Annotated in this window: 32 protein-coding genes and 1 pseudogene; 13 read left to right on the forward strand and 20 right to left on the reverse strand. The window is 66.7% G+C overall.

Translation table 11 applies throughout. The annotated features are described in order from the left end of the window. Positions 1-12 precede the first annotated feature (12 nt). From RTQ83_RS13380 to RTQ83_RS13415, 8 genes are all read right to left on the reverse strand, one after another. Positions 13-2,493, reverse strand: a complete 2,481-nt coding sequence (locus tag RTQ83_RS13380) for a GH92 family glycosyl hydrolase (protein WP_312515366.1) — start codon at positions 2,491-2,493, stop codon at positions 13-15. Then, positions 2,493-3,428, reverse strand: a complete 936-nt coding sequence (locus RTQ83_RS13385) for a carbohydrate kinase (protein WP_312515271.1) — start codon at positions 3,426-3,428, stop codon at positions 2,493-2,495. The genes RTQ83_RS13380 and RTQ83_RS13385 overlap by 1 nt, the downstream gene beginning before the upstream one ends. Then, positions 3,421-4,638, reverse strand: coding sequence for an AGE family epimerase/isomerase (locus tag RTQ83_RS13390; protein ID WP_312515274.1), 1,218 nt, complete (start codon positions 4,636-4,638; stop codon positions 3,421-3,423). The genes RTQ83_RS13385 and RTQ83_RS13390 overlap by 8 nt, the downstream gene beginning before the upstream one ends. A 39-nt stretch (positions 4,639-4,677) precedes the next feature. Next, positions 4,678-5,664: a LacI family DNA-binding transcriptional regulator gene (locus RTQ83_RS13395; protein ID WP_312515277.1), complete on the reverse strand. Its 987-nt coding sequence runs from the start codon at positions 5,662-5,664 to the stop codon at positions 4,678-4,680. 285 nt (positions 5,665-5,949) lie between these two features. Further along, positions 5,950-9,420, reverse strand: coding sequence for a GH92 family glycosyl hydrolase (locus RTQ83_RS13400; RefSeq protein ID WP_312515280.1), 3,471 nt, complete (start codon positions 9,418-9,420; stop codon positions 5,950-5,952). Next, positions 9,417-12,104 (reverse strand): beta-mannosidase, encoded by a 2,688-nt coding sequence (locus tag RTQ83_RS13405; RefSeq protein WP_312515283.1) that lies wholly within the window; start codon positions 12,102-12,104, stop codon positions 9,417-9,419. Before RTQ83_RS13405 ends, RTQ83_RS13400 begins: the two co-directional genes overlap by 4 nt. After that, complete coding sequence (locus tag RTQ83_RS13410) at positions 12,101-13,636, reverse strand: tryptophan halogenase family protein (protein WP_312515286.1); 1,536 nt, start codon at positions 13,634-13,636, stop codon at positions 12,101-12,103. Before RTQ83_RS13410 ends, RTQ83_RS13405 begins: the two co-directional genes overlap by 4 nt. A 111-nt stretch (positions 13,637-13,747) precedes the next feature. Then, complete coding sequence (locus RTQ83_RS13415; protein WP_312515289.1) at positions 13,748-16,954, reverse strand: TonB-dependent receptor; 3,207 nt, start codon at positions 16,952-16,954, stop codon at positions 13,748-13,750. A 539-nt stretch (positions 16,955-17,493) separates the two neighbouring features. Here RTQ83_RS13415 and RTQ83_RS13420 point away from each other — a divergent pair. The 9 genes and pseudogenes from RTQ83_RS13420 (at position 17,494) to RTQ83_RS13455 (ending at position 30,289) form a co-directional block, all read left to right on the forward strand. After that, positions 17,494-18,948 carry an ATPase domain-containing protein gene (locus tag RTQ83_RS13420; RefSeq protein ID WP_409456109.1) on the forward strand — a complete coding sequence of 485 codons (1,455 nt, stop codon included), beginning with the start codon at positions 17,494-17,496 and terminating at the stop codon, positions 18,946-18,948. After that, positions 18,938-20,764, forward strand: a complete 1,827-nt coding sequence (locus RTQ83_RS13425) for a response regulator (RefSeq protein ID WP_312515294.1) — start codon at positions 18,938-18,940, stop codon at positions 20,762-20,764. Before RTQ83_RS13420 ends, RTQ83_RS13425 begins: the two co-directional genes overlap by 11 nt. A gap of 166 nt (positions 20,765-20,930) precedes the next feature. Further along, positions 20,931-21,872 carry an alpha/beta hydrolase gene (locus tag RTQ83_RS13430; RefSeq protein WP_312515297.1) on the forward strand — a complete coding sequence of 314 codons (942 nt, stop codon included), beginning with the start codon at positions 20,931-20,933 and terminating at the stop codon, positions 21,870-21,872. Positions 21,873-22,255: 383 nt separating this feature from the next. Further along, positions 22,256-23,206, forward strand: a pseudogene (locus RTQ83_RS24290) (PAS domain-containing protein); the annotation flags it as partial. Beyond that, the gene (locus RTQ83_RS13435) at positions 23,139-24,986 is read left to right on the forward strand and encodes a putative bifunctional diguanylate cyclase/phosphodiesterase (protein WP_409456110.1); all 1,848 of its coding nucleotides are present in this window, start codon (positions 23,139-23,141) and stop codon (positions 24,984-24,986) included. The pseudogene RTQ83_RS24290 and the gene RTQ83_RS13435, both read left to right, overlap by 68 nt. Before the next feature lie 78 nt (positions 24,987-25,064). Beyond that, positions 25,065-25,442 carry a response regulator gene (locus tag RTQ83_RS13440; RefSeq protein WP_312515303.1) on the forward strand — a complete coding sequence of 126 codons (378 nt, stop codon included), beginning with the start codon at positions 25,065-25,067 and terminating at the stop codon, positions 25,440-25,442. 249 nt (positions 25,443-25,691) lie between these two features. Then, on the forward strand, positions 25,692-26,576 hold the full coding sequence (locus RTQ83_RS13445) for a PhnD/SsuA/transferrin family substrate-binding protein (RefSeq protein ID WP_312515306.1): 885 nt from the start codon (positions 25,692-25,694) through the stop codon (positions 26,574-26,576). Next, positions 26,576-29,506 carry an EAL domain-containing protein gene (locus RTQ83_RS13450; protein ID WP_312515309.1) on the forward strand — a complete coding sequence of 977 codons (2,931 nt, stop codon included), beginning with the start codon at positions 26,576-26,578 and terminating at the stop codon, positions 29,504-29,506. Before RTQ83_RS13445 ends, RTQ83_RS13450 begins: the two co-directional genes overlap by 1 nt. 129 nt (positions 29,507-29,635) lie before the next feature. Continuing rightward, complete coding sequence (locus tag RTQ83_RS13455) at positions 29,636-30,289, forward strand: VTT domain-containing protein (RefSeq protein ID WP_312515312.1); 654 nt, start codon at positions 29,636-29,638, stop codon at positions 30,287-30,289. Positions 30,290-30,330: 41 nt separating this feature from the next. Here the strand turns inward: RTQ83_RS13455 and RTQ83_RS13460 are convergent, their stop codons facing one another. From RTQ83_RS13460 to RTQ83_RS13500, 9 genes are all read right to left on the reverse strand, one after another. Then, positions 30,331-31,701, reverse strand: coding sequence for a cytochrome c (locus RTQ83_RS13460; protein WP_312515315.1), 1,371 nt, complete (start codon positions 31,699-31,701; stop codon positions 30,331-30,333). Next, positions 31,694-33,298, reverse strand: a complete 1,605-nt coding sequence (locus RTQ83_RS13465; protein WP_312515318.1) for a GMC family oxidoreductase — start codon at positions 33,296-33,298, stop codon at positions 31,694-31,696. The genes RTQ83_RS13460 and RTQ83_RS13465 overlap by 8 nt, the downstream gene beginning before the upstream one ends. Further along, positions 33,295-33,822, reverse strand: a complete 528-nt coding sequence (locus tag RTQ83_RS13470) for a sugar dehydrogenase complex small subunit (protein ID WP_312515321.1) — start codon at positions 33,820-33,822, stop codon at positions 33,295-33,297. The genes RTQ83_RS13465 and RTQ83_RS13470 overlap by 4 nt, the downstream gene beginning before the upstream one ends. Then, on the reverse strand, positions 33,819-35,246 hold the full coding sequence (locus RTQ83_RS13475) for a cytochrome c (RefSeq protein ID WP_312515323.1): 1,428 nt from the start codon (positions 35,244-35,246) through the stop codon (positions 33,819-33,821). Before RTQ83_RS13475 ends, RTQ83_RS13470 begins: the two co-directional genes overlap by 4 nt. Beyond that, the gene (locus tag RTQ83_RS13480; RefSeq protein ID WP_312515326.1) at positions 35,243-36,895 is read right to left on the reverse strand and encodes a GMC family oxidoreductase; all 1,653 of its coding nucleotides are present in this window, start codon (positions 36,893-36,895) and stop codon (positions 35,243-35,245) included. The genes RTQ83_RS13475 and RTQ83_RS13480 overlap by 4 nt, the downstream gene beginning before the upstream one ends. 31 nt (positions 36,896-36,926) lie before the next feature. After that, a complete protein-coding gene (locus RTQ83_RS13485) occupies positions 36,927-37,454 on the reverse strand; it encodes a sugar dehydrogenase complex small subunit (RefSeq protein ID WP_312515331.1) in 528 nt (175 codons plus the stop codon). Between the two features lie 51 nt (positions 37,455-37,505). Then, positions 37,506-38,678, reverse strand: a complete 1,173-nt coding sequence (locus RTQ83_RS13490; protein ID WP_312515334.1) for a porin — start codon at positions 38,676-38,678, stop codon at positions 37,506-37,508. Positions 38,679-38,801: 123 nt separating this feature from the next. Beyond that, positions 38,802-40,181 (reverse strand): sodium:solute symporter family protein, encoded by a 1,380-nt coding sequence (locus tag RTQ83_RS13495; protein ID WP_312515338.1) that lies wholly within the window; start codon positions 40,179-40,181, stop codon positions 38,802-38,804. Positions 40,182-40,214: 33 nt separating this feature from the next. Continuing rightward, on the reverse strand, positions 40,215-41,039 hold the full coding sequence (locus RTQ83_RS13500; RefSeq protein WP_312515341.1) for an IclR family transcriptional regulator: 825 nt from the start codon (positions 41,037-41,039) through the stop codon (positions 40,215-40,217). A 361-nt stretch (positions 41,040-41,400) separates the two neighbouring features. Here RTQ83_RS13500 and RTQ83_RS13505 point away from each other — a divergent pair, with 361 nt between their 5' ends. Beyond that, on the forward strand, positions 41,401-45,579 hold the full coding sequence (locus RTQ83_RS13505) for a CheR family methyltransferase (protein WP_312515344.1): 4,179 nt from the start codon (positions 41,401-41,403) through the stop codon (positions 45,577-45,579). Here RTQ83_RS13505 and RTQ83_RS13510 read toward each other — a convergent pair. From RTQ83_RS13510 to RTQ83_RS13520, 3 genes are all read right to left on the reverse strand, one after another. Continuing rightward, positions 45,551-46,708, reverse strand: coding sequence for a hypothetical protein (locus RTQ83_RS13510; RefSeq protein ID WP_312515347.1), 1,158 nt, complete (start codon positions 46,706-46,708; stop codon positions 45,551-45,553). The genes RTQ83_RS13505 and RTQ83_RS13510 overlap by 29 nt on opposite strands. 774 nt (positions 46,709-47,482) lie before the next feature. After that, on the reverse strand, positions 47,483-48,421 hold the full coding sequence (locus RTQ83_RS13515) for a helix-turn-helix domain-containing GNAT family N-acetyltransferase (protein ID WP_312515350.1): 939 nt from the start codon (positions 48,419-48,421) through the stop codon (positions 47,483-47,485). Between the two features lie 187 nt (positions 48,422-48,608). Next, on the reverse strand, positions 48,609-49,607 hold the full coding sequence (locus RTQ83_RS13520) for a GlxA family transcriptional regulator (RefSeq protein WP_312515353.1): 999 nt from the start codon (positions 49,605-49,607) through the stop codon (positions 48,609-48,611). Positions 49,608-49,757: 150 nt separating this feature from the next. Here RTQ83_RS13520 and RTQ83_RS13525 point away from each other — a divergent pair, with 150 nt between their 5' ends. Genes RTQ83_RS13525 through RTQ83_RS24295 form a run of 3 tightly spaced genes read left to right on the forward strand, consistent with a single transcriptional unit; the run spans position 49,758 to position 51,631 of the window. Next, on the forward strand, positions 49,758-50,849 hold the full coding sequence (locus tag RTQ83_RS13525; protein ID WP_312515356.1) for a DJ-1/PfpI family protein: 1,092 nt from the start codon (positions 49,758-49,760) through the stop codon (positions 50,847-50,849). Further along, positions 50,846-51,184 carry a DUF3817 domain-containing protein gene (locus RTQ83_RS13530; RefSeq protein WP_312515360.1) on the forward strand — a complete coding sequence of 113 codons (339 nt, stop codon included), beginning with the start codon at positions 50,846-50,848 and terminating at the stop codon, positions 51,182-51,184. The genes RTQ83_RS13525 and RTQ83_RS13530 overlap by 4 nt, the downstream gene beginning before the upstream one ends. A 9-nt stretch (positions 51,185-51,193) precedes the next feature. Next, positions 51,194-51,631, forward strand: a complete 438-nt coding sequence (locus RTQ83_RS24295; protein WP_409456111.1) for a CopD family protein — start codon at positions 51,194-51,196, stop codon at positions 51,629-51,631. Positions 51,632-52,275: the final 644 nt, after the last annotated feature.

A 52,275-nucleotide genomic window follows, 5' to 3' on the forward strand; every position in this document is an offset into this window, starting at 1 on the left:
CATTACGTCAGCTCAACGGGCCATGCCTGCCGGCGCCGCCGGCAGATCCTTGGCGCGCGTGCCCCAGCCCTTGGTGTCCGGCTGTGCACTCAGCTTGTACTTCAGGGTGCCGCCGGCCTGGATCTGTTCCCAGTCCAGCCATACGCGTTCCACATTACGGCCGCCGTAGTTCACCGACTGCACATAGCTGCGCTGGCCCGGCTTGGCGCCCGGCGCTTCGATGCGCAGGGTCTTGCCGGTGCCGAGGTCGATCTCGGCGCTGGCGAAGCGCGGTGCGTGCAGCAGGAAGCGGCCGCTGCCCGGCATGTCCGGATAGATGCCCAGCGCGCTGAACAGGTACCAGGACGACATCGTGCCCAAGTCGTCGTTGCCGGTCACACCGCCCGGACCGTTGGTGAACAGCGTTTCGGCGCCACGCAGGATGGTGGCCGTCTTCCACGGCTGGCCCATCAGGGTGTACATCCACGGTGCGTGCAGGTCAGGCTCGTTGTTCGGGTTGTAGCGGAACTGGGCGTAGTAGCTGTACGGTCCCACCACCCACGACTTGCGCACCGCGTTCGGGTCGGCCAGCACCGCCGGGTAGTCGAAGAACTGGTCCAGGCGTTTCAGCGCATGGTCGTGGCCGCCCATCGCGCTTACCAATCCCGGCACGTCCTGCTGCACCAGCCACTGGTACTGCCAGGCGGTGCCTTCATGGAAGCCATGGTCGCCGCGCGGATCGTAGCTGCTGCCGACATCGCTGAACCACTTGCCGTCTTCGGTCTTCGGACGCGGGAAGCCGCGCTCGCCGGTCGGTTCGTCGACCACGCTCGGATCCCACACCTGCTTCCAGTTGCCGGCGCGCTGCGCCAGTGCCTGGGCATCCTCGGTCTTGCCGAGCGCCTTGGCCATGATCGCCAGCGAGCCGTCGGCCAGCGCGTATTCCAGCGTCGACGAGGCGCCGTGGTGCGGGTCGGTGTCCATGCCCTTCGAGATGAAGCTGCGCTCGTGCTGCACGAAGCCGTTCTTCAGGTAGCTCGGGTTGCCCGAACGGCCCTGTGGACGGATGCCGTGCGCCGGCACGCTGAAGGCGTTCTCGCGCAGCGCGGTCCAGGCCTCCTGTTCGCGGCCCTTCAGTGCGCCGTAGCGCCACAGGTCGACCATGAACGGGGTGACCGGGTCGCCGGTCATGATGTTGGTCTCGAAGTTGGCGTAGCCCCAGCGCGGCAGCCAGCCGCCCTGCTCGCGGATCTTCAGCACCGAGTTGGCGATGTCGCGCGCGCGTTCCGGACGCAGCAGCGCCAGCATCTGGTTCTGGCTGCGGTAGGTGTCCCACAGCGAGAAGTACTCGTAGTAGGTCCAGTCCTTGGCGGTGTGGATCTTGTCGTCGTAGCCGCGGTAGCGGCCGTCGGCGTCGTTGCCGGTCATCGGCTGCAGCAGCGCGTGGTACAGCGAGGTGTAGAACACGGTGCGGTCGTCCTTGCTGCCGCCTTCGATGCGGATGCTGGCCAGCTCGCGCTGCCATGCGGCCTGCGACCTGGCCTTCATCGCGTCAAAACTGATCGGGCGGCCGTTGTCCATGCCGTCGGCGCGCAGGTTGATGCGCGCGCCTTCCTGGTCGACGTGCGAGATCGCGCTCAGCGCGGTCACCGAACGGTTCTTCTTCAGGTCAAAGCTCAGCCACACGCCGTGCGGCTTGGCTTCGCCCTGCTGGCTTGGACCGGTGGTGCCGGGCCAGCCGGCGCGGTCGTCCCACACGCCGTGGGCCACCACCGGCTGGTCGAACTCCATGCGGAACCAGGTGGTGTACTTGGCGCCGCCGCAGAAGCTGCGGGTGACGATGCGGCCTTCGACGGCGTTGCCGTCGACGATCTTGACTTCGCTGCCGATCACCGAGTGGCGCTCGTTGGCCTGGCCCAGGTTCAGCAGCACGTGGCCGGTGGCGGCGTTGCCCTCGAAGGTGTAGCGCTCGGCGGCGGCGCGGGTCAGCGCGGTCGATTCGGCGGTGATGCCGTCGTAGCTGGTCAGCTTGACCTTGTAGTAGCCGGCTTCGCCGACTTCGCCGTCGTGGCTGTATTCGGCGGCGTATTTCTTGTGGTCGAACGTGCCTTTTTTATCGGTGTCGAAGTCGCCGCCCTTGCCGATGGTGCCGGTCACCGGCAACACCGACAGCTGGCCACCCTGCTCCCAGCAGCCGGCGCCGGAGACGAACGAGTGGCCGAAGCCGCGGATCTTCTTGTCGGTGTAGCGGTAGCCGGCGTAGTGGTCGGCGATCGGGCTCACCTGGATCAGGCCGAACGGGGCCGAGGCGCCGGGGAAGGTATTGCCTTCGTCCTGGGTGCCGATGAAGGTGTTCACCGGCATCGAGCCTGCGGCGATCTTGGCGGTCGCAGGCGCGCCGGCGGCCAGCGCGTGCGGCACGCCGGCAGGCAGGGCGCAGACGCTCAGGGCGACGCTGAGGGCGATCAGGCTGCGGCGCGCAGGCTGGAATGGCTTGGTGCGGATACGACTCATCAAGATACTTCTCCTTCGAGCTGTTCGAACAACTGTTGCATGGCCGCGGCGTGCGGCGGGGTGGCGCCCGACTGCAGGCAGGCGGCGGAACCGGCCGCCAGTGCGGCGTGCAGGTGCGATTGGAGACTACGCTCCGGGTGGTGGTGCAGGCTGCGCAGCAGGCCGGCGGCGCTGGCGTCGCCGGCGCCGACCGTATCGACCACGTCGATTTTCGGCGAGCGCGCATCGGCCCGTTCGTCGCCGCGCAGCAGGCTGGCGCCTTGTGCGCCGCGCGTAAACAGCACCAGCGCCTGCGGGTTGAAGCTGCGCACCTTGGCCAGCGCCGCGTCCAGCTCGAGGCCCGGGAACAGGCCGCGCAGGTCGTCGTCGGACACCTTGACCAGGTCGGCCAGCGTGGCCATCGCTTCCAGCGTCGGGGTGTAGCGCTCGTCCATCAGGTTGCGGAAATTCGGGTCGAAGCTGATCCTGACGCCGCGCGACTTCAGTTCGCGCGCCAGGTCGACCAGCCTGGCGGCCAGCGGCTGGCGTGCCAGGCTGATGCCGCCGAAGTGGGCCCATTGCAAGCCGTCCATCCAGCCGGCCGGCAGCGCGGTCGGGTCGAAGTGCAGGTCGGCGCTGTCGTCTCCGACGAAGAAGTAGCTGGGCGGCTCGCTTTCGACAATCGCCAGCAGCGGAGAACGATCGACGCGCTGCAGCATGCGCAGGTCGAGCCCACCGGCTTCGCTGGCAGCCCACAGGGCGTCGCCGAAGCGGTCGTTGCTGATCGCGCCGGCGAACGCGGTGCGCTCGCCCAGCGCCGCCAGCGCGCGCGCCACGTTCCAGGTCGAACCGCCGACGCGGCTGACCCATTCCTCGTTACCGCGGTGGATCATGTCGGTCAGCGCCTCGCCGGCGCACAGCATCACCGGCGCATTTTCAAGCTTCACCTCATGCATGGTCGGCCTTCGTCAGCGCGGCCACGATGTCGTAGCAGGCGCCCATGGTGTGGTAGTCGACCTTGCCGGCCGGGCTCTTCTCGTCGCTCAGCTTGCGGTTCTCGCGGTCCAGGATGCGGTACCAGGCGCCATATTCGTGGTCGACGAAATGGGTCCAGCTGTAGGCCCACAGACGTTCGTACCAGACCCAGTATTCCTCGTTGCCGGTGCGCTGGGCCAGCATGGCGGCGGCGGCCGCGCTCTCGGCCTGGACCCAGAAGTACTTGTGGTAGTCGCAGATAGTCAGGTCCGGCGCCAGCGAATACGCCAGGCCGCCGTTCTTGGTGTCCCAGCCCTTCTCCACCGCCACCTTGAACAGGCGTTCGGCGGTCGGCAGCAGCCACTCCAGGTCCTGGTCCAGCGTGCCCTTGCCGCGCGCTTCCAGCATTACCAGGAGCTTGGCCCACTCGGTGAAGTGGCCCGGCTGGTAGCCCCATGGGCGGAACAGGTTTTCCGGGTCGTCGATGTTGAACTTCCAGTCCGGCTGCCACTCGGTGTCGTAGTGTTCCCAGATCAGGCCACCGCAACGTTCGGCCTGGCGCTGGGTGATGTTGAAGGCGACCGTGTAGGCGCGTTCCAGGTAGCGCCGTTCGCCCGTGGCCTGGTGCGCCGCCAGCAGCGCCTCGCAGGCGTGCATGTTGGCGTTCTGGCCGCGGTAGGTCGACAGCTCGCTCCAGTCCTGGCTCGCTTCGTCCGCATACAGCCCGTCGGCCGCGTTCCAGAAGCGCTTTTCCATCAGATCGAACGCTTCCGCGATCCACTGGCGCGCTTCTTCGACGCCGGCCATGGTGGCGTGGGCGTAGGCCAGCAGCACGAAGGCTTCGCCATAGGCGTGCTGAGTGCCGTCCTCGATCGCGCCGCCGTTGAGCATCCAGGCGTAGCCGCCGCCATCCGGGGCGCGGTGCGCTTCGCGCACGAACTTGACCGCGTGCTTCAGGCCTTCCAGGTAGGCCGGGTCGTTGAAGTGGCGGTAAGCCATCGCGTAGGTGAACACGAAGCGCGTGCTGCTGACCAGGTGGCGATGGGTGGCGTCGTACACCGAGCCGTCGTCCTTGAAGTACTGGAACATGCCGCCGGCGGGATCGATCGCGCGCGGGTGGTAGAAGCGCATGGTGTGGCGCGCATGGTCGAGCAGCACGGCCGGGCTGCGGAAGTTCGGGAGTGTGGTCATAGTGGCTCGGGTCTGAATGGCTCGGGTGGCTCGGGGGCGTCAGTCGTCGTAGCTGCTTTCGCGCACGATCATTTCGACTGGCAGGGTTATCTGGGCGGATTGTTCTTCCGGCTTGTGCAGCAGGCATTCGACGCCGGCACGGCCGAGCGCTTCCTTGTCGACGCGCACGGTGGACAACGGCGGAATCGCCGCGGCGGCGGCGGCGATATCGTCGAAGCCGACGATCGCGAGGTCGGATGGAATGCGCAGGCCTTCGCCCAGGCAGTACTTCATGGCCACCAGGGCGGTGCTGTCGTTGTAGCAGAACAGCGCGTCGGGACGCTTGGACAGGTTCAGCAGGCTGCGCACCGCTTCGATCACGCCCTCCTCGCCTTCGCCCATGGTCGGCACGATCACTTCCAGGTTCGGATCGGCGTGCACCTTGGCGTCGAACAGCGCCTGGCGAAAGCCCCGGTTGCGCTGCTGGATGCTGTAGTGGGCCAGCGAGCCGGTGAGCATGGCGATGCGCTTGCGGCCGGTGCGCAGCAGGTGCTGGGTGGCGAGATAACCGCCGTTCATGTTGTCCGGATTGATCGAGGTGAAGCCGCGCCGGTGCATGTCGACCAGCACCATCGGTTTGCCAACCTGCTGCAGCGCGGCCAGCACTTCGGGCTCGAAGAAGCCGGCGCACAGGATCGCGTCCGGCTGGTGCAGGCGCAGTTGATCCAGCACCGGCTCGGCCGGTCCCACCACGATCAGGGACAGGGCGATTCCTTCGCGGCGGCAGGCCTCTTCGGCGCCATGCAGCACGGGCGAGAAGAACGGGCTGGAGGTCAGCGTGTTGTGCTGGCTGTGCAGCAGGAAGGCGATGCGGCGGATACGGCCTTTTTTCAGCTGCGAAAAGTCGTAGCCGAGGCGCATGGCGGTCTCGCGCACGGTGTTGCGCGTGGCCTCGGTCATGCCGGCCTGGTTCTTGAGCGCGCGCGACACGGTGCCGATCGACAGGCCGGTGGCGGCGGCGATGTCGCGCAGGGTCACCTGGCTCACGGCTGCGCCTCCATTGCCTGGCGCCCGCGCAGCGTGGCGTGCGTCGCGATCAACTGCATTGCTGTGTCTCCGGTACGGGTTTAATAAACGCTTGTAGTCGCGTCTTCAGGCGTCGTCCTGTCTGAATGAACGCGCGTGTTAATAGTGTGTTTTATATCAGTCGCCTTTTCATCGAGTCAACAAAAGCGGGCTGATTTGTGTGCTTTTTAGCGGATTTTAGTAAACGCGCATACGGCATCCCTGCCGCATGCGCATTTACATAGTTGCCAAGGTAATGACGCGTGTTTACTGCGCGCTGAATTTCGACTGGGTCAGCGCGCCTTCCGACGCCTTGCCCGGCGCCGATTCCAGCAGTTCCAGCTCGGCCAGCTCCACCGTCGAACCGTTATCGAAGCGCAGGCGATACTCGCGGTAGGCGCCCGGCTTGGCGATGCCGAACGGGCGCAGCTGCAGCGCCCAGTCGAAGCGCTCGCCGCTGCGCTTGTCGAGCTGCACCCAGCGGTTGCCGCCCTTGCCGCCACGGCCTTCCAGCGTCCAGCCCAGGCCCTGCAGCGCGGTCTTGCCGGCGGTGATGGTGTAGTAGCTGATCGTGGTCGGGGCCGCCAGGGCGAAGCCGACATTGGCGCGCGCCGGAATCGCCAGCTGGGTCGCCGCATCGTCGTCGAGCAGCGCGCCCGGCTTGGCCACGCCGGTCAAGGTCACGCGGCGCGCATTGCTGGCGCGATCGTGCAGTATCGTCGGCTGGCGGCCGGCTTCGGTCATCGACGCCGGCAGCGAGGCCGCGTCGCTGCCCCAGTTCGACGGCGCGCTGCCCATCGTGAATTCCAGGGTGGCGCCGTCGGCGATGTCGGCGTGGCGGATCCAGGCCTTGTTCCATGGCTGGCCGTTGACCTTCAGCGACTGCACGTACACGTTGCGCGGGCTGTTGTCGTGGGCGATCACGGTCAGCAGCTTGCCGTTTTCGAGTTTCACCTCGGTGCGGGCAAATGCCGGCGAGCCGATCACGTATTCGGGCGAACCCATGCGCATCGGATACAGGCCCATCATGGCGAAGGTATACCAGGCCGACATCTCGCCATTGTCCTCGTCGCCGGCATAGCCCTGGCCGATCTCGCTGCCCAGGTACAGGCGGCGCATCGCTTCGCGCGTGATCGCTTGCGTCTTCCACGGCTGGCCGGCCGACACGTACAGCCACGGGATATGGTGCGCCGGCTGGTTGCTGTGCGCGTACATGCCCATGCGCACGTCGCGCGCTTCGGTCATTTCATGGATCACGCCGTGGTAGCGGCCCGAGAACTTGCGCTCGGCGGTTTCCTCGGTGGCGAAGAACTGGTCCAGGCGTCCCGCCAGCTTGTCGCGTCCGCCCAGCAGCGTGGCCAGGCCTTCGGCATCGTGCGGGGTGGTGAAGGCGAAGGTCCAGGCGTTCGCTTCGGTATAGTCCGAACCCCACAGGCGCGGCTCGAAAGCGGATGCCGGCTGGCGCCACTGGCCCTTGGCGTCGCGGCCGCGGAAGAAACGGGTGGCCGGGTCGAACAGGTGCACGTAGTCGGCCGCGCGCGCGCCGAAGTATTCCGCTTCCTCGCGGTAGCGGCGCGCCTTGGCCGGGTCCTTCTCGTCCTTGGCCAGCGCCTGCCCCATCTGGGCCAGGCCGAAGTCGTTCAGCGCGCCTTCCAGCGTCCACGACATGCCCTCGTGCACCGAGGTGTCGGCATAGCCGCGGTACATCGACTTGGCCAGGCCCTTGCGGCCGACGTTCGAGACCGGCGGCACCGCGGTGGCGTTCTTCAGCCCCGCTTCATAGGCCTGGTGCGCGTCGAAGCCGCGCACGCCCTTCAGCCAGGCATCGGCGAAGGCGACGTCGGAGCTGGTGCCGACCATCAGGTCGGCGTAGCCCGGCGACGACCAGCGCGCCATCCAGCCGCCGTCGCGGTATTGCTGCAGGAAGCCGTCCACCAGCTCGCCGGTGCGGGTCGGGGCGAACAGCGCGTAGGCCGGCCAGGTGGTGCGGAAGGTGTCCCAGAAGCCGTTGTTGACGTAATTTTTGCCCGGGATGACCTTGGCCGAGGTGGTCATTGCGTCGCCGCCGGCGTTGTTGCTCGACCAGCCGCTCTGGTCGGCGTGGCGCCAGTCCGGTTTCTCGGCGGTGCCGACGTTTTCGTGGGCCATGTTCGGGTACAGGAACAGGCGGTACAGGTTCGAGTACACGGTGACCAGCTGGTCTTCGCTGGCGCCCTGCACTTTCACGCGGTCGAGTTCCTTGTCCCAGGCCGCCTGGGCGCGCTCACGCACGGTCTCGAAACTGGCGTCGCCGACTTCCATGTCCAGGTTGCGCTGGGCCTGCTCGATCGAGATCATCGAGGTGGCGATGCGCATCCGCACTTCGCCGTTGCCGTCGGGCTTGAACTTGATGTAGCCGGTCGGACGGCCGGTTTCGATGTTGCTGCTGGTGCTCCACGGCTGGTCGAAGCGTGCGAACACGAACATGCGCGCCGAGCCGTTCGACAGGCCGCTGCGGGTGTCGGTGTAGCCGCGCAGGGTCTGGCTGGCGGCGTCCAGGGTCAGGCCGCCGCGGTTGTCGACGTTATCGAACAGCAGGTTGGCGTCGCCATTGTCCGGGAAGCGGAAGCGGAACACTGCGGCGCGCTCGGTCGGCGCGATCTCGGCGCGGATGCCGTTGTCGAAGTCGACCCGATAGGTATGGGCGCGCGCGTCTTCCTGCTCGTGCGAGAACGACAGCGAACGGGCCTTGCGGTCGGCATCCGGCTGGCCTTTGGCGGCGGAGGGCATGATCTGGAAGGTCTGGCGGTCGGCCATCCACGGGCTCGGCTGGTGGCTGAGCGAGAGCGCCTGCAGGCGCGGGCGGTTGTCCGCACCGTTCTTCTCGTTCCAGCTGTACATGAAGCTGAGCGTGCCGGCGTCGGTGACCGGGGTCCAGAAGTTGAAGCCGTGCGGCATCGCGGTGGCCGGGATGTTGTTACCGCGCGAGAAGGTGCCATTCGCCTGGGTGCCGCGCGTGGCCAGCACGTAGTCGGATGGACGGGTGACGGCCAGCGGCGCCTGGTCGGCGATCACGATGTCGTCGATCCAGCCGCTGGCCCTGGTGCCGCTGCCGGCCGGCTGTACTTCCAGTTCGATCGACTTGATGCGGCGGCCCTGCAGTTCGCCCAGGCGCACCATCTTGTTGGCCCACTGCTGCGGGTACAGGGTCTTGGACTGGCCCTGCGCCTCGGCGCCGACGCGCACGCCGTGGTGGTCGTTGATGATCATGCCGGAGATGCGGCGGCCGTCGTCCAGCACCAGGTCGAGCGAGACGCCGGTCGAGGCCACGGTGTCGCCGTCGACGATCTCGGGCAGCACTTTCCACGATAGCAGGGTGTCGGCCTTGATCGCGATATCGACCGGGAACAGCTGCAGGCGGCCGCCCGCGCCTTCGGCCTGGTAGCGCAGCGCGCGCAGGCCGGTATAGCCGGCTTTGGCCTTGGCGGTGTACGGGCGTTCCGGGCCATCGCCCAGTTCGACGGTCACGCCGTTGTCGGCCATCGTTGCCGGGACCGGATCGGCGGCCTCGAACGAGGTCGAGAACAGCGCCGGTTTCTTTTCTTTGACCAGGCTGTCGGTGCCGGTGCTGGCGCAGCCGAGCAGGAATGCTGCGGCGGCGACCTGCACGGCGACCGTGCGCAGGCGTGGCAGATGGTTGGTACGGACGAACGCGTCGGCGTTGCGTGGGGTAGCTTGAGCGGTTACGTTCTGCGTCATGGTGCGGAAGGGCTCCTGTTCTGAGGGGTGGTCGCTGGTACTGCATCGGCCAGCGAGCGGATGGTCAAGGCGGCGCGCAAGGCGCCTTCGGTGGCGGCGGAAGTCACGCGCAGCGTGACGCGTTCGCCCGGGAGGATGGTGATGGCGTTTTCAAGCAGTTCGGCGTCGAGCGCGCCGAAGTCGATCCAGACGCCGCGCGCCAGGCGCTTTGCCGTGATCTCGAGCAGGAAGGCGTCGCCGTCCTGGCGCAGCATGGTATTCAAACCGGCCTCTTTCCACGCGATCTGTTTGGCGGGCGCGAAATACACCACGCCGCGCGAGGCCGGTTCGCCGTCGGCCTGCAGTTCGAACACGGCGACGGTGTCTTCGGCTGCGGACTTGCCGAGCAGCTCGGCGTCGCGGTAGTCGGCCACCTTGGTGCTCGAGAGCGGCGCCAGGTTGACCGGCTTGCGTTCGTCGCGCAGCACTTTGCCGTCGAGGGTCATGACGCGGGTACGCAGCTCGCCGCGCACGCGCTTGGTACGGTCGTTGAGCAGGCTGACCGAAGTCGTGCCTTTCGGATCGCGCAGCGCGGCCACGGCCACCGGCGCGAAGAAGCGGCGCGCGTGGAAGTGCAGCGCTTTGGGACGGCCGAACCAGTCGATGCTCGACCAGGACGAGCCCGGCCACACGTCGTTCAGCTGCCAGTACAGCGAGCCCATGGTGTAAGGACGGCTGCGGCGGTGGTGCAGCGAGGCCAGTTCGATGCCTTCGGCCTGCATCACCTGGCTCAGGTAGGCGAAATCGGCGAACGCGGTCGGGGTGCCGAACTCGTCGTTCACGTACTTCATCAGGCGCTCGTTGCCCTTACCGGCCATGAATTTCTGGTGCGCCTCGATCACCGGCGAATCGATTTGCTGCTCGGCCCGGGTGGCGAAGGCATCGATCGTGCGCTGCACCGGCCAGGCCTGCAGGCCGAATTCGGACATGAAGCGCGGCGTGATTTCCAGGTACTTGCTCACCGGGTGCGCCGGGTTGCCCCACACTTCCCAGTAATGCATGTCGCCGCTGGCTTGCGTGTTGGCGACTTCCTGCAGGTCTTCGCCGGGCGAACTGGACCAGTAGCCGATGCCGCCCGCTTCTTCTTTCACCACCTGGCGCAGGTCGACGCCGAACAGCTGGACGTAGCCCTTCCACACCTTGTCGGCGAAGGCCGGATCGGCCGCCTTCAGCGTCTTGCCGTGGCCCCAGTACTTCCAGGCGATTTCTTCTTCATTATTGCCGCACCACAGCACCACGCTCGGGTGGTTGCGCAGGCGCCGCACCTGGTCGCGCGCTTCCGCCACCACGCTGGCGCGGAAAGCGTCGTCATAGCCCGGCTGCATGCCGCCGCCGAACATGAAGTCCTGCCACACCAAGAGGCCCATTTCGTCGGCCAGCTCGAAGAAGGCGTCGTTCTCGTAGTAGCCGCCGCCCCAGCTGCGCAGCATGTTCATGTTGGCGTCCTTGGCCTGCTGCAGCACCTTGCGCAATTGCTCGCGGCTGATACGCGGCTGGAACATGTCGAACGGGATGGTGTTCGCGCCCTTGGCGAACACCGGAATGCCGTTGACCACGAAATAGAAGGCCTTGCCCTTCTTGTCCTGGTCGGTACGCAGGGCCACGCTGCGCAGGCCGGTGCGCGCCGACAGCGCGGTCAAGGCCGTCTTGCCGTCGCCCGCTTCCAGTTCGTAGCGGTACAGCGGCTGGGCGCCGTAGCCGTTCGGGAACCAGCGCTGCGGATGTTTCACACTCACCGGCAGTTCGACCCGGTTGGCGCCCGCGCGCAGCTCGGCGCGCTTGCGCGCGGCCAGCGTACGCTTGCCGTCCGGCGCGGTCTGCCACAGGCGCAGCTCGACCGTGCCGGCACGCGCCGCGTCGAAGGCGGCGATGGCGGTCAGGTCGGCGCGGCTGGCGTCGACCCGGTCCTGGCGCAGGTGCAGGTTATCGATGCGCACATTGTCCCAGCTCTGCAGCGTGACCGGCTTGGTGATGCCGGCGGTGACGTAGCGCGGACCCCAGTCCCAGCCGTAGTGGTAGCCCGGTTTGCGCACGAAGTTGCCGGTCATCGCGTCCTTCGGCTCGTCGCCATACGGCGATGGATAGTTGCCGGCGATCTTGTGCGGCATCGCCAGAACCTGCGGCAGCATCTTCGCGATCGGCGAGCGGAACACGATGCGCAGGATGTTGTCCTGGGCGCGCAGCTTGCCTTCGACCGGCACACGCCAGGTGCGGAAGGCGTTGTCGGCATCCAGGATCTTGTGGCCGTTGAGCCAGACTTCGGCGAAGGTGTCCAGCGCCTCGAACACCAGGTCGCTGCGCGCATGGCGCAGGCTGGCGGCCGGGGCGTCGAAGGTGGTGCGGTATTCCCAGTCGGTCAGGCCGATCCATTGCAGGCCCGCTTCCGGCGCGCCGACGTAGGGATCCGGAATCAGCTTGTGCGCCAGCAGGTCGGTGTGCACGGTGCCGGGCACGCTGGCGGCGCGCGACGGCGCGGCCTCCGGGTGCGCCGCGCCCTGGGCGTGGCCGGGCACCATGCGGAAGGTCCAGCCCTTGTCGATGCTCAATCGGGTGACGCTGTCGGCCAGGGCCGGCGCGGCCAGCACGGCCAGGGCCAGTGCGCACAGCATGCGCGCGAACGAAGCGATAGAGAGTAGTTGGTTCATGGTGCGGGCGCCTTCCAGTAGCGGTCGATCCATTCCTGATGGGTCGGCATGGTGCCGGCGGCCTGCGCCAGCATGGCGCGCATGCCGTCGACGTGGGCCGCGAGCTTGTCCTCGGGCATTTCGTCGACCATCGGGTGGTAGTTGTGCGGCACGATGCCCTGCCCCAGCATCACCTGGACCCAGTTCGGCAGCGCGAAGAAGTCGTCGCCATGGCGCAGGTAGCGCCCGTCGCTGCGGAACAGGTCGATCGCGTCACGCAGGCTGTCGGGGATCGCCATGGTGCGGCAGGCATTCCAGAACGGCGTGTCGTCGCGGCTGGTGGCGTGGTAGTGCAGGATCAGGAAATCGCGGATGCGCTCGTATTCGAAAGCGCTCTCGCGGTTGTAGCGTTCGGCCAGCAGCGGATTGAAGTCGCGCCGCGGGAACAGGTTCAGCATGCGCGTGACGCCGGACTGGGCCAGGTAGATGCTGGTCGATTCGAGCGGCTCGAGGAAGCCCCCGGCCAGTCCCAGCGCCACCACGTTCTTGTGCCAGAACTTGTTGCGCATGCCGGTGGTGAAGGCCAGCCGGCGCGGCTCGGCCAGGGCCTTGCCGTCGAGGTTGGCCAGCAGCGTGGCTGCGGCTTCGTCGTCGCTGACGTGGCGGCTCGAGTACACATAGCCGTTGCCGATCCGGTGCTGCAGCGGGATGCGCCACTGCCAGCCGGCGGCGCGCGCGGTGGCGCGGGTGTACGGCGTGATCGGATCGACCCGTTCGCTGGGCACAGCCAGCGCGCGGTCGCACGGCAGCCAGTGCGACCAGTCCGTATAACCGGTCTTCAGGGTCTCTTCGATCAGCAGGCCGCGGAAACCCGAGCAATCGATGAACAGTTCGCCTTCGACGGTCTGGCCGTTTTCGAGCAGGAGCGACTCGACGAAGCCATCGTCGGCGCGCTGCCTGACCTGCGTGATCCTGCCTTCGATGCGCTGCACGCCGCGGCTTTCGGCCAGTTCGCGCAGGAAGCGCGCATACAGGGTGGCGTCGAAGTGGTAAGCATAGGCGATGTCGGCCAGCGGAGAATCGGGCCCGGCATTGCGGTCGCCCGGGGCGAACCTGCCCAGCGGCGCCATCACGCTCTGCGGCGAATACTCGCCGATCGGACCGGCCTTGCCGGCCAGGCGCTGCTTGAGCCAGAACTGGTGGAACGGCAGCGGACCGAGCGAGCGGCCGATCGCGCCGAAGCCGTGGATATAGCTGTCGCCGATGCGGCCCCAGTCGTTGAACTGGATGCCGAGCTTGGCGGTGGCTTGAGTGCGTCGGACGAACTCGGCTTCGTCGATGCCGAGCCACTGGCCGTTAAACTGGCGCAGGTGCGGCACGCTGGCTTCGCCCACGCCGACGATGCCGATTTCCTCGGATTCGACCAGGCGCACCGTCGCGCCCTTGCCGAGGTAGGTCGCCAGGGCGGCCGCGGCCATCCAGCCGGCGCTGCCGCCACCGACGACCGTGATCGCACCGACCCGCCCGTGGGCGCTGGCTTCGTGAGAAATCATGGCTTATCCATGGAAGAGGACCTTGCCCGGGCGGCAAACGCGAACCCGGGCAAGGCCATGGAAAACGCCTCCCCGCCCGCTCGTGCGAGCGGCGGGGAGAAGGGTCGCGGCTTAGAACTTGTAGTTCAGGCCGACGTAGGCGACACGGCCGGTGTAGCCGCTGGAGTAGTAACGCGCCTTGGTGTCGTTACCCAGACGCGAACGCGACTCTTCTTCGGTCAGGTTGAGCACCGACGCGGTCAGGCTCAGTTCCTTGGTGAAGTTGTACGACGCGTTCAGGTCGACCTGGCTGTACGGCTCGTCATACACGTTCAGACCGTTGACCAGGCCGTTGACCACTTCGCCGCGACGGTTGTACGAGGCGCGCAGCATCATCTGGTCGTTCGAGTAGAACACCGTCAGGTTGGCCTGGTTCTTGGCGCTGCCCACCAGTGGCGAGGTGCCGATCTGCTGGCCGTTGGCCAGGGTGATCGCGGCCTGGTTGGTCTTGTTGTACGTGTAGTTGGCCTGGACGCCGAAGCCGGAGTCGAAGGTGTGCTGCGCGTACAGTTCGATACCTTTCGAGACCGCATCACGCCCGCCGGCGCTGGTGCTGTAGCTCTGCACCGCCACCGACTGGCCACCGATGTCGAGGGTCACGTCGCGCACCACCGGCACCGCGAAGTTGCTCACGTTCTTGCGGAACAGGGCCGTACCCAGCACCGAGCCGCGGCTGAAGTACCACTCCAGGCCCAGGTCATACTGGGTCGCCTTGTAGGCGTCCAGTTCCTTGTTGCTGCCCGAACCGAACCAGCCGACCTGGTCGCCGCCGCCGATGTAGCGGCGGTCGTTGACGTATTCCTGGCTGAAGTTGCGCAGGCTGCCCGGGGCCGCGATCGCGTTGTAGCTCGGACGCGCCACCACCTTCGACGCCGCGCCGCGCAGCAGCAGGTTGTCGGTCAGGTCGAACGCCAGGTTCATGCTCGGCAGGTAGTCGGTATAGGTGCGGTCCAGTGCGCTGACCACGAAGGTCGAGATGTGGCCGCTGGCCGGATTGGTCTGGCTGTCCGGCACGGTGGTGAAGCCGCTGGTGCAGCCGGAACCTGCCGGTGCGCCGACCGCCGGTGCGCCGCCGGCCAGGCATGGCGCCGGGGTGCCGTCGGGACCGTTGAAGAAGTAGTCGTTGTAGTAATCGACCTGGTCGGTCGAATCGGCGTGCTGGCGGGTGCGTACCACGCGCATGCCGAAGTTACCGCGCAGGCGGTCGGTCTTGATGTTGGCCTGGACGTACATCGAGGTGATCTTCTCGCTGACGTTGTAGACGAAGTTGTCTTCGTTACGGGTCTGCATCTCGCCGTAGGTGCTGTTCAGGTACTGGATGTAGGCCGGGTAGTTAATGCCCGGGAACGCACTTGCCTTGACACCATTGGTGAGGTTGCCCAGCTCTTCGCTGTACAGGAACTCCGGACGGAACTTGTTGGCGTTGACGTCGCAGCCGTTCTGGAAGCGGTTGTCGTAGTCGCCCTTGTCGGTGCCCTGGCAAGCCCAGTAGTTGTTGCCGGTGCGGCGGTTGGTGCCGCCGTCGCGGTACTTGGCGCCGAACTGGATCGAGTCGAGCCAGTTGCTGTTGTCCGCGTGCCAGGTCAGGTCGGCCTGGGCGTAGTTCTGGTCGGTCTTGTTGCGGGTCCACGACGAGCTGGTCGAGCCGAGGTCGATCTCGCCGATGCCGTTGCGCAGGTTCGCCATCAGTTCCGGCGAGAAGGTCATGGTCGGGGTGCCGGTCAGGTCCCATGCCGAGTAATAGTTACCCAGGCTCCAGCTGCCGTCGGCGTTCTGGCGGCGTGGCTTGATCGGCATGCCGAGCGACATTTCCGGACCGCCTTCGGCCCAGGTGCGGCCGAGCTTGACGGTGGCGTCGAGCGACTCGCCCTTCCAGTCGATTTCGAAGTCGGCGGTCTGCGACAGCGCTTTTTCGCGGTTGTAGTTACCGGCGATCTGCGGGGTCGGGATGGTGCAGTCGTCCGGACCGAAGCCGCCGGTGTTGGTCAGGCCGCCGGCCGCCGCCTGTTCGGCGTTGCAGTAATAAGCCTTGCCCGGACGCGCGCTGTACTGGGCGCCGGTGACGATGGTGCCGCTCGGATCGAACGTGAAGCGGTCCAGCAGGCGGCCGCCCGGATAGTTGCCGTCGCCGTTGTAGCGCGCGATGCTCCATTCCGGAATCTTGAGCGAGTTGGTCTGCGTGTTCTGCTTCAGGTCGAAGCGGAAGTAGTTCGCAGTCATGTTCAGGTTACGCAGCGGCTTGAACTGCAGGGTCAGCTGGCCACCCTTGCGCTCGCGCTCGTTGGTGGTGACGTCCAGGTTGACCGAGGTCGGCAGCGCGAAGTTGGTGTAGTAGTCGCCGTCCTGGGTGTAGAAGCCCGATTCACCCCACCAGTACGAGTTCAGGCCGTTCGGCTGGCCGTTGACGTCGACCGACGGATTGGTGGCGCGGCTGTCGCTGTACCACTGCCAGTTCGAGGTGCTGCCGCCCATGCTGCGGATGGTGCGTTTCTGCTGGGTGTAGCCGACCAGGAAGCCGAAGCGGTTGCTCTCGTCGTGCCAGGCGTACTGGCCCGAGATCTGCGGGTCGGTCTTCTTGGTGGTGTCGGACCAGGTGCCTTCGGCGTTCAGGAAGCCGGAACCCGATTTCACGTCCAGCGGACGGCGGGTGCGCAGGATCACGGTGCCGCCGATGCCGCCTTCGTCGAAGCGCGCTTCCGAGGTCTTGTACAGCTCGGCGCTGGCCAGCATGTTCGACGGCATCAGGGTGTAGTTGAACGAACGCGACGGGTCGCCGTTCGATTCGGCGGTGGCGACGTAGTTGCCGTTCAGCTGGGTCAGCGTCAGTTCCGACGACAGGCCGCGCACCGAGACGTTCTTGCCCTCGCCGCCGCTGCGGGTGATGATCACGCCCGGCACGCGCTGCAGCGCGTCGGCGACGTTCTTGTCCGGGAATTTACCCACGTCTTCGGCGGTGACCACCTCGACGATCGAGTTGGCGTCGCGCTTCTGATCCAGGCTCTTCTCGATCGAGTAGCGGTAGCCGGTGACCAGCACGGTGTTGGCGCTGTTGGCCGACGCGGCCTGGTCGGCCGGCGACGGCGCGGTGGCCGGCGCGCCCTGCTGGGCCGACGACGCGGTTGCTGGCGCAGTGGCCGGTGCAGCCGCAGGCGCCGCGGTGGTTTCCGCCGCGCTTTGCGCATAGGCGTTGGACAGCGACAGCAGCGCGACGCTCACCGCCATGGCGATCGGGGTCACGCGGCAGCGTTGCTGTTGGGTGGTTTTGGGTGTTGCGGTCATGTGAGTCTCCTGGTCTCGCCCGCTAGGGCTGTTTTTTATGGCGGTGGCAGAGACGGGCTCTTGTCCGTGAAAACGGGTTCAGGTCCCCGCACCGCTACGCGATAAGGCTCGGTCTGCACAGCTGGATTTCCAAAAACGCATGCTGCGCAAACGGATGAGCTAACGCCGATTTACTAAACGACCGGACGCTGTCTGCAATCCGATCGCGCCTCGCATTTCAACAAGAAGAAGTTATACAAAGGAAATTACAATGGTTCAATAGACTTTCAGTTGAACAGTGCAGTTTAGCGGCGTTTAGTAAACAACAATGATGCAAATTCGACACAGTTAGCGCTCTCAAAGCGGGCATCGAGCGCGGCGCGCAATCCTGCGCCACCCTATCCGCATGCACTGTTATCATATTTTCATCAAAATCGGCGTTGGCAGACGACCCTCTGCCGCCCCGCTGTCCGAGCAACCACTGGCAAGCAAACCGGAATCACATGACAGACAGTCCGACCCGTAGTTCAGCCCGAAGCGCAGCCCATAGCGCAGCCCGAGTGGCAACCGGCATTCCCGAACTCGACGCCGTGCTGCATGGCGGCCTGCTGCGCGAGCGCATCCACCTGATCGAAGGCCGTCCCGGCACCGGCAAGACTACCTTCGGTCTGCGCTACCTGATCGAAGGCGCGCGCATGGGCGACAGCGCCCTCTACCTGAGCCTGTCCGAAGCCGAGGACGAACTGCGCGAGACCGCCGCCAACCACGGCTGGTCGCTGGACGGGGTCGAGATCGCCGAGATGATCCCGGTTCCCGACCAGCCGCCGCCGCAGAGCATCCTGCTGCCGACCGACAGCGAACTGGTGGGACTGGTGAACCGCATCGCCGAACGCGTCGACCGCTCCGGCGCGCGGCGCGTGGTGATCGATTCGATGGTCGAGATCCGCCTGCTGGCACGCGACAGCGCCCACTACCGGCGCCAGATCATCGCCCTGCGCGAGCGCCTGAGCGGCATCGGCGCCACGGTGCTGCTGCTGGACGACATCACCTCGGACGGCCTGGAATACGAACTGCAAAGCGCGGTGCACGGCGTGATTTCGCTGGAATACATCGAACGCGGCTTCGGCGCCGCGCGGCGCCGCCTGCACGTGGTCAAGATGCGCGGCGGCGACTTCCAGAGCGGCTGGCACGACTACAAGATCCTAAGCGGCGAGATCCTGGTGTTCCCGAGCCTGATCGCCCAGGAACACCAACGGGCGCCGTGCGAGGTCGACATCCTGAGCGGGGTCGACAGTTTCGACGACCTGTTCGGCGGGCCACTGAGCGCGGGCAGCTCGACCATGGTGCTGGGGCCGTCCGGGGTCGGCAAGACCACGCTGGCCCTGCAATACGCGCTGGCGGCAGTGCGCGCCGGCCACAAGACCGCGTATTTCAACTTCGACGAATCGGAAATCACGCTGCGCTCGCGCCTGGTGGCGGCGATGGGCGAAGGCCGCACGCGCGCCGCCGACGCCGATGAGATGACCGATGCGATCGACGACGACCACGACTTCTTCCTGCGCCGGGTGAACCCGTCGCGCATCTCGCCGGGCGAATTCATCTGGAAGGTGCGGCGCCTGGTGGAAGACCAGGACGTGCGCCTGGTGATCATCGACAGCATCAATTCCTACCTCGACGTGATCCGCGACGAAAAGTCGCTGCTGCCGCAGATGAACGAGCTGTTCTCGTACCTGAGCAACATGAGCGTGATGGCGATCGTGGTCGGCGCCCATTCGCAGCGCCTCGATACCTCGAAGGAACCGGACGCGGTCAGCATCATCACCGACAACATCATTTCGATGCGCTACTACGAGCGCGACAACGTGGTGCGCAAGGCGGTATGCGTGCTCAAGAAACGCCAGGGCCGCCACGCGACCGAGATCCGCGAGCTCGAGCTGACCGACGACGGCATCCGCATCGGGGCGCGCGTGCAAAACAGCGGCGGCGAGATCGGAGTGGAGCATCTTGACGTCTGAGGCGGCAAACGGGCGCGGCCCGGGCCAGGAACACGACGGCGCCGGCAGCATTGCCGGCGAGGCGCTGGTGGTCTTCGCCCCGCTCGAGGGCGACGCCGCCACGCTGCGCGAGCTGGCCGCGCACGAAGGCGTGGCGGCGCTGGTCTGCCATGACGCCGGCGCCTTCTACGCCGCCCTCGGCGCGCGCGCGCTGGCCGTGATCGTCACCGAGGAAGGCCTGGCGCGCTGCACCCTGCAGGAGCTCGACGCGCGCCTGCGCACCCAGCCGGCCTGGTCCGACCTGCCGATGCTGGTGCTGGCCAATGCCGACAGCCGCGACATCGACGACGGCCGCTTCGGGCGCCTGGGAGGGGTCGGCAACGTGATCCTGCTGACCCGCCCCACCACCCGCCTGGCGCTGGCGATGGCGCTGCGTTCGGCGCTGCGCATGCGGCGCCTGCAGTTCGCGGTGCGCGACCAGCTGCAGCAGCTGGCCGGGCACGCCGAACGGCTCGAGTCGACCGTTGCCGAGCGCACCCGGCTGCTGGAACGCGAAGTGGCCGAACGCCGGCGCGTGGAGCAGGCGCTGGCCGAGGCGCGCCGGCTGGAGTCGCTGGGCCAGCTGACCGGCGGCATCGCGCACGACTTCAACAACATCCTGCAGGTGGTGGCTGGCAGCGAGACGCTGCTGCGCATGCTGCTGGGCAGCGCAAAGTCCAGTCACGGCGCCGGCGGCGGTGCCGGCGGAGGCCCGGTCAATGGCGGCAGCAGCGGCGCCGGCGCGGCGCCGGACGCGCGCGTGATGCGCGCGCTGGACGGTATCCGGCGCGCCACCGGCCACGGCGCCTCGATGACCCAGCAGCTGCTGGCCTATGCGCGGCGCCAGCCGCTGGCCAGTGTCACGCTCGACCTGCACACCCACCTACGCGCGACCGCCGAGATGGCGCAGCGCATGCTCGGCGCCACGATCCGGATGCAGCGAGAGCTCGCCGCCGACCTGTGGCCGGTGCTGGCCGATCCGGCCCAGCTCGACGCCGCGCTGCTCAATATCGTCGGCAACGCGCGCGACGCCATGCCCGACGGCGGCACGCTGACCCTGCAGGCCGCCAACTGGACCCTGCCCGATCCGGCCCTGCCGCAGGGCGCGCACCTGGCCGGCGAATTCGTCGGCATCTTCCTGAGCGACCAGGGCCACGGCATGAGCGAGGAGACCGCGCGCCAGGCGTTCGAGCCGTTCTTCACCACCAAGCCGGTCGGCAAGGGCACCGGCCTCGGGCTGTCGCAGGTGTACGGCTTCGCCGTGCAGAGCCACGGCCTGGCCTTCATCCGGCGCGAAACGGTCGGCACCACCATCGGCATCCTGCTGCCGCGCGGGCACGCCCAGGCCGCCGCGCCCGCGCTCGACCCGGCCACCCTGCGCGCCGCCGGCCTGGCCGGCCTGCGCGTGCTGTACGTCGAAGACGACGCCGACGTCGCCGACACCACCGGCGCGCTGCTGCAGTCGCTCGGCGTGACGCTGCGCCGCGCCGACAGCGCCGACGCCGCCGTGGAAGCGCTGGCCCGGGACGCCGCCGGCGTCGACATCGTGTTCTCGGACGTGATGATGCCGGGCCGGATGGACGGCATCGAGCTGGCGCGCTGGCTGGCCACGTACCACCCGCAGCTGCCGGTGGTCCTCACCAGCGGCTACATGCTGTCGCCCGAACGGCTGCAGGACCTGAAGGTGCAGTTCGTGCGCAAGCCCGCCAGCATCGGCGCCATCAACGACGCGTTCGTGACCGCCATGCGCCAGCGCGACGACGACGGCGACGGCCGCCAGCGCAGGCGTCCGGGCTGACGTCGCAGAAAACCGTCACCCTGCACTGCAGCGCTGCGGGCATCCGGCGTTCGATGGCAGCGCGCGCAAACGCTGGACGACTCGCCGTGGCGCGGACCGGCAGCCGGTGTTAGCGTGGCCCTGACGCGAGCGTGCCCGCCCGCACCGCTGCCACCACCGGGAGTCGATGATGATCCGCCGTGCCTCGTCCGTCCGCCTGTGCGCCCTGCTTGCCGCGGCGCTGATGGCCCTCCTGCTGGCCGCGTTCCCGGGCCGCGCGCATGCGGCCGACGCGCCGGGCTGCAGCGAGCGCACTGCCCAGGTCAACGGCACCACCATCCATTACCGCATCGGCGGACGCGGCAGTCCCGTGGTGCTGCTGCACGGCTATGCGCAGACCGGCCACATGTGGACGCCGTTGCTGCCCGAGCTGGCCAAAAAGCATACCGTGATCGTGCCCGACCTGCGCGGCGCCGGCGCTTCAGGCAAGCCGCAGGGCGGCTACGACAAGAAGAACATGGCGCGCGACATCCATGAGCTGGTGCGCGGCATCACGCGCGAACCTGCCGCCCTGGTCGGCCACGACATCGGTCTGATGGTGGCCTATGCCTACGCCGCCCAGTATCCCGACGACACCAGCCGGCTGGTGCTGATGGATGCCTTCCTGCCCGGCGTCGGCGAGTGGAAGAACGTGTGGCTGCTGCGCGACCTGTGGCACTTCCACTTCTACGGCGAGACCCCGCTGGCGCTGGTCAAGGGCCGCGAGCGCATCTACTTCGAGCACTTCTGGAACGACTTCGCGGCCGACAAGACGAAATCGGTGAAGGAAGCCGACCGCCGCCTGTATGCCCGGGCCTATGCCCAACCCGGCGGCATGCGCGCCGGCTTCGAATACTTCCGCAATTTCGAGCAGGACGCGCGCGATTTCGCCGGCTTCGCGCAGACCCGCCTGCAGCTGCCGGTGCTGGTGCTGACCGGCGAAAAGGCCAGCGGCACCTTCCTGATCGAGCAGGCGCGGCTGGTGGCCACCGACGTCGACGGCAAGGTGATCGCCGGCTCCGGCCACTGGCTGATCGACGAAGCGCCGCAGCAGGTGATTCCGGCGCTGCGCGCGTTTCTCGACCACTGAACGGTGCCGACTGCGGCCGGCGCGATGTGCGGCCGGTCGAAAGCCGGGCTCGGGCACATGGACCCGGTCAGCCGCGGGCGAGCAGCCGGGCACACCCAATCGAACCCGCGCTTGCAGTGCGCCGCCGGTGGTGATACAACCGCGAAGTCGCCATTCGACTGCTGCACGCGTCGCCTTGCCTGACGTCCCGGACACCGCCCCGACACTGCCCCCGACATCGCCATGCCTCCCGCAGTCGCGCCCACCACGCTCTGGACCGCTGCGCCATGCTGCATCCGACTTCCCGCCCCGCTGCCGGGGCCGCCGCCGGGACCGATCCCGGCCCCACCCTGGACGACCGCTTCGCGATCATCCAGCGCGTGGCGCGCGTCGGCTTCTGGGAAATGCGGGTCAGCGACCGCCAGCTGCTGGTGTCGCAAGAGCTGCGGGTCCTGTTCGGCGTGCCGCCGGATGCGCCCGCGCCCGACTTCGCCACCCTGCTGACCTGCGTCCATCCCGACGACCGCAGCCGCGTCGAAGCCGAGCTGACGCATGCGATGGTGCACGGCATCGCGCTCGACCTGGACCACCGCGTGCTGCGCCCGGACGGCCAGATCCGCCACGTGCATGCGCGCGGCGAACTGGCGCCGGGCGCGGGCGGCGCGCCCACCTATTACGGCACGGTGCAGGACGTCACCGGCCAGCGCCAGGCCGAACAGGACACGGCGCACCTGGCGCGCCGCCTGTGCGCCACGCTGGAAAGCATCACCGACGTGTTCTACACGGTCGACCGCCACTGGCGCTTCACCTACCTGAATCGCGAGGCCGAGCGGCTGTTCCGGCGCCCGCGCGACGAACTGCTGGGCAAGGTGCTGTGGGATGAATTCGGCGCGCTCAGGAAGCTGCCCGGCTACCGCGAACTGCGGCGCGCCATGCGCCTGCGCTGCACGGTCGGGTTCGCCGAGTACTATGCCGACTACGACCTGCACTGCGAGGTACGCGCCTATCCGTCCGACGGCGGGCTGGCGGTGTACCTGCGCGACGTCACCCCGCAAAAGCGCGCCGAGGACGCCCAGCGCCGCAGCGAAGAGCGCTTTCGCATCGTCGCCAGCGTGACCAGCGACGCGATCTGGGACCTGGACCTGGCCACCGACATGCTGTGGTTCAGCGGCAATGTGCGCGAACTGTTCGGCTATGCGCCGGAAGACTTCGCCGGGCCGCTGGCGCTGTGGATCGACCGCATCCACCCGGACGACCGCCGGCGTGCTGGACAGCTTCGAACATGCGATGCACGGCAGCCTGCAGGCCGACTGGAGCGACGACTACCGCTTCGTGCGCAAGGACGGCAGCGTGGCCCATGTGCACGACCGCGCGCGCATCGTGCGCGACGCCGGCGGACGCACGGTGCGTGTGGTCGGCGCCGTGGTCGACATCTCCGAGCAGCACGAAGCCGACCTGCGCATCCGCGAACAGGCCTCGCTGCTGGACCAGGCCAAGGATGCGATCGTGGCGATCGGCCTGGACGGACGCATCCGCTACTGGAACCACGGCGCCGAACGCCTGTACGGCTGGCTTGCCACCGAAGCGCTGGGCCAGCCGGTGGCCGGGCGCGTGTACCTGGACGCCGCGCTGCTGGCCGAGGCCATGCGCAGCGTGATGGCGAGCGGCGCCTGGAGCGGCGACACCACCGGCCGGCGCAAGGACGGCAGCGCGGTCGCGGTCGAGGCGCAATGGACGCTGGTGCGCGACGAGCACGGCCAGGCGCAGGCGATCTTCGCGATCAATACCGACATCACCGGGCGCAAGGAAGCCGAGCGGCGCCTGCACCACCTGGCCTTCCACGACGCCCTGACCCACCTGCCGAACCGGCATTTGCTGGGTGAACGGCTGCAGGCGGCGCTCGACGCTTCGCGCCTGAGCGGGCGCTACAACGCCCTGCTGCTGGTCGACCTCGACAACTTCAAGAACCTCAACGACACCCTCGGCCACGCGGTCGGCGACACCCTGCTGCAACAGGTGGCGCTGCGCCTGTACGCCAGTCTGCACAACGAGATCACGGTGGCGCGCTTCGGCGGCGACGAATTCGCGGTGCTGCTGGCCAACCTGGGGCGCCACAAGCGCGAGGCCTGCGCCGACGCCCGCCACGAGGGCGAACGCATCATCCGCCTGCTGAACCAGCCGTTCCAGCTCGACGGCCACCGGGTCCAGCCCGGGGCCAGCGTCGGCGCCACCGTGTTCGCGGCCGAGGGCGAGGACCCGGGCGAGCTGCTCAAGCGCGCCGACATGGCGATGTACCGCGCCAAGGCCGCCGGGCGCGGCACGGTGCGCTTCTACGATCCGGCCATGAAGGCGATGGCGGCGGCGCGCCTGGCGCTCGAGGGCGACCTGCGCGAGGGCTTGCGCGAACACGCTTTCTTCCTGCACTACCAGCCGCAGGTCGAGCGCAACGGCCGCATTGCCGGGGTCGAGGCGCTGGTGCGCTGGCGCCACCGCCGGCGCGGCATGGTTTCGCCGGCCGAGTTCGTGCCGCTGGCCGAAGAGATCGGCCTGGCGCTGCCGCTCGGCCAGTGGGTGCTGGAAGCGGCCTGCCGCCAGCTGGCGCAATGGGCGCAGGACCCGGCCACCGCGCACCTGGAGATCGCCGTCAACGTCAGCGCGCGCCAGCTACACCATCCGGCCTTCGTGGAACAGGTGCTCGGCGTGATCGGACCGAGCGGCGCCGATCCGCACCGGCTCAAGCTCGAGATCACCGAAGGCACCCTGCTCGACGATGTCGAGGACGCGATCGACAAGATCCGCGCGCTCAAGGCGCACGGCCTGACCTTCGCCATCGACGACTTCGGCACCGGCTATTCGTCGCTGGCCTACCTCAAGCGCCTGCCGCTCGACATGCTCAAGATCGACCGTTCCTTCGTGCTCGACCTGACCACCAACCCGAACGACGCGGTGATCGCGCGCACCATCATCGCCCTCGGCGCCAGCCTGGGCCTGAAAGTGCTGGCCGAGGGCGTCGAGACCGAAGCCCAGCGCGACTTTCTGTTCGACAACGGTTGTCAGGCCTATCAGGGCTACCTGTGCGCCCAGCCGCTGCCGGCCGCCGAGCTGGCCAGTATGTTAAACGAACGATCGCACTAATTTACGCTGTTATTTACTGTGATACACTATCCTGGCAAGCCGGAACCCCGGCTGTTCTTGATTCCAGGACCACCCAGCATGTCCTCGCCCCAGAAGCACCAGGTCGTCGTCATCGACGACAATTGCGACGCCGCCGATACCTTCGCCATGTTCCTCGACCTCGACGGTCACCAGGTCCACACCGAATATTCCGGCGCGGACGGGGTCGACGCCATCCGCGCCCACCGTCCCGACATCATCTTCTGCGACATCGGCATGCCCGGCATGAACGGCTACGACGTGGCGTGCGCGGTGCGCCGGCTCGACCACGGCTACCGGCCGCTGCTGGTCGCCACCACCGGCTGGGGCGACGAAGAAACCCGGCGCCAGACCGCCGCCGCCGGCTTCGACCTGCACCTGGTAAAACCGCTGATGCTGGCCGAGGTACAGGCGATCCTGCAGGGACGCAGCGCCTGAGAAGCCGCTCCTCTTCGCTCTCAGGCACTCGGCGCGGAAACAATCCGTCGCATAATTGCTACACATAAACTTTGCTTTTCGTCCGAAAACCTTTTCCGTTCGTGTCTCAACGGATGAGTGCGTCTGCGACACGCTAGAATCGGTGCCGAATTCGCTCGGTGCCGCGCCGTGGCTGGCCGTACCCGGCTGCCCTTTTCCCTTCCGCGCCCGGCCGGAGTCCGCCGTCCATCAAGGGAACAACCAGCTACCATGTTCAAGTTCGTCACTACCACGCCCGCGCGTTCGCGCCTGGCGCCAACGCTCGTGCGCTGCCTGCTGGCGCTGGCATGTGCCGGCAGCGCGGCCAATGCAGCCGCGGCGGCGCCCTGCTACAACTTCTCGCCGGTCAACCAGTACAACGTGCAGGTCTCGGCCAGCTTCTGGAATCCGATCATCCATTATGTCGCCGAGCGCAGCGGCGTGTGCCTGAACCTGAAACTGGGCCGCACCTCGGCCGACACCACCAGCTTCGTGCTGGCGCGTGAAGTCGATTTCGCCTTCACCAACCACCTGTTCAGCCCGGAGCGCATGAAGATGGGCTGGACCGTGTTCGGACGCCGCAACCTGCCGCCGGTGCGCTCCCAGATCGTGGTGCCGGCCGATTCGCCGGTGCGCGACCTGCGCCAGCTGGCCGGCGCCACGGTGGCCTTCCCCGGCCCCGAGGCGCTGGTCGCGTACAAGGCCAGCTATGCCCAGCTGCTGCAGCGCGACATCCCGGTCAACGTGGTGTTCGCCGGCAACCAGGACGCCGCCTTCACCCAGCTGTTCGCCGGCATGGTCAAGGCGGTGGGCGCCAACTCGCAGCTGGTCGAGAACTGGAAGGGCCGCGAAGGCGCGGCCTTCCGCGTGCTGTGGAGCTCGGAACCATTCAACGACCTGGCACTGATGTACTCGCCGCGCGTGCCGTCCGAACGCGCACGCGCGGTGGCGCGCGCCTTCCTCGGCATGCACCGCGATCCGCAGGGCAAGCGCGTGCTGGCGGCGGCGGCGGAACTGATCCACTCGCCGGCGCCGATCTCGTTCATCGCCGCCGACGACAGCGACTACGCCAGCTACCGCGCCTTCTACGCCGGCGTTCCGGCCGAGCTGCGCTGATGATGGGGCGATCGCTGATGGCGCGGCTGCGCTCGGCGCCGCGCCGGCTGCTGCGCGCGCTGTCGCCGCGCTCGCTGGTCGGGCGCGTGTTCGGCCTGTACACGCTGGCGATGCTGGTACTGCTGGCGGCCGGCCTGGGCATGTTCTACCGCTACCAGTACCTGCAGCACATCGAAGAGACCCAGGACAACGCCCTCATGCTGGTCGAGATCGCCACCCAGACGATCGAGGAAAGCGTGGTGATCGGCGACTACGACACCGTCAAGCGCACCCTGAACAAGCTGCTGATCAAGTCGCCCTTCCACCAGGCCGAGTTCCTCGACATCGGCGGCGGCGCGATCCGCCTGACCGCGTCCGAGGCACGCCCGGATGCGGCGCCGGCCTGGTTCGCGCAGCTGATCCTGGACCGCTTCTACGACGTCAACCGCGTGATCGCGGTCGGCGGCAAGGATTACGGCGTGCTGCGCCTGACCTTCGACGAAGAGCGCCTGGCGGCCCAGCTGTGGCGGCTGGTGGCCGAGACCACCGCCGTGGCCTGGATCCTGTTCACCGCCAGCCTGGTCCTGATGCACATCTTCCTGCGCCGCTGGCTCGACAACCTGGGCGGCCTGCGCCTGCTCGAGCACGACCTGGCGGCCGGACGGGTGACGGCCGAGGCCTCGTTTCGCGACGACGCGCCGAGCGAGATCCAGGAAGCGATCCTGGCCGTCAACCGCAGCGCGGCCAGCCTGCGGGTGCAGTACGGCCAGCAGATCGAGTCGCTGATGTATTCGCTGATGCAGCACAAGAGCGCGATGGACCAGGCGGCGATCGTGTCCGAGATCGATACCGAAGGCCGCATCGTCAACGTCAACGACCTGTTCGAGGCCAGCAGCGGCTTCCAGCGCGCCGACGTCACCGGCCAGCCGCTGGCGCGCTTCACGCGCGCGTCCGGCGGCGCCGACTGGACCCCGAACGGCGATGCCTGGACCGGCGAAGTGGCGGTGCTGGGCCACCCGGGCGGCCTGCAATGGCAGCGCACCATCGTGCCGATCTTCGGCGCCGGCGACATCCTCGAGCGCTACATCTGCATCGACATCGACATCACCGCGCGCAAGGAATTCGAGCGCACCATCGTCGCCAACGCCCGGCGCGACAGCGCGATCGCCGAACTCGGCCGCGCAGCGCTGGCCGCCACCGACATCGAGCGCCTGTTCGCCGAGGCCGCCACGGTCGCCGCCGGCGCGCTCGGCGCGGCGCACGGCGCCGTGTTCGAGTTCGCCACCCATGGCGAGCTGCGCCGGATCACCTTGCGCGCCGGCGCCGGCGGCCTGGCGGACGCCGCGGGAATGCGGTTCTCGGTGCCGGCCGCCGAGCTGGCGCCGCAGCCGCCCGAGCAGGCGCTGCGCCCGATGTTCGCCGCGCTGGCCGCCTCGCACGGCGTGCAGAGCGGCGTCGACGCCTGCATCATCTGCGCCGACGGCCAGTTCGGCATGCTCGGCGTGTTCAGCGCCGACGGGCGCCGCTTCGGGCTCGACGACCATACCTTCCTGCGCAGCATCGGCAACATCCTGGCCACCGCCATCGAGCGCCAGGAGGCGCAGAAGCGCCTGACCTACCTGGCCCAGTACGACACCCTGACCGACCTGCCCAACCGCCACCAGCTGGCGCTGTTCCTGAACCGCGTCATCGACGAGGCGGCGGCGCGTGCGCGCCGCGCCGGCGTCCTGTTCATCGACCTCGACCACTTCAAGAAGGTCAACGACAGCCTCGGCCACGACGTCGGCGACCAGCTGCTGGTGCAGGCGACCCAGCGCCTGCGCGAGTGCACCGGCGAAGGCGACCTGGTGGCGCGCCTGGGCGGCGACGAGTTCGCGCTGGTGCTGCCCGACGTCAATGATGACGAACAGCTGGTGCGGCTGGCGCGCGCGCTGGTCGACGCCCTGTCGCGCCCCTTCATGCTGCACGGTCAGCAGCTGTTCGTCTCGGCCAGCATCGGCATCGCGCGCTATCCCGACGACGGCGCCAATGCCGACCTGCTGCTCAAGAACGCGGATACGGCGATGTACGCCGCCAAGAACAGCGGCCGCAACAACTACCAGCTGTACACGGCGGCGATGCAGGCCGGCGCCGAGCAGCGCCTGCTGCTCGAGGCGCAGCTGCACCTGGCGCTGGCCAACAAGGAATTCCTGCTGCACTACCAGCCCAAGCTCGACCTCGCCAGCGGCGCCATCAGCGGCTTTGAGGCGCTGCTGCGCTGGCGGCATCCGGAACGCGGCCTGGTGCCGCCGCTCGAATTCATCGCCCTGCTGGAAGACACCGGATTGATCCTGCCGGTGGGCGAATGGGTGGTGCGCGAAGTGTGTTCCCAGCTGCGCGCCTGGCAGGCGCAGGGGCTGGCCGTGCGGCCGGTGGCGATCAACCTGTCGGCACGCCAGCTGCGCCAGGACGACCTGGCCGGCAGCATCGAACGCATCGTCGCCGCCGCCGGCATCGACCCGGCGCTGCTCGAATTCGAGCTGACCGAATCGATGCTGATGGCCGACCCGGAAAGCGCGGTGGCGATCATGCGGCGCATCCGCGAACTGGGCATCCGCTTGTCGATCGACGACTTCGGCACCGGTTATTCGAGCCTGGCCTACCTGAAGCGCTTCCCGCTGGACGCGCTCAAGATCGACCGCACCTTCGTGCGCGACCTGCCGCACGACAGCGACGACGCCGCGATTACAAAGGCGGTGGTCAAGCTGGCGCATAGCCTGAATCTGAAGGTGGTGGCCGAAGGGGTGGAGAACGAGGCCCAGCTGCGCCAGCTGCAGGCGTTCGGCTGCGACCAGATCCAGGGCTACTACATCGGGCGGCCGCAGCCGGCGGCGGCATGCCTGGCACTGCTGCGGGCCGGGGACGGGACAGAAACCGGGACCGCGGCCAAGCCGCAGGCATTGCCGGCCTGACGAATGGGCGCAGGAAGGTTGAGCAAGTTACAATATCGACCGACTCAACTTCGACCAACCGAATCACGCCGATTCAACGATGCCGGTTCCGGCGCCCACGAGGCCCGGCCGGCAAACCGGAAAACATTCATGCTCACTACCCTGCTCGACTGGTTCCTCCACCTCGACCGCCATCTCGCCGTGCTCGCGGCCGAATACCAGATCCTCGTCTACGTCCTGCTGTTCGCGGTGATCTTCGTCGAAACCGGCGTGGTCGTCATGCCCTTCCTGCCGGGCGACTCGCTGCTGTTCGTCACCGGTGCGCTGGCGGCCAAGGGCATGCTGGCGCTGCCGGTGCTGATCCCGCTCCTGATCGTCGCCGCCGTGCTGGGCGACATCGTCAACTTCGCGATCGGTACCGTCTTCCGCGGCAAGATCAAGCACGGCTACCGGCTGCGCTTCATCAAGCCCGAACACATCGCCCATACCGAGCGCTTCTTCGAGCGCCACGGCCCGAAGACCATCGTGCTGGCGCGCTACGTGCCGATCGTGCGCACCCTGGCGCCGTTCGTCGCGGCCCTGGGCAGCATGCGCTACAGTACCTTCCTGGCCTATAACGTGGCCGGCGGCACCCTGTGGGTGGTGTCGCTGACCGTGGCCGGCTTCATCTTCGGGAACATCACATGGGTCAACGAAAACCTGACCGCCGTCATCATGGGGATCATCGTGCTGTCGCTGGTGCCGGGCATCCTGGCCTGGCTGCAGGAACGCTATCGCAGCAAGGGCGCCGACAAGCAGGCCTGAGTCCAGACGCGCTCACCCGTAGCGCGGGTGGAACCGGTCACTCAGCGGCGCTGCTTGCGCCGGCGGCGGCGCGCAAGCCACCAGACCAGGACGAGCAGCGCCACCACACCCGCGCCCATGCCTGCGCGCGCCAGCAGCAACAGTGGCGAAGCCGCCCCACCCTGGCGCAGTTCGGCCACGCGCGCGGCATCGATGCGCACCGCGCTGTTGCCGAAGGCCGCCATCGCATAGTTGCTGACCTCCGCGACCTCGCTGTCGGACAGTTCGGCCGCGAAGCCGGGCATGCCCTGCCCCTCTTCGGGCCAGACGCCTTCCAGCACTGCCATGGCGACGTTGTCCGCACTCGGGTAGCGCAACACCGTGTGCGCGCGCAGCGCCGGCAGGCCGCGCATGCCCTCGCCGCCGGCCTGGTGGCACGATGCGCAGTTGTTGCGGTACAGGCGCTCGCCCTTGCCGATGGCGCCGGCCATCTCGGCCACGTCGCCGGCGGCGACGGCCTTCACCGGCGCCGGTGCTGGAGCCGATGCCTGAGCCGATGCCTGAGCCGCCCCGTGCGCCGGCCCCGGCACGTCGGCCAGGTAGGTGGCAATGGCGCGGATGTCCTGCGGCGCCATCTTCGAAAAACTCTTGTCGATCGCTTCCAGCATCGGCCCGCCCGCGGTGGCGCCGTTCTTGGCGTGACCGGTGCGCAGGTAGTCCACCAGGCTGGCGTGGTCCCAGCCCGCCTTGCCGGGCGTGATGTCGGGCGCGTACCAGGTGCCGAGCGAGCCGCCCTGCAGGTACAGCTCGGGCTTCTCGGCCATCAGGAAATTGCGCGGCGTGTGGCAGGTGCCGCAGTGCGCCAGGCCCTGGGCCAGGTAGCCGCCGCGGTTCCACTCGGCCGAGCGGCTCGCGTCCGGCCGGTAGACGTCGGTATCGAGAAACAGGGTGTTCCAGAACGCCATCGACAGCCGTACGTTGAACGGGAACGGCAGCGCCGTTTTGGGCGGCGCCGTGTCGTCGGCTTTCACGCCGTGCATGAAGTAGGCGTACAGGTCGGCCGTGTCGGCGTCGCTCAGCTTCGCATACGCCGTGTACGGCATGGCCGGATACAAGTGGCTGCCGTCGGCGCGCACGCCGCGCCGCAAAGCGCGGCTGAACTCTTCTTGCGTATAGCTGCCGATGCCGGCGGCCGCCGAGGGCGTGATGTTGGTCGAATAGATGGTGCCGAGCGGACTGGCGATCGGCACGCCGCCGCTGAACGGCGTCTTGCCGGCCTGGGTATGACAGGCGGCGCAATCGCCGGCGACCGCCAGGTAGCGACCGCGCTCGACGCGTGCTTCGCTAGCTGCCGGTGCGGCATGCGCGCTTGACGCGGCCAGCAGCGCGAGCACGCCGAGGCGCGCAAGCAGGGACAGGAAGCGTTCAACCATGGCGCATCTCCTGGTTGATCCTGTCCGCGGTGCGCAGGGCCAGCGCCACCGCCGTCAGGGTCACGTTGCAGGTACCGACGGTCGGCATCACGCCGGTGCCGGCCATGTACAGGTTCGGATGGTCGTGCGCGCGGCCCCAGGCGTCGGTGACGCTGTCCTTCGGATCCAGGCCCATCGACAGCGTGCCGGTGATGTGCTGGCGGTTGCCGAACACCCCGGCCTTGCTGTGCTTGACGCGGGTGGCGCCCAGTTGCGCCGCGATCTCGTCGTAGCGCCGGCGCGTGGCGGCGGTGCCCTTGACCACGTAGTCGTCGATGTTCCAGAAAATGCGCGGCACCGGCAGGCCGAGGGCATCCTTGCCCGCGCCGAGGGTGACGCGGTTGTCGCGGTCGGGCAGCTGTTCGAGCGCGTTCTTGATGCTCACCCGGCGCGAAGCGCGGTCGCGGATTGCGCCTTCGAGCTTGATGCCGTGGTAGCCCTCCTGGATCAGTTCCTTGGTCACCGACGCCACCTGCGAGGCATTCGAGATATCGATGCGGAACGGCGCATGTTCGGCGCGGAAGTCGCCGTCGCGGAACTGGCCGATCGAGCACGGGCTCACCGGCCCGCGGCCCGGCCACACCGGTTCGTCCATGTCGAAGGTGACGCCGACTGCCGGGTGGTCGCACAGGTTGCGTCCGACGTTGTCGCTGCGGTTGGCCACGCCGTTCGGGAAGGCCGCGCTGGTCGACGTCAAGAGCAGCTTGGCCGACTCGATGGCATTCGCCGCCACGACGAAGGTGCGGCCGGTGACGCGGTGGCTGGTCTTGTTCCAGTCGTAGTAATGGGCAGCGACGATGGCGCCGCGCCCGTCGTGCTCGAGGCGATACACCACCGCTTCGGTGACGACGCGCACCCCGGCCCGTTCGGCGCCGGCGGCGGCCAGGCCGCCGTGGTACTGGGCGTCGATCGGGCACACCGGCATGCAGTTGTTGTTGCCGCAGCAGGCCGGGCGGCCGTCGAAGCTGCGGCTGTTGCGCGCGGTGCTGTCGTCGATCACCTTGAACTGCGGCGCCAGGCGCTCGGTCACGCGCTGCTGGAACCACGAAGCCGGCACGCGCTCCATCGGATACGGCTTGCTGCGCGGCGAGCCGGTGTCGGGCGAACCGCCCACGCCGGTGATCGCTTCGGCCTCGTAGTAGTACGGCTCCAGCGCGTCGTAATCGATCGGCCAGTCCTTGCCGACCCCGTACAGGGATTGGGTGCGGAAGTCGCTCGGCAGGTAGCGCCACATCTGGGCCGCCCAGTGCCAGCTGGTGCCGCCCAGCATGCGGATGTATTGCGCCGAGAACGGGTGCGGGCCGGCCTGCTCGATATAACCGTTGGGTGCCGGGGTGAAGGTCGGATGGGGCGCCATTTCCGAGAACGGATACGGCGCCATGAAGTCCGACTTGAAGGCCGAGTGGCGATAGCGTTCGACCAGTTCGGCGCGGCCTACGCGCGGACCGGATTCCAGCATCAGCACCGAATGGCCGGCGTGTGCCAGCTTGCGCGCCAGCAGCGCGCCGCAGATGCCGGCGCCGATCACGACGACGTCGGCGGAAATGTCATTGCTCATAAGTGGTTGGTGTCTTGCGTTGTTGATTCAGGACGGGCATGCCAGCTGCCGCAGGGACCGTACGAATAGCTCGGCGGCACCAGCTCGGCCGCGACCGCGCGGTTGGCCAGCGTGTCGACAAAGGCGACGCATAGCGCGCCCTTGCCGCTTCCCGCCACGCCCAGGTACCAGCCTTGCAGCATGGCGCGGCTCAAGGCCTGCTGATGCGGCGGCAAGCCGTCCAGCAGCTGTTCGTCGTCCGGCCGGGCCGCCAGCGCTGCCCGGAGCGAGGCCAGGCCACCGTCCAGGTTCGGCGTACTGGTTTGCATGGCGCGGTACAGGGCCAGCATCAGCGCCGGATCGAGCGTGGTCTTGCCGGTGAGCGTGCGCGAGACGGCCGCGAAGTCGTCCAGGCCGGGCCCGGCACCATAGCGCGCCTGCCGGGTCCTGGTAGCCGACAGCAGCCGGCCAGCGGCGCCGGACAGCGCCAGCGCGCCCAGCGCCTGCAGTGCGCGCCGGCGCGAGATGGAAGACGGATGCTTCATGCCTTCCCTCCCCGGCGGCGGCGCACGATCACGACCAGCAGCACGATCAGCGCCAGCACGCCGGCGCCCACGCCGGCCTGCGCCAGCAGCGGCAGGTACGAGCGCGGCCCGCCCTGGCGCAGCTGCGCCACGTCGGCCGGCCGTACGCTTGGCGCGCCGGTGCCGAAGCGCACCTGCAGGTAGTTGGCCAGCGCCGCGACATCGTCGTCGGACAGGTGGTTGACCGCATTCGGCTGCTCGCCAAAGGGCGGCATGAACACGTGGCCATCCTTCGTCTCGCGGTCCACGCCCTGCAGAATGGTCGCGACCAGGTTGGTCGGGCTGACGGTGGCCGAGTTGTGGAACAGGCTCGGGTAGTAGCCGTCCGCCGTGCCCTGGCCGTCGGCGCCGTGGCACGAGGCGCAGTTGGCCGAATACACCTGGGCGCCGCGCTGCGGTCCCGCCATGCCGGCGGCGTAGCCCTTGCCGCGGATTGCGGCCAGTTCGTTGCCGGGGTGGCCCTGTTCGAAGCGCGAACGGACACTGCCCGCATTCTCGACGGCGTCCACGGCGGGCAGCGTCTTGACGTAGTGCGCGATTGCCTTCAGGTCATCCTCTTCGAGCCGGCTGAAGCTGTAGGTGATCGCTTCGGCCATGCTGCCGGCGGCCTGCGCCTTGCCTTCCAGGCGCCCGGTGCGCAGGTACTGCACCAGTTCTTCTTCGCTCCAGCTGCCGATGCCGGCGGTCGGATGCGGGGTGATGTTCGGCGCATACCAGGCGCCGACCTGGCTGCCGGCCATATTGAGCAACTTCTTCTCCTGCATCAGCGCCCCGCGCGGGGTGTGGCAGGTGCCGCAGTGGGCGGCGCCTTCGGCCAGGTAGCGCCCGCGCAGCCACTGCGCCGATTTGCCGGGCGCGGGTGGCAGCGGTTGGTCGTCCAGGAACAGCGCGTTCCACACCTTCATCGAAGCGCGCACATTCATCGGGAACGGCAGCTCGGTCGGCTTTGTCGCCTGCTCCACCGCCGGCACGCCCGCCATGAAGTAGGCGTACAGCGCATGCACGTCGGCGTCGCTCATGATCGCGTACGAGGTGTACGGCATGGCGGGATACAGGGCCTGGCCATCGGCGCGGATGCCCTTGCGCACGGCGTCGGCGAACTGCTGCTCGGTATAGCCGCCGATGCCGAAGCGGCGCGACGGCGTGATGTTGGTCGAGACGATCTCGCCCACGGGCGAGGACATCACCAGGCCGCCGGCCATCGGCGTGCCCTTGTGCGCCGTGTGGCAGGCGATGCAGTCCGACGCGGTGGCGATGTAGCGCCCGCGTTCGATCGTGGCCGGATCAAAGCTCTGTAAGCCCTGTGCCAGGACACTGCCGGACCATCCGGCCAGGCCGGCGCCAGCCAGGATCGCGGCGCGCAGGAAGGTAATCAAGGCGCTCATGCGCGTGCCCTCCCCAGCTGGCGCTGGATCGCATCGGCAGCCTTCAGCGCCAGCGACACCATGGTGATGGTGCTGTTGCCGCAGGCGGTGCTGGCCATGGCGCCGCCGCCGGGCAGGAACAGGTTCTCATGGTCGTGGGCGCGGCAGTCGGCATCGACCACCGAGTCGTGCGGATCGCGGCCCATGATGGTGCCGCCCATGATGTGCTTGCTCTGGGCGAACGCGGAGCTCAGCTTGATGTTGGTGGCGCCCATCGCCTGGGCGATGCGCTTGCCGATCGGGACCGAATACACCTCGGCCGACTTGCGCGTGTAGTCACCCACGTCGTAGTGGATCGCCGGTTTGGGCAGGCCGAGCCAGTCCTTCTTGTCGGACAGGGTCAGGCGGTTGTCCGGATCGGGCAGCACTTCGTGCGCCAGCACGATGTCGGCGCTGCAGGCGGTCATGCGGCGGATCTCGGCGTCGAGCGCTTTGCCGACCTTGCCGCTCTTGAGCGCGGCAAAGGTGACGAAACGGTTGCGCGCGAAGTTATTGAAGCGGAAGTAGGCGCCCGCGTGTTCGGACCGGAACGCGCCCTGCGAGGTTTCCATGATGCCGCTGTTGACCACCGGGCCGACGCCGGCCCAGCAGGGTTCCTCCAGCGTCAGGGTCATGGTCAGCTGCGGGTGGTCCATCATGTTGCGGCCCACCTGGTCGGAACTGTTGGCCAGGCCGTTCGGGTTGCGCGCGTCCTTCGACATCAGGAGCAGCTTGGGCGTCTCGATGCCGTTACAGGCCAGCACGAACAGGGCGCCGCCGATGCGATGGCTGCGCTTGTCGGGGTCGAGGTAATGCACCGCCGCGATGCGGTTGGCGGCGTCGGTCTCGACCCGGTGCACCACCGCGTTGGCCTCGATACGGGCACCCTTCGCTTCCAGGCGCGACAGCGCGGTGGCGGCGTCGTACTTGGCGCCGACCGGGCACACCGGCACGCAGTTGTTGTTGGCGCAGCAAGCCGGGCGGCCGTCATATGGCATGCCGCTGTTGCGCGCCTGGGCGGTCGGGATGTTCTTGTAGCCGAGCGTGTCCACGACTTCGGTGAAGCGCTGCTCGCCGGGACCGAACGGCAGCGGCGGCATCGGATACGGGCGCGAGCGCGGCGCGCCGGCCTGCACCGGCGGCCACTGCAGCGCCGGGTCGGCCGGGCCGCAGATGCCGAGCAGGTGTTCGGTACGGGCATAGTAGGGTTCGAGCGTGGCGTAGTCGAAGGCCCAGTCGCGGCCGACGCCGTACAGCGTGCGCAGACGCATGTCCTGCGGCGTCAGGCGCCAGCTGGTGCCGGCCCAGTGCCAGGTCGAGCCGCCGGCGTAGCGGATGAAGGTCTGGGCGTAGCGATTCGGCCCGCTCAGCTGGAGGTAGGCGTCGTCCGGCTTTTCCAGCGACGGCATCGGATGCGGCGCCCACGGCTTGGGCGGATAGCACGAGGACGGGTCACCCTTCAGCGCCAGCGGCAGGTTGCGGAAGTTCTCGACCACTTCGGCGCGGTCCACGCGCGGGCCGGCTTCGAGCATCTGCACGGACATGCCGGCGTCCAGCAGCTGTTCGGCGATCGCGACCGCGACCACCCCGGTGCCGACGATGACGACGTCGGCGTTTTTCAATGTAGGCATAGGCTTGTGTTGTAGGTGGCGTGGGCCGGGCTCAGAAGACCGGAATCGCGGCCAGCGGGGCCAGCGCGCGGTGCCACAGGTTGGGGCCGGAGAAGCCGTACGAAGGAATCGCCACCGCGTCGGCGGTGGTCTGGTACGTCAGCGCGCCTTCGAAGGTGAACACGCGCGCATCCTTCTGCGCCGACGAGCAGCCGGTGTACCAGGCGAAGATCACCCAGTGCGCATAGTCGCGTACTGCCCCTTCGGGAATGGCGTCGAAGAAGTCTTCGACCAGCTGCGCCTTGCGTGCCTGCGCGATACCGAGGATGGTGGCGTTCATCTCGGCCCAGCGCGGGTAGATGCGCGCCGCTTCGAGGGCGATGCGCGCGCCGATGGCGCCGTCCAGGCGGTGATTCACCAGCAGGTTGGATACCCGCATGAAGTCCGCTGCACCGGCGTCGGAGGATGGCTCGGCGGCGGTGGCGTCGGCCAGGCCCCAGGCCGGGACGGTGTTCCAGCCCACCCACGCGGTCGATAGCGCGACCGCGCCGAACAGCAGTTTGCGTCTTGATTTCAGCATGAGATCTGTACTCGCTTGTGAACAGGTGAAGAGCAGGTGAAGCCTGGATAGTCAGAACGCATGGCGCAGGCCGAGCGTGACCATGCTCTGGCGGCGGCTGTCGGCCACCAGGCCGGTCTGGGAAATGCCGATCACGGCGCCGGCATCGATCTCGCTGACGCCGTCGGCGGCGAGCGTGCGGCCGTGGGCGCGCTGGGTCGCTTCCAGCAGGTAGACCACGGTGCGCTTGGACAGCCAGTAGGCCTGCTGCAGCGAGAACTGCAGGTGGCTGGCCGGATCGTCGACGCCGTTGGCCGCAGTCGCCCGGGTATAGGTCACGCCGGCGCCGAACATCCAGGGCGTGGCGGTCTGCCAGCCGGCCAGCAGCGCCGCCGTGTTGAAGATGGCGGTGTCGCGGAACAGCGATTGCGCGTTGGGACGGTACTGCACGTTGCTGAGCGAGCCGCCCAGGCTCAGCGCGCCGCTCTGGTAGCGCAGGCCGCTGGCCATGTACTGGACGTCGCGCGCCGACAGATAGCCGGCGTTGAGCGGCGACTTGGAGAAGTTGCCGGCGGTGCTCGGGTCCCAGTTGCGCGCCTCGGGGCCGTTCTTGAGCAGCTGGTAGCCGAGCGCGTAATGCCAGGCGCCGTGGTCGTATTTGACGGCGGCGCTGTAGGCGTCGCCGCTGTTGCCGGCATTCGCGGACTGCTCGCCCGTTGCGGCCATCAGGCCGACCGTCACGCCGCCCCAGTTGGGCGAGGTGTACTTGACCGCGTTGTTGTTGCGCACCGTGATATCGAAGCCATCGATATCGCCCGGGTGGTCGCCGGCGGCGCCGGTCACCACCGGCAATGGCCCCAGCGGCGTGAGGAAATCGAAATACGGCGCATACACGCGGCCCGCGGTCAGCGTGCCGTAGCGCGCATTGCTCAAGCCGACGTAGGACGCGCGGTTGAACAGCTTGCCGGCCTGCTGCGGAGAGCCGTCGTCCAGGTTGTAGCCCATCTCGAGCACGAACAGGGCGCGCGTGCCGCCGCCCAGATCCTCGCTGCCCTTGAAGCCGAGCCGGCTGCCGTCCTTGGGACCGCTACGCATATAGGTGGTGGCGCCGCCGGCGCGGTGGTCCAGGTGGGTCAGCGCCGCGTCGGCGATGCCGTAGACGGTGAGGCTCGATTGCGCGCTGGCGTTGCCGCCCGCGCCGGACAGCAGCACGCCGCCCAGTACCAGTAAAGCTGTTTGTTTCATGTGTCGATCCGAGCGCCAGCCGCCGCCGGCTGGCCAGGCCGGCGGCGCCAGGGCCGCTCTCTTTCAATTGATGTCGCAGGGCGACGAAATTCCAGGCGCGGGCGCCTGGCCGAGCGCGCAACTTCAGCGCGGCATCCGGGTCCGGCCGAACACCCGTTCGACCGCGATTACGAGCGCTGGCGTCGCCAGCGCGATATACATGTTGTCGATGCCCCAGGGGTTACCCGCCAGGTACCACCCCGTGGTGGCCACCACCGCGGCCAAGAGGCCGCACACGGCGCCGCGGCCGCTGCCGAAGAACGGCAGGTACAGGCCGATCACGGCGACCACCGAAATCGACAGCCGCAGGGCGCGCGTGAAAAACGACAGCGTCATCAGGCCGGGCGCCAGGAACACCAGCGCCAGCGGAACGATGCCGACCACCAGCGCGATGCGGCGCGTAGTGCGTAACTGCTGGTCCGGCGCCGGGCGCCAGGACGGCAGATAGAAGTCGCGCACCACCAGCGAGACGATCGCCAGCGCCACCGTGCTGACGCTGGCCAGGATCGACGCCACCAGCGCCACCGCCACGAAGCTGGCCAGGAAAACGTTCATGTCGCGCAGGAAGACCGGCAGCGCGTACAGGCTCGGCACGCCGGGATAGACGGCGCGCGCGGCAACCCCGATCAAGCCCAGGGCAATACCGATCGGCAGCGCCAGGCCGGCGGCGACATAGGTCGAGCGGGCGGCAGCGTCGGCGCTCCTGGTCGAGCAGATCGCCTGGACGATGTACTGGGTCGAGAAGATCGCGCCCAGGTTGCCGATGAAGTAGGCCAGCATGGTCGGGCCGCCGATGCGCCCGTCCCACGAAAAGTAGAACGGCGGCAGCGCGTCGATCATGGGCTGGACCCCGCCGGCCATGCGCAGGGCCACCGCCAGCACGACCAGCACGCCAAGGTATTTCACCACGCTGTGCCAGACCGTCACCTGGGCCACGCTCTTCATGCCGCCGAAGGCGACGTAGAAGGTGCTCACCGCCGCGATCGCGATCGCCGCCGGCGGCAGATCGAGGCCCAGCACCGCGCCGACGATCGCCGCGCCGCTCAGGTAGTTGCCGACGTTGACCAGCAACAGCGCGTAAATCATGATGAGCGAGACGATCAGCTGGGTCGGCCGGCCGTAGCGCTGGAAGATCGCGCCCGAGATCGTGTACTCGCCCGAGTTGTACAGCTTGCGTGCGAGGACCACGCCGAACAGCGGAAAACAGACCGCCGCGCTCAGCACCGCCCAGGACGCCGCCATGCCCGATTCGAACGCCGCCTGGGCGGTGCCGATCATCGACTTGGTGCCGACGAACTCGGACACCATCAGGATGCCGACCGTGACCGAGGACAGGTTGCGCGCGCCGACCATGAATTCGCTTGAGGTAGCACTGCGCGCGCGGGCGGCGAGCCAGGTGGTCAGCGCGGTGTAGAGGACCACCATCGCGATGATGACCGCCCCGCCGGTTCCAGACGTCTGCATTCAAACAATATTCCATTGACGACGCGGCGCGTCCTAGCGCCCCAGGCCCTGGGCGGCGTAGCCACCGGTGGCCTGCAAAGATTTGGAGAGCTGGCGCGCCGCCTGCAGCACCGCGTCCAGCGCGTTGTGCTGGAACTGTTCCAGCGAACCGCGATGCGCCGGCGCCGCCACGCTCAGCGCCGCCACCGGCGTGCCGTCGATGTCCAGCACGGGCGCGGCCAGCACGTACAGGCCGGACACGGTTTCCTGGTTCGACAGCGCATATCCGAGCTCGCGGATTTCGTCCAGGCGCGCCACCAGGGTGTCGATGTCGGTGATCGTGGTCGGGGTCAGGCGTACCATCGGCTGCCCGCCCAATACCTTCAGCTGGGTCTCGCGCGGCAGCCAGGCCAGCAAGGCCTGCCCTACCGCCGTCGAATAGGCCGGCACGCGGCTGCCGATGCGCACCTCGACGCCGAGCTGGGTCAGGCCGGCCTGAACCCGTTCGGCGTACATGACGCTGCTGCCGTCGAGCACACCGATCGATGCCGCCTCGTTGATCTCGCCGACCAGGCCGCGCAGGATGGGCCGCGCGTGGGTACGCAGATCGGCACGCGCGATCGCGTGAAAGCCGAGATCGAGCACCTTGAGCGACAGGCGGAACAGGCGGCTGTTGTCGACCTTGTCGACATAGCCGAGGTTGACCAGCGTATTCAGGAAGCGGAAGGCGGTGGCGTTGTCCATGTCGGCGCGGCGCGCGATCTCGGCCATGGTCAGCTCGGGCTCGTGCGCGGTGAACGCCTGCAGGACGCGGAAGCCCTTGGCCAGCGACTGGACGGTGTTTTTTGAATCTACTGCAACAGCATCGGTCGTTTTCATATCATGCACGGTGAAAGTTCGGAATGCGAATTATAGTTTGTAGGACTGTCGTATAAAAAGCCTGCGTCGATATACAGGCCCACAAATAATTCGGAATGCGAACTTTAGTTTGATAAAATAAATTATAGCGTATCTTATATAAGACATAGGACCAAAGCCCTGTCACTGTCATGGTCTTGTGGGGACGTTGCCACGCTTAGTCAGTACTACTGCGTAGCCCGTGTGTTGGACCAATGCCGTCGCCAGGAGCGTCTCGCTACTGCCATTCCGGCAACGTTTTTGATGAAGATAAGGCCCTGCCGTGCACTGGCCCCGCACGAGATTGTGCGATGCTGAGCGCATCGACCAGTCTATCCCGACAATGAATTCGCAGAAACCCGACGACGCGGGCCCAGGCGCTTCACCGCCGGCCCGCCTCCCCTTCCCCATCGTCGGCATCGGCGCCTCCGCCGGCGGCTTCGCGGCGCTTGCCACCTTGCTGCAGCACCTGCCGGCGTCGCCGGGCATGGCGCTGGTAGTGGTGCTGCACCTGCCGCCCGATCAGCAAAGCAATGCCGATCGGGTGCTGCAGCGTTCGACCCGGCTGTCGGTGGTGCAGGTCACGCATTCGACACCGATCCTGCCGGACCAGATCTACGTCATTCCGCCCGCGCGCGACCTGAAGATAGAAGACGGCCACCTGGTCTTGTACGACCTGGTCCGTGATACAGGCGACCCTGCCACCATCGACCGCTTCTTCGAGACGCTGGCGATGACCCAGCGGGAAAACGCCATCGGCGTGATCCTGTCCGGCATCGGCGCCGACGGCACCACCGGCCTGGCCTGCATCCGGGAACAGGGCGGCGTCACCCTGGTTCAGTCCCCCGCCGATGCCGGACACGCAGGCATGCCGCAGTCGGCGATCGATGCCGGCGTCGCGGACCTGGTGCTGGCCGCCGCCGAGATCTCGGCCAGGCTGATGGCGCTACGCGGCATGAGGTGCACCATCGGCGGGCATGTCCCGGACGTCCATCCTGCGCCTGGCCTCGACATGGGCCCCGATCCGGAACGGACCCTGCAGGATGTGCTGACACTGCTGCACGAACATACCGGCCACGACTTCCGCCAGTACAAGCGCGCCAGCCTGCTAAACCGGCTCGAGCGCCACCTGAGGGTGCGCGGCCTGCCGGATTTGCCCAGCTATCATGCGGTGCAGCGGCAGGATCCAGCGCGTTCGCAGGCCCTGTTCAATGACCTGTTGATCGGTGTGACCCGGTTCTTTCGCGACCGCGCCGCGTTCGCCATGCTCGAGCGCGACGTATTGCCCCGACTGTTCAAGGACAAGGGGCGGGGCGACACGGTGCGCGTCTGGGTGGCGGCCTGCTCCACCGGCGAGGAAGCCTACTCGATGGCGATGCTGCTGGCCGACCACGCCGCGACGCTGAGCGCCCCACCGGCCATCCAGGTGTTCGCTTCCGACATCGATGCGCAGGCGATCCGCACGGCGCGCGCCGGCCTGTATCCCGCGTCGATCGCAGAGGATATCGCGCCGCAACTTCTGCAGCGCCATTTCACGCTCGAGAACGGTTGCTACAAGGTGCGCAAGGCCTTGCGCCGGAAGGTACTGTTTGCCGAACACAGCCTGGTGCGCGACCCCGCCTTTTCCATGCTCGACCTGATCAGCTGCCGCAACCTGCTGATCTACCTGAACCAGGACATGCAGCGCCAGCTGTTCGAGACGTTTCACTTCGCGCTGCGCCGTGACGGCTACCTCATGCTCGGCAGCGCCGAGCACATCGATGACGCATCCGATCTGTTCGACGCCGTCGATGCCGGCCTGCGCATTTACCGGACCAGGCCCGGCGCGCGTACACGCGCCGCACCGGACGCAGCCCCTGCGCAAGAGGTGGCGCGCGCCTCGGTCAAGCCTGCCCGGCGTGACGACACCCCGCCCGCCGAGCGCCGCGGCCGCCTGTTTTCGTTCGCCGACATCCACCTGCACAAAGCGGCGCAGCAGGCGCCGCCCAGCATCCTGGTCGATGCCAATGGCGACATCGTGCACATCGCCGCAGAGGCCAGCCGCTTCCTGCACCATGCCGGCGGCGAGCCGACGCGCGAGCTGGTGTCGCTGCTGCCTCTGGCGTGGCGGCTGGCCGCGCGCACCGCGCTGTTCCAGGCGCGCAAAAGCGGCCGCGAGACCAGCACCGGCGCAGTGCGTTACGAGGAAAACGGCGTGCCGCGCGCGGTCGACATCGCGGTGCTGCCGTTCTACGACGAGCACGCCGACGGCCTGCTGATGCTGGTGAGCTTCAGGGAGCTGCCTGCCTCGCCCGCGACCATTCCACCCGCCGGCGAACGCGACCAGGCCCTGCTGGAACAGTTCGACGAGGAACTGCGCCATACCCGCAACCAGCTGCTGGACACCATCGACCAAGCGGAACAGTCCAGCGCCGCGCTGCATACCACCGTGGAAGAACTGAAGACGAGCATCGAAGAACTGCGCTCGGCCAACAGTGAGCTCGACGCCAGACTGCAGCAGGCGCACGCCGCCAACGGCAAACTCCGGGCCGCCAACGCCGACCTGGCGCAGCGCCTGAACAAGCTGCTTAAGTCGCACGACGACCTGAACAACCTCATCGCGTCGTCCGACGTGGCGACCCTGTTCCTCGACCGCGAGATGCGGATCCTGCGCTATACGCCGCGCATCGCCGACCTGTTCAACGTGATCCCGGCCGACGTCGGCCGCCCGCTGCTGCACATCACCAGCCGGCTCGACAATGCGCACCTGGCCGAGGACGCGGCCCGCGTGTTCGAGACGCTGCAGCCGCTGGAGCAGGAAGTACTCAGCAAGGACGGCCGCGCCTATATCGTGCGCGTACACCCTTACCGCACCGGTTCGCACCGCATCGAAGGCGCGGTGATGACGTTCTTCGACATCACGCGCCACAGGGAAGCGCAGGACGCGCGGCGCGAGAGCGAGGTGCTGCTGCGTACGCTTCTGGAAATCCACGCCCAGGCCATCTGGCAGGCCGACGCGCAGGGCAACGTGGTCACGGATCCGCCCTCTTGGCTGGCGTATACCGGGCAGACCGGCGCGCAATGGTCCGGCGAGGGCTGGGCCAACGCACTGCATCCGGACGATCGCGAGATGGCGCTGCGGGTATGGCGCGCCGGGATCGATGCGGTCCAGGTGATCAGCAACCGGTTCCGGCTGCGCGTGGCGAATGGCGGCTGGCGCTGGACCAGCGTGCTGGCCGCACCGGTGCGCAACCCGGATGGGTCGGTGCGCAAGTGGGTCGGCATGAATATCGACATCGATGCCGAAAAGCGTGCCGAGGAGGCACTGCTCCAGAGCGAGACGCGCTTTCGCGCGCTGGCCACCGTCGGCGCTTCATCGCTCTACCGCATCAGTGCCGACTGGCGTGCGATGTCCCGCTTCGACGGGTCGCGCGGCCCTGCCGTCCAGGACGGACCGCACGCACACTGGATGGAACAGCGCATTCCTCCGGACGAGCGGCCGCGGCTGCGCGCCGCCATCGAGCGCGCGATCGCCAGCCGCGGCGAGCTGGCGCTCGAACACCGCGTGCTGCGCCAGGACGGCTCGGCGGGCTGGGTAGCGCTACGCGCAGTGCCGGTGTTCGACGATCAGGGCGCGCTGGTCGAATGGTTCGGCGCGGAGACCGATATCACGGCGCGGGTCAAGGCGGACCAGGCTTTCTCGCGGCTGTTCGAGGCTTCTCCGGCGCCGCTGCTGGTGCTCGGCAACGACGCGCCGCGCTTTACCATTCGCGGAGTCAACAGTGCGTATCTGGCGGCCACGATGCGCACGCGCGCCGACGTCATCGGGCGTGGCGTGTTCGAAGCGTATCCCGGCAATCCGGAAGGCGCGGGCGCCGATGGGGTGAAGATGCTGCGCGCTTCGCTCGAACGGGTACTGGCCTCGCGCCGGTCCGAATCCATGCCCGACTTCAAGTATGACGTCCTGCGGCCGGATGGCACGTACGAAGAACGTTGGTGGAGCCCGGTCAATTCGCCGGTGCTCGACCACGACGGCGTGGTCGAGGCCATCCTGCATGATGCTAATGACGTGACCGTGGCGTACCGCGCCGATGCGGCGCTGCGCGACAGCCAGGCGCGCTTGAGCGCGGCATTCGAGAGCGGGCCGCTTGGTCTGGCCGTGATCGACCTGGCCGGCAAAGTGACGCTGTCGAATGACGCGTACCGCCGTTTCGTGCCGCGCGGCCGGCTGCCTTCACGCGACGCGGCGGTGCACGCGCACTGGCGTGCATTTGACCCACAAGGCCGCTTGCTCGAACCGCACCAGTTTCCCGGAGCGCGGGCCTTGCGCGGCGAGAGTGTCCTGCCGGGTCAGCAGATGCTGTATACGGATGAGAGCGGCAGAGAAATCTCGGCCTGCGTGGCAAGTGTGCCGATGTTCGACCAGGACGGCACGGTGACGGGCGCCGTTTCCATGATCAGCGAAATCGATCACGCGCGCCAAAGAACGGCAAGTCGATCTCCGTCCTGCGGCATCAGAAATAATACCCGGCCTGCAAATTAATACGGCGCGTAAAGCCCTGATGCGCGGTCGAGGTGGAAGCCAGTCCGCCCAGATCAGGCGACAGATAGGGATGGTGCTTGCCGATCATCAGGTCGGCATAGAACGACCATTTGCCGGACGAGAAGCTCATGCCGGTGACATTTTGTACGGAATCCCGGTAGGCAGTATTTCGTTTACGCAGCACGCTGTAATCGTTGTAGAGCTTGAACTGGCTGAACGGCCCCAGCCTTCCCGGCAGATCGTAGCTGATATTGGCGATGTGGATGTCGCCTTCCGAGGCCACGGGGAACGGATAGCCGAAGCCGCCGATCATGAAGAAGCTGTTGGGGTCGAGCCCGCCGTAGGTCTGCTCGGGGCCATGCGCCGTGCGGTAGCGGTAGCGCGTTGCCTGCAGCATGACCCCGATGCGGCCATAGCTGCCGCGGTAGTGCACGGCCGCGGCATGGCGCCGGGTGTCGGCGCCGCGGCCGTTGTCGATCTCACCGGTCAGGCCCGACACGCCGAACTCGTGATTGCCCTGCGGGCCGACATGCCACGCCAGGCGGCCGATCACGGTGTTGCGCTCGCGGTCGGTCTGGCCGGTGCCGTAACCCTGTTCGGCGTCGTCGGCCACGATATTGTAGGAGTAGCGGTTGGAGGCGCCGGCGGTGTTGCTCCCGCCCCCATACGAGCCGCCGTCGCGCGGATAAAAGCCGAGCTGCCACTCGACCGGGCCCGGGCGGCTCAGATAGGTCACTCCCAGGTCGTATTTGTCTTCCAGGCCGGCATAGAACGCGATCGATTCATAGAAATTGTTCGATGCAAATGGCTGCAGACCGAAACGATTCTTGTCCAGGCCGACGTGCAGCTCGCTGCCGTCGTCAAAACGCAGGCCGCCCCACGCATGCTGCAGAAAATGCTGCCAGTAGCCGCCCTGCCCGTCCGGATAATTGTTGTAGCGGTACTGGGCCGAGCCGATCAGCCGGCCGTCGTCGTACTTGACATCCAGGCGCGCCGTGTCGAGGCCAAAGAAACCGCTACGGTACTCGTCCTGCCAGCTCTTGTGCACGTAGTTGAAACGGATGGCGCCGCCCAGCGTCAGCGGCGATGCGCTCGACTCCTGGGCGCTGGCGATGGCGGGCGCGAGCATGGCTAAGCCCATCAGCATCGTGCACACGGTTGCGCCTGCGCGCAGCGCGGTCCCCCGATGCGTGGCAAGGGTTGCAGGCGGCGTGGCGAGGCATTGGGAACGGCCTCCGGAATATCGGTTCATATAATTTCCTGAGTATTGATAGTCGGGCGGCGCGCGATGTCATGCTATGCACTGCGAGCGTGCCGGTCGCGTCAGGCCAGGCGGCTGATCGAGGTCGGGCGGCCAAGCCTTGCAAAGCCGTAGGGGCGTCTTGCAGTACGGATGGTTGGCAGTAGCGGCCGGCTGCCGAGGCAGAGACCGGTCGCGGACACACGCGTGCGCCGTAGAGGCTGCAGGTAAAGCGCTTTGTGGAGCGCTGCTTTCGAAGGAGTTACGGCAATCGGTAGCGGCTGCCGGTGAAAACATCTATTCTAACAGGGTAAGACAATTTGCACAAATGTAGTTGTATCTAGATTAATCATCGCACTCGCCTTTGCAGTCGCTGGGAGAGTGCAGATATTGGAGGCGGTTGACGGTGCCTGCACAGCGGTTTGCATCCGAGTCGCACGAGAATACGCAACTGCCGGACCCAATAACGCAACCGCTGATGTGGCCACCGGACGCGAGGGACGTTCCACACGGGATGTCGAATCGCTGCACGCGTAGTAAGTGAAGAGAAAAAACAAATCGCCAGCAAAAAACCGGCGATCAGAAGATATGCTGGAGGCGAGAACGGGGGTACTCCGTTTGGAGTGTGGTGTCGCTTGCCAGTGCCCGGACAAACCCGTGAGGTTACAGATCCAATTCCCACGTTTCATTAATCATGTCTTTACCAAAGGCATGCACCGGCTCCTCAGCCACAAGTACATAAGCTTTGTTGCGATAGATGTAGCGTGCGTCTTGTTGTTGATCAGTCGTCCAAAGCCGCATTTTCTTGTAACCTGCATCGCGAGCAAACTGGTGGCACGTCTCCACCAGATGCGAGCCCAGGCCAGAGCCGCGGGCCTCCTCTTCCACCAGAAGCAGACGCAGTTTTGCCACGCCTTTTTCGCCGCTGCGCATTACCGCAATCGAGCCTACTCGCTTCCCACCCATCTCCGCGATCCAGCAACGCTCCGCATCCGGGTCAAAGTCGCGCTCGAACTCGCGACAAATTTGGCCGACCAAGGCCTCAAAACTACGATCAAACCCCTGTCGTTGCGAATAAAGCTCACCATGACGTCGCGTGATCCACGCCATGTCATCAGGACGATGTGTGCGCAGCACGAAAGGCTGAGCAAATTTCATTGCCCCTTTAATGTCGAGTAGTGTCTGGATCGTGTTCATCGCATCCAGCAAGCGCTGCTGATCTGCCTCATCAAAGCGCGACAGCATGTCGCCAACCTCTTCCCTCGAGCGACGGTCCAATGGCTCATATATCGCGCGCCCGTGTTCCGTCAAGTGGAGCAATTTGGCTCGTCCATCCGTTGTCGAAGAGACTTTACCAACCAATCCCGCCGCCTCGAATTTTCCGACGATTCGGCTCAAATAGCCTCTGTCCAGTCCGAGCTGGCGGCACAAGGCCGCCGGTTGCTGGTCGCCATGATGCGCCAGCTCATACAGCACCCGCAACTCCGTCAGCGTGAACTCGGTCTGAAGAAATCCTTCACTCAGCACACCGATGTGGCGCGTAAAGAAACGGTTGAACGAGCGAACCTTCGCGATTCTTTCGCGAGACATAGCGATTGACATGGAAACTCCGACAGTTTGGTCACGCCGATTGTGTGATATTTTGCTGACTCAGTCAACATTTACCGATGTGACAGTGTTGCCAAGCGCCGTGAGGTACGAACGGTCACAACCTGTCGAAACAGACCAAGGCGCGTATTAGAGCGCGCTGCGGCATGGTTTCACGGTTTCATTTCCACACGACGAACAACTAAGCGAGTGCTGGGGTGTCCGGCAGCGGCTTGGGCGCTTTGTGTCGTGCACCGCCAACCGAACGTTTGTATGCAGTCGGACTCACTCCGACGATCCCGCGAAAATGTTCTCGCAGCGAGGTAGGCGTTCCAAATCCCACCGTCGTTGCAATCTGCTCGATGGACAGATTTGTCGTTTCCAGAAGTTGCTGTGTGCGGCGTACGCGCGACTTGCATAACCAGCGCAAAGGGCTCGTGCCCAGTTGCTCGTGAAAACGGCGATTAAGGGTGCGGGGACTCATCGCCGCCTGCTCTGCCATTTCCGCCAGCGTGAGCGCTTGATCCAGCCGCTCCTCGATCCACTGCAGCAACGGGCTCAAGTTCGCGTTGGAGGCTGGCGTTTCATAGGTGATGAATTGTGCTTGCCCGCCTTCACGTTCCAGTGGCATGACGGCGCGCCGGGCAGTTTCGGCAGCGATGGCGGCGCCATGATCGCAACGTATCATGTGAAGGCACAGATCCGTTCCCGCGGAAGCACCGGCCGATGTCAGGACGCGTCCGTTATCGACATACAGAACGTTTGGATCGACGTCGATGCCGGGGTATTGCTTGGCCATCAGGGGCGCGGCCAGCCAGTGCGTGGTGGCGCGCCTGCCGTCGAGCAGGCCTGTCCGGGCCAGCACCATTGCGCCGGTACAAATAGACGCCACCCTTGCGCCACCATCGGCAGCCTTGCGGATAGCGTCGATGACCGCTGGCGGCGGCGCTAGCGCGACATCGAAGAGCCCCGGAACCACCACGGTATGCGCATCGAGTAGCACATCCAGGCCTGCACGCACGTTCAGGTCGTACAGTGGCGTCCTTACCCTGCGCGAAGCCGCGCATACGACGACCTCGTAGAGCCGCTGGCCGGCGTGTGTCTGAGCATGGCCGAATACTTCGCATGGGGTCGCGAGATCGAAGGGAACGACGCCGTCGAAGGCGATGACGGCGACTTTATGAGGTGCGAGGCTCTTCATCGTGCAAATCCGATAGGTGAACCGCATTTTGTCAGAATTCCGTCGGTAAGTGTCAATCTGGCCAATTGGAGGCGGGTCTTGCCTATCTCATAATTCGATGGTGCCCGCCGATGTTGTGGCGGATTTCGTTCCACTTTACGAATTAAGTCTATGCAATCAACTGATGTAACTTCAAATGACCACCGTACTCCGGATGCCAGCCACCCTGCTCCGCTCAATGTGCAGATCGTGCTATTCGACGGTTTCGATTTGCTCGATGCGATCGCTCCCTATGAGGTGTTCCTGGCTGCAGGCGACATCAGCGCAGTCCCGGTTCATGTCGAGTTGGTCAGTGTGGACGGCGCTCGCGCCGTTCCCTGCGGCGTGAGCGGCTTACGTATTCCTGCCAGTGCCGCTTTGGTACCTCGGCGAGGCGGCATCGTCCTGGTGCCGGGGGCAGCCGGGAAGCTGGATGGAGATGGGCCCGACACCGTCCCGCAGTTACTGCTGCGCGCAGCGCAGACCCAGCTTGCCTCTGCCATGCGGGAAGCGCTGGACGATCCCGATGTCGTGGTGGCCACGGTGTGCGGGGGCTCGCTGATTCTTGGCATGAGCAATCTGCTGGTAGGACGTCATGCAACCACGCATCACATGGGAGTCGAGTTGCTGAGCGCCTCCGGCGCGTTCCCGGTATCAGGACGGGTTGTCGATGATGGAGACCTAGTCACGGGTGGCGGTGTCACGTCTGGCCTGGATGTTGCCCTTTATCTGCTTGAACGTGAGCTAGGCGCGGATGTCGCGCTGGGCGTGGAAAAGCTCTTGGAGTATGAGCGACGCGGCACCGTCTGGCGTCATAGTCCTGGCAACAGCAGCTTGCCGGCCCTCACTGCACGCGAACTGCCTGCTGCAGCGCCACCACCGGCTCAAGATCCAGCCGACCAGTCCGCAGCGAGCCGGTTCACCGGCGCCTGGAATGTAGAGCTGAAGACACCGATTGGCGCATTACAGGTCGTGCTGCAGATCTCCCTGCAAAACGGTACCTTGCAAGGGTGGGCAACGCAGGGCGATGAAACGGTGCCGTTCGAGAATCTGTCCCTGCAAAGCGGGTGCCTCTGCTGGACGCAGCAGGTGACGAAACCCATGCGGCTGACATTGAAGTTCTCCGTCACCGTCGATGCCGATGCGATGACAGGGACTGCAAAGGCCGGCATGCTGCCGGCGTCCAAACTGGCAGGACATAGAATCGTCGAGGCCAACGCATGATGCCGCGGTCGCGGGCAGCGAGCGAGCTGGCCCAGTTGCGCCAGATGCGCCTGGCCTCGATGCTGGAAGGCGTAACCTTGGTATTGTTACTGGGCGTGGCCGTACCGCTCAAGCATTTTGCGCACACGCCTACCGCCGTGACGGTGCTTGGCCCCATCCATGGCCTGGCGTTCGTTTTCTACTTCTGGACCCTGCTGGGAACGATTTCCGGTGCTCGCTGGCCACGGTCCGAGAAACTCATCATGGTGGCGGCCGCATTGATTCCTTTCGGCGCATTTGTTTGCCAACACATGCTGGCAAAGCGCGAAGCGGCCCTATTGCCGCCTCAATGTTGAAAGCAGGCGATGCTATATCTGTGCATCAAGGCACTGCATGTGTCGGCAGCCATTACGTGGATAAGTGGGCAGTTGCTCCTGATACTGTCCACCGCATTCGCGCAACATGCATCGATCAGCAATGCAGGAGAAACGCGAACAGCCTACCTCAACCTGGTGAATTGGTGGGATCAGCGCGTGACATCTCCGGCAATGATGGTCACGTGGGCACTAGGACTATATCTCGCGTTGAACGGCGGCTGGTTTCCACAGGCTTGGCTGCTGGTGAAGATGGCATTGGTGGTTGGTCTGTCCACAGGCCATGGAATAATGCGAGGGCGGCTTCGCAAGCTATGTTGGGAGAGTGAAGTTATCCTAAGTCACGCACCAAGTATCGCTGCTTCCACAATGCTGTTGGGGGGTATTGTGTTGGCTGTTGCGATATTGGTGTGCGTTAAACCAATGTAACAAGCCGATCAGTTGTGGAATCACACTCCGCGTGTGCCGCCGCCGCTTCCTCGTTCAAGCATCATTAGCCAGGCCGTTCTTCATTGGCCAAGCCTGTTCAGCAGACGCCATTCAGGGCAAGAGCGTGCGTAGCATCTCCGGTAATGGGGCGCCTCGTCACGGGCGAGCGGGGAGCAGATGTGACATCGGACTGGGCGCTATGGCCGCGATCCGGTCGATGAGATGGTAGGTCTCGGCGGGCTCAAACTCGCCAAGGTCCTTGACGACGCGCGACCGGCTTATCAGCCACAAGCGAGCAGTGCGCGATGTGCTGGCATGACGGCCAGCTTCCCAGCCTTGCGCAGCATCAGGCTGTCCCGCTTCGATGATGCAAACAGACTTCAGCAATGTCCAGATTCTAAAACCTTGCCAAATTGCCTATGCAACGGGTCTACGGGGGCCTGCTACGCCGCTAACGTGTTACCTGACGCATAGTTCAGTTGAAGACGCATTCGTTTCGATTAAAATTCAATCTGCAAAACGAAACGGGCCTCAATGAGGCCCGCGCGTTTAATATTTGGAGGCGAGGATCGGAGTCGAACTGACCTAGACGGCTTTGCAGGCCGTATCGCGCTCATGGAATCAATAATTTAGCGGAGAACCGC

The organism is Massilia sp. (assembly GCF_031995545.1).
In the GTDB taxonomy this organism is placed as follows: domain Bacteria; phylum Pseudomonadota; class Gammaproteobacteria; order Burkholderiales; family Burkholderiaceae_D; genus Telluria.

Coding starts and splice junctions, on each gene's coding strand:
- RTQ83_RS13380 (WP_312515366.1), bottom strand. CDS start 2,493: ATGAGTCGTATCCGCACCAAGCCATTCCAGCCTGCGCGCCGCAGCCTG.
- RTQ83_RS13385 (WP_312515271.1), bottom strand. CDS start 3,428: ATGCATGAGGTGAAGCTTGAAAATGCGCCGGTGATGCTGTGCGCCGGC.
- RTQ83_RS13390 (WP_312515274.1), bottom strand. CDS start 4,638: ATGACCACACTCCCGAACTTCCGCAGCCCGGCCGTGCTGCTCGACCAT.
- RTQ83_RS13400 (WP_312515280.1), bottom strand. CDS start 9,420: ATGACGCAGAACGTAACCGCTCAAGCTACCCCACGCAACGCCGACGCG.
- RTQ83_RS13405 (WP_312515283.1), bottom strand. CDS start 12,104: ATGAACCAACTACTCTCTATCGCTTCGTTCGCGCGCATGCTGTGCGCA.
- RTQ83_RS13410 (WP_312515286.1), bottom strand. CDS start 13,636: ATGATTTCTCACGAAGCCAGCGCCCACGGGCGGGTCGGTGCGATCACG.
- RTQ83_RS13415 (WP_312515289.1), bottom strand. CDS start 16,954: ATGACCGCAACACCCAAAACCACCCAACAGCAACGCTGCCGCGTGACC.
- RTQ83_RS13430 (WP_312515297.1), top strand. CDS start 20,931: ATGATGATCCGCCGTGCCTCGTCCGTCCGCCTGTGCGCCCTGCTTGCC.
- RTQ83_RS13435 (WP_409456110.1), top strand. CDS start 23,139: ATGCACGGCAGCCTGCAGGCCGACTGGAGCGACGACTACCGCTTCGTG.
- RTQ83_RS13440 (WP_312515303.1), top strand. CDS start 25,065: ATGTCCTCGCCCCAGAAGCACCAGGTCGTCGTCATCGACGACAATTGC.
- RTQ83_RS13445 (WP_312515306.1), top strand. CDS start 25,692: ATGTTCAAGTTCGTCACTACCACGCCCGCGCGTTCGCGCCTGGCGCCA.
- RTQ83_RS13450 (WP_312515309.1), top strand. CDS start 26,576: ATGATGGGGCGATCGCTGATGGCGCGGCTGCGCTCGGCGCCGCGCCGG.
- RTQ83_RS13455 (WP_312515312.1), top strand. CDS start 29,636: ATGCTCACTACCCTGCTCGACTGGTTCCTCCACCTCGACCGCCATCTC.
- RTQ83_RS13460 (WP_312515315.1), bottom strand. CDS start 31,701: ATGGTTGAACGCTTCCTGTCCCTGCTTGCGCGCCTCGGCGTGCTCGCG.
- RTQ83_RS13465 (WP_312515318.1), bottom strand. CDS start 33,298: ATGAGCAATGACATTTCCGCCGACGTCGTCGTGATCGGCGCCGGCATC.
- RTQ83_RS13470 (WP_312515321.1), bottom strand. CDS start 33,822: ATGAAGCATCCGTCTTCCATCTCGCGCCGGCGCGCACTGCAGGCGCTG.
- RTQ83_RS13475 (WP_312515323.1), bottom strand. CDS start 35,246: ATGAGCGCCTTGATTACCTTCCTGCGCGCCGCGATCCTGGCTGGCGCC.
- RTQ83_RS13480 (WP_312515326.1), bottom strand. CDS start 36,895: ATGCCTACATTGAAAAACGCCGACGTCGTCATCGTCGGCACCGGGGTG.
- RTQ83_RS13485 (WP_312515331.1), bottom strand. CDS start 37,454: ATGCTGAAATCAAGACGCAAACTGCTGTTCGGCGCGGTCGCGCTATCG.
- RTQ83_RS13490 (WP_312515334.1), bottom strand. CDS start 38,678: ATGAAACAAACAGCTTTACTGGTACTGGGCGGCGTGCTGCTGTCCGGC.
- RTQ83_RS13495 (WP_312515338.1), bottom strand. CDS start 40,181: ATGCAGACGTCTGGAACCGGCGGGGCGGTCATCATCGCGATGGTGGTC.
- RTQ83_RS13500 (WP_312515341.1), bottom strand. CDS start 41,039: ATGAAAACGACCGATGCTGTTGCAGTAGATTCAAAAAACACCGTCCAG.
- RTQ83_RS13505 (WP_312515344.1), top strand. CDS start 41,401: ATGAATTCGCAGAAACCCGACGACGCGGGCCCAGGCGCTTCACCGCCG.
- RTQ83_RS13510 (WP_312515347.1), bottom strand. CDS start 46,708: ATGCTCGCGCCCGCCATCGCCAGCGCCCAGGAGTCGAGCGCATCGCCG.
- RTQ83_RS13515 (WP_312515350.1), bottom strand. CDS start 48,421: ATGTCAATCGCTATGTCTCGCGAAAGAATCGCGAAGGTTCGCTCGTTC.
- RTQ83_RS13520 (WP_312515353.1), bottom strand. CDS start 49,607: ATGAAGAGCCTCGCACCTCATAAAGTCGCCGTCATCGCCTTCGACGGC.
- RTQ83_RS13525 (WP_312515356.1), top strand. CDS start 49,758: ATGCAATCAACTGATGTAACTTCAAATGACCACCGTACTCCGGATGCC.
- RTQ83_RS13530 (WP_312515360.1), top strand. CDS start 50,846: ATGATGCCGCGGTCGCGGGCAGCGAGCGAGCTGGCCCAGTTGCGCCAG.
- RTQ83_RS24295 (WP_409456111.1), top strand. CDS start 51,194: ATGCTATATCTGTGCATCAAGGCACTGCATGTGTCGGCAGCCATTACG.